We start from the raw sequence: 57671 nt of genomic DNA, 5'->3' as shown, positions 1-57671 counted from the left end.
TGATGGTCTCAACCGCGTCGAGGCGGCCGTCGGCGGCGACGGTGAAGTCGGCGCGGAACTCGCTGAACACCACCGGGTCCGCGGCGTCGGAAGCCTGCTCCGACCACGAATCGAAGAGTCGCGGCCACAGCAGGCCAAACGTGATGAGTCCCAACAGGATGAGCACCAGGAGTAGCCGCCGCATACCCACCTCCGGTTCCGTGTGCGCATTACCCTATGTGCAACGGGTCCATTTGCACACGAACCGGGTGCTGATCGTGGCGGGCGCTGAGCAGGCCGATGGCCCGGCGCAGGGCGGTCGCCAGTGCCAGGCCGCCGCCGCGGGGCACCCGCACCAGCATCCGGCTCACGGCGCTCCCCGGCGGCACACTCGGCGGCCGTCGCGCCCCGACTGGCAGGTCGACAGGCCCCAAAACCTCTGCGGCGTCGGGCATTTCCACGGCGTCGAGCAGCGCGCGCACCGATTCGGGCACACCGTCGACGGCGGCCATGTGCATCGCCGGGGGCAGCCCGACCTCGGTTCGGGCGTCGAGTTCTTCCTCGGCGTGGCCAACCGGATCCCACCGGATCAGCGCCTGCACAGTGGGAATCGCCGAGTCGGCGACCACCGCCACCACACCCCCGTCGGCGCGGCTGCGCACCAGAGCGGCAGCGGCCATCCAGCGTCGCAGGGTGTCCTCGGCCGCGCGCAGGTCCTGGCGGCCGAGCAGGGCCCAGCTGTCCAGCAGCAGCGCCGCACCGTACCCGTCGGCGGCCTTCGGCTCGGCGCCGGGCGTCGCGACCACGAGAGCAGGCGCGGCGGCGACGCTGGACACCATCGTGTCACCGCCGGAGGTGATGACCGTCGTACCGGCGAACGCCCGGCCGAGTTCCTCGGCGGTGCGGCGGGCGCCGACGACCACCGCCCGGACGGCGTCGGATCCGCAGCGCGCGCAGCGCAGCGCGGTGTCGACGCGGCCACACCACCGGCACACCGCCCCGGCGGTGTCGCGGTCCGGCAGCGACAGCGGTCCGGTGCAGTGCCTGCACCGCGCCACGACGCGGCAGCGGTTGCAGGCCAGCGCGGGCACGTATCCGCGTCGCGGTACCTGCACCAGCACCGGTGTGCCCTGTTGCAGTGCGGTGCGCGCAGCCTGCAGCGCCATCGACGGCAGCCGTGCGGTGCGGGCGGCGGGATCGCGTTCCTGCGCGTAGCCGCTGTCCTCGACGGCGACGACGCGCGCCGCGGTGGTCCGCACCGCGGTGCGTGGTGCCACCAGGTCGTGCGCCCAGCCGCTGCGCACCAGCGCCTGGGCTTCGGCCGTCCGGGCATAGCCGCCGATCAGCGCCGCGCAGCGCAGTTGGTGCGCGCGCAGCATCGCGACCTCGCGGGCGTGCGGGTAGGGCGCGCGAGGCTCGGCGAGGGTGTCGTCGCCGTCGTCCCACACCACCGCCAGACCGAGGTCGGCGACGGGTGCGAAGACCGCGCTGCGCGTGCCGATCACCACGCGAGCGCTGCCGCGCAGCACCGAAAGCCACCGCCGGTAGCGCTGCGCGGGACCGAGACCCGCCGACAGCGCCACCACCCGGTCCTCGTCGACGTAGGCGACGGCGGCGGCGTGCATCGTGTCGATGTCGCTCTGGTCCGGCACGATCACCAACACCCCGCGCCCGGAGTCGACGGTGGCAGCCGCGATCTCGGCGAGCCGCTCGGCCCAGCGCTCACCGGGCAGCGCCTGCCAGACGGCACGGGCGGCGCGGCCGTCGCCCAGCGCGGCCAGGAACCGCTCCCCGCCGCCGTAGGCCGACCAGGCCGCGGCGTCAACGGGTTTGACGGACAGCGGCGCCGGCTCGGTCTGGGGTTGCTTCTCGACGCGGGCGTGGCGCGGCGGAATGGCCAGGCGCAACACATCGGCGCGGGTACCCGCGTAACGCGCGGCGACCGCGTCGGCGAGCCGGCGCACCTCGGGGGTGAGCACCGGCTCGGCCGACAGCACCCGGTCCAGCCAGCCGAGTTTGCCGACATGGTCGGTGTCCGAACGCCTTTCGAAGATGAAGGCGTCGACCAGCCGACCGGAGAACCGCACCCGTACCCGCACACCGGGCTGGGCGTCGTCAGACTGCTCGGCCGATACCAGGTAGTCGAACTCCCGGTCGAGGTGCGGCACCGACAGCATGGGCAGCACGCGCGCGATCGGCTCGTGCTCGGCCTGCTGTCTGGTGGCCGAACGTTCCTTACCGCTCGACATTTCTCCGCGAATTCGAGTGGCCTCGGCCGAAGAAGAAGCCGGCCGTGATGAGCACCAGCGAGGCCGAGTAGCCCCACCAGATCGGCACCGCCAAGGCTTCGGCGTTCTCCGGGGCCAGCACGAACTTGCTAATCCCGATCATCGCGTCGGACACCGCGAAACACACCGCGCCCAGCGCGGTCCACGGCGTCGGCAGCCGGGCCAGCAGCGCCGCGCACACCATCGCCCCGAGCACCGCGATGTAGAGCACCACCGGCACCGCCATCCCCTCGGCGATCAGCCCGGGCCAGAACCAGATCAGCAGCGCCGCACAGGCGGCGATGGTGACCGTCGCAAACGCCACCCCCGGCGCCGTCCGCTCGACCAGCGGCACGAGCGCACCGAGAAAGCACAGGTGCGCCACCAGGAACGCCGACAGTCCCAGCACGAACGACGGCTCCCACCAAGGCAGCGCCAACAGAAAATCGCCCGCGGCCGAGAACAGCAGGGCACCGATCAGCCAGCGTCGTTCCCGCGCGATCGGATGGCTAGCGGCCGCGGCGGCCAACAGCACCGCGGCCAGCGCCTTGGCCGCCGGTTGCAGGGTGAACTGACCGGTCAGCTCCGCACCGGCGGGCAACCGGATCGCGGTGACGATCAGAAACACCCCGTAGCAGGCGGCGACCACCGCGGCGCTCACCCAGAGCAGCTTGGTGCGCCGGGAAACGTACGGTGTTCCCATGTCCGTTGCTGAAGAGAAGCCGGCCGCCCCCGAGCCGATAGATGCCATGCTGCAGAAGGTACTGGAGGCCGTTCCGTTTCAGTTGACAACCGACGGCGGACCCGAGGCCGCGCGTCGCCGGTTCGCCGACCTGCCGCGCCGCGAAGTCCATCCCGAGCTGCGCACCGAGGACCGCACCATCGACGGGCCCGCCGGCCCGATCCCGATCCGGGTGTACTGGCCGTCCGAGGCCGACGGGGCCGCCGCGCCGGTGGTGGTGTTCCTGCACGGCGGCGGCTGGTCGGTCGGTGACCTCGACACCTACGACGGCACGGCCCGCACGCACGCCGTCGGCGCAGACGCGGTGGTGGTGTCGGTGGACTACCGGCTGGCACCCGAACACCGCTACCCCGCCGCCGTCGAGGATGCCTGGGCGGCAACGCAATGGGTGGGACAGCACGCCGCGGAACTGGGCGCCGATCCTGCTCGGCTCGCCGTCGCCGGTGACTCCGCCGGCGGCAACCTGGCCGCGGCGATGACCCAGCTGGCACGCGATACGGGCGGGCCGGCGATCGCGTTTCAGCTGCTGTGGTATCCGTCCACGACGTTCGACACCACGCTGCCGTCATTCACGGAGAACGCCGAAGCGCCGGTGCTCAACCTGTCCGCGTGCGGCGGCTACACGCGTTGGTACATCGGCGATTTGGATATGTCGGATCCGCCGGCCACGTTGGTGCCCGCCCGCGCCGAGGACCTGTCCGGCCTGCCGCCGGCCTACATCGCCGTCGCCGGCCACGATCCGCTGCGCGACGACGGCGCCCGCTACGCCGAGTTGCTGGCCGCCGCCGGGGTGCCCGTCGAGCTGCACAACGCCGAGACGCTGGTCCACGGCTATCTCGGCTATGCGGGCGTGGTGCCCGCGGCCACCGAGGCAATGGACCGGGGTTTGGCAGCACTGCGAGAAGTGCTACACCGCCGATGACACGCGCTACCGTGGGCTCATGACCGATCCCACGGCACCGCGGCCGGGTATCGACCCGACCATGCAGGCGCTGCTCGACGCGTTTCCGTTCAAGTTCACCGCCGAGGACGGCGTCGAGGTTGCCCGCGAACAGATGCGCCAGATGAAGGCGCCACCAGAGATGTTGCCGGAGATGCGAATCGAAGAACGCACGGTCGGCTACGGCGACATCACCGACATCCCGGTGCGCATCTACTGGCCGCCCGTCGAGCAGCACGACAACCTGCCGGTCGTGGTGTTCTACCACGGCGGCGGCTGGTCAATCGGTGATTTGGACACCCACGATCCGGTGGCGCGCAGCCACGCGGTGGGCGCCGAAGCGATCGTCGTATCGGTGGACTACCGGCTCGCGCCCGAGCATCCGTGGCCGGCCGGCATCGACGATGCCTGGGCCGCGCTGCGCTGGGTCGGCGAGCACGCCGCAGAGCTCGGCGGCCACCCGGCCCGGGTCGCGGTGGCCGGCGACTCGGCGGGCGGCAACATCTCGGCGGTGATGACCCAGCTGGCCCGCGATCAGGGCGGTCCACCGCTGGTCTTTCAGCTGCTGTGGTATCCGTCGACCACCGGCGACACCACGCTGCCGTCGATGATCGAGAACGCCGACGGCCCCATCCTCGACCGCGACGTGGTGGCGGCGTTTCTGCACTGGTATCTGGCCGATATGGACACCAGTGATCCCGCCAAGCTGCCGCCGACGCTGGCTCCGGCCAACACCGCGGACCTGTCGGGGCTACCGCCGGCGTTCATCGGCACCGCCGAGTACGACCCCCTTCGCGACGACGGTGCGCGCTATGCAGAATTGCTCAGTGCGGCAGGGGTACCCGTCGAGCTCCGCAACGAACCGACGTTGGTGCACGGCTACGTCAACTTCGCGTTGCTGGTTCCGGCCGCCGCTGAGGCCACCGACCGCGGGCTGGCGGCGCTGAAGGCCGCGCTGCACCCGCGCCGGGAGCCGTCATGACCGTGCCGGATTACGACACCGTCATCGTCGGCGCGGGGTTTTCCGGCATTGGCGCGGCGATCAAGCTGGACCAGGCCGGGATGGGCAACTACCTGGTGGTCGAGGCCGGCGACGGCCCCGGCGGCACGTGGTACTGGAACACCTATCCCGGTATCGCCGTGGACATTCCGTCGTTCTCCTACCAGTTCTCGTTCGAGAAGAGCGCGGACTGGACACGCAGCTACGCCCCCGGTCACGAACTGCAGGCCTACGCCGAGCACTGCGTGGACAAGTACGGGCTGGCGCCCAAGATCCGGTTCAACACCAAGGTGCTGACCGCCGACTTCGACGACGACGCCGACCTGTGGCATATCCGCACCGACCCCGGCGGCGTCGTCACCGCGCGCTACCTGATCAACGCCTGCGGCGTGCTGATCACCCCGAACCTGCCCGACATCGACGGTGTCGACTCGTTCACCGGTGTCACCATGCACACCGCGCGCTGGGATCACGACCTGGACCTCACCGGTAAACGCGTCGCGGTCATCGGCACCGGCGCCTCAGCGGTTCAGGTGATTCCGGAGATCGCGCCGATCGTGGAGCAGCTCACCGTATTTCAGCGCACCCCGATCTGGTGTTTCCCGAAGTTCGACGTGCCGCTGTCACCGGCGTTGCGGGCGTTGATGCGGCTGCCGGGCGGTCACACTTTGCAGCGGCTGATCAGCCAGGCCTACGTCGAGCTCACGTTCACGCTGCCCGCGCAGTACTTCACGGTCAACCCGATGGCCAAGCGGATGGCGAACATCGGCAAGTACTACCTACGCAAAGAGGTCAACGACCCGCAGGTCCGCGACAGGCTCACCCCGCGCTACGCCGTCGGTTGCAAGCGGCCGGGATTCCACAACACCTACCTGTCGACGTACAACCGCGACAACGTCGAGCTGGTGACCGAACCGATCGACAAGATCACCGGTACCGGGGTGGCGACCGCCGACGGGCAGACCCGCGATATCGACGTGCTCATCCTGGCGACCGGCTTCAAGGTGATGGATCCCGACAGCGTGCCGACCTATGCGGTCACCGGCCCTGGTGGCCGCTCGCTGTCGAGCTACTGGAACGAGCAGCGGCTGCAGGCCTACGAGGGCGTCAGCGCGCCCGGCTTCCCGAACTTCTTCACCGTGTTCGGGCCGTACGGGTACGTCGGAAGCTCTTACTTCGCGCTCATCGAGGCCCAGACGCACCACATCGTGCGGTGCCTGACCCACGCCCGGCGCAACCACGCCACCCGCGTCGAGGTGAAACAGGAAGCCAACGACCGCTACTTCGCCGAGATGATGCGCAAACGGCACCGCCAGATCTTCTGGCAGGACAGCTGCAAGCTCGCCAACAGCTACTACTTCGACGTCAACGGCGACGTGCCGCTACGGCCGGCCACCACGCTGGAGGCGCACTGGCGCAGCCGCCGGTTCCCGATCGACGACTACGCGTTCAGTTCGTGAGCAACTAGACGGCGGCCTTGAGCTCATCGACCTTGTCGAGGCGCTCCCACGGCAGGTCGACGTCCGTGCGGCCGAAGTGCCCGTAGGCGGCGGTCTGCGCGTAGATCGGGCGCAGCAGGTCCAGGTCGCGCACGATCGCGCCGGGCCGCAGGTCGAACACCGAGGTGATGGCCTTCTCGATGCGGCTGGGATCGACGGTCTCGCTGCCGAAGGTCTCGACGAACAACCCGACCGGGGCGGCCTTGCCGATCGCGTAGGCGACCTGCACCTCGACACGTTCGGCCAAGCCCGCGGCGACCACGTTCTTTGCCACCCAGCGCATCGCGTAAGCCGCGGAACGGTCCACCTTGGACGGATCCTTACCGGAGAACGCGCCGCCGCCGTGGCGGGCCCACCCGCCGTAGGTGTCGACGATGATCTTGCGGCCGGTCAGCCCGGCGTCGCCCATCGGCCCGCCGAGTTCGAACTTGCCGGTCGGGTTCACCAGCAGGCGGAAGTCGGAGGTGTCCATCGTGCTGTGGTTGAGGTCGGCCAGCACGGTGTTGACGACCTTCTCGCGGATGTCGGGCGTCAGCGTCGCATCAAGGTCGATACCGGCGGCGTGCTGCGTGGAGAGCACCACGGTGTCGAGGCGCACCGGGGTGACGCCGTCGTAGGCGACGGTGACCTGGGTCTTGCCGTCGGGGCGCAGGTAGTCGAGCACACCGCTCTTGCGGACCTCGGTCAGCCGGCGCGACAGCCGGTGCGCCAGCGCGATCGGCAGCGGCATCAGCTCGGGGGTGTCCTTGATGGCGTAGCCGAACATCAGCCCCTGGTCACCGGCGCCCTGGGAGTCCAGCGGGTCGCCGGCACCCTCGACGCGGGTCTCGTGGGCGGTGTCGACGCCCTGGGCGATATCGGGTGACTGCGCGCCGATGCCGATGTTGACGCCGCAGGTCTCGCCGTCGAAGCCCTTATCCGATGAGTCGTAGCCGATCTCAAGGATCCGTTCGCGCACGGTTTTGGTGATGTCGGCGAACGCTTCCTTGGCCGCGGTCGTCACCTCGCCGACGACGTGCACCTGGCCGGTCGTCACCAGTGTCTCCACCGCGACCCGGGATTTGGGATCGTCCGCCAGCAGCGCGTCGAGCACCGAGTCGCTGATGGCGTCGCAGATCTTGTCCGGATGGCCCTCGGTTACCGATTCACTGGTAAACAGCCGAGCTTGCGTCACGGTGTGATCCTTCCGAAAGTTAGTTGGACGAATTGTATGCCTTGGGGTTTGGCCCGCCTGATGCACCCAAGCGCGTGCGCGGGTTCGGCGCAACCCTTAGCCGCAGCTTGTCGCGCGGCTCGAGCTACCCGGCGCCGCTCCCGAGGAACGAGGCGATCGCATCAACGATACGGCTGGCCATCAGCGTCTTGGAGCCGTGTTCCAGAGCCGACTCCGTGCCGTCGGCCGCGAGCAGCCAGCCGGCGTTGTCTTCCACCTCGAACGCCCGGTTCTCCCCGACGGCGTTGACGACGAGCAGATCGCAGCCCTTGCGCGCGAGTTTGGCCCTGGCGTGGAAGAGCACGTCGCCGTTGGCGTCCCCGGTCTCGGCGGCGAACCCGACGATGGCGCGCATATTCGGCAGCTGCCCGTCGGCGCGGGCGCGCACCGCGCCTGCCAGCACATCGTCGGTGCGGGTCAGCTCGATGACGGGTTCGCCTTCGCTTTCCGGGCCCTTCTTGATCTTGTTGGTGGCCTGGCTGACCGGACGGAAGTCGGCGACGGCGGCCGCCATCACCAGCACGTGTGCGTCGGGCGCATGTTTGGACACCGCGTCTTTGAGCTGGGCGGCCGATCCGATGTGCACGACGTCGACGCCGGCCGGGTCGATCAGCCCCGCGGTGTTCCCGGCGATCAGCGTGACCTCCGCACCGCGCTGGGCCATCACCCGGGCCATCGCGTAGCCCTGCTTGCCGGAGCTGCGGTTGCCGATGAACCGCACCGGATCGATCGGCTCGCGGGTGCCGCCCGCAGTGACCAACGCCTTGACGCCGGCCAGGTCGTAGGGCAGGGCGTCACCGCGGGCCAGCAGCAGGTGGGCGAACGTGGTGATCTCCTCGGCCTCGGGCAGCCGCCCGGCACCGGTGTCGGCGCCGGTGAGCCGGCCCGACGCGGGTTCGAGCACCACCGCGCCCCGGCGCCGCAACGTGGCGACGTTGTCGACGGTCGCGGGGTGGTACCACATCTCGGTGTGCATGGCGGGCGCCAGCAGCACCGGACATCGCGCCGTGAGCAGCGTCGCGGTCAGCAGATCGTCGGCGCGTCCGATGACCGCACGGGCCAGCAGGTCGGCGGTGGCGGGTGCGACGACGACGAGGTCGGCTTGCTGGCCGATGCGGACGTGGGGCACCTCGTGCACGTCGTCCCAGACGCCGGTGTGCACGGGGTTGCCGGACAGCGCTTCGAACGTCGCGGCGCCGACGAACCGAAGCGCGGACTCGGTCGGGACGACGCGGACGTAATGTCCGGCCTCGGTGAGTTGGCGGACCACGGTCGCCGCCTTGTAAGCGGCGATGCCCCCGGCGACGCCGACGATGATCCGCTTGGGCTCCATGCGGGCCGCTCCTGGGTTGCTACTCGCCTTCGGTGTGCTCGAGCAGGTCGGCGTGGATCTCGCGCAGCGCGATCGACAGCGGCTTCTCCTGCAGGCCCGGCTCGACCAGCGGGCCGACGTACTCGAGGATGCCGTCACCGAGCTGGTTGTAGTAGTCGTTGATCTGGCGCGCGCGCTTGGCGGCGTAGATGACCAGGGCGTACTTGCTCGATGCGCGCTCCAGCAACTCGTCGATCGGCGGGTTGGTGATGCCGAGCGGCGTGTCGTAGGCGCCGGCGGCGGACGTGTCGAAGTCGTCCACAGCGGCCAGCTGCGTATCGGCGTGCGGGGTACTCACGTAAAAATTCTCCTGGCGGTTGCCTGTGACTAAAAGGTGGCTATCGGGGACGTCTGCGCCGGGTACGGCGCTGGGTCAATCGTGGGCCACCAGCAAGGATACCAATTCGGCGCAGGCCGATTCCAATTGGCTGTTGACCACGACGGCGTCGAACTCGCCCTGTGCGGCCAGTTCGGCCTTGGCGGTGGCCAGCCGGCGCGCCATCACCTCGGGGGTTTCGGTGCCCCGCCTGGTCAGCCGGCTCTGAAGCGTGGCCCAGTCCGGCGGCGCAACGAACACGGTGAGGGCCTCGGGCATCGCCTGCTTGACGGACCTCGCACCGGCGAGATCCACCTCGATGAGGACGGGATGACCGGCCGCCGTGGCGTCGCGCACGGGCTGCGCCGGGGTGCCGGAGCGGTGCAGGCCACCGTGAATTTCGGCCCACTCCAGCAGGGCCCCGCTGTGGATCAGCTGGGCGAACTGTTCATCAGTGATAAACGCGTAGTCGACACCGTCGACCTCGCCGGGGCGAGGCGCCCTGGTGGTGACCGACACGCTGAAGTACAGGTCGGGAATGCGTTCGCGCAGACAGCGCACGAGCGTCGATTTCCCGACGGCAGAGGGGCCGGACAGCACAACTACCCGACCGGCCCCTCGGCCGGCGCTCAACTTCTGCGTCCGGGAACTACTGGTCGAACTTTTCCAGCAGCGCCTTGCGCTGACGATCGCCCAGGCCGCGCAGCCGGCGGGTGGGGGCGATCTCGAGCTCGGTCATGATCTCCTGCGCCTTGACCTTGCCCACCTTGGGCAGGGCCTCCAGCAGTGCGGAAACCTTCATCTTGCCGAGGACCTCGTCGGTCTCGGCGTCCTTGAGCACCTGCTTGAGGTTGGTGCCACCGCGCTTGAGCCGATCCTTGAGTTCGGCCCGGATTCGACGTGCGGCGGCAGCCTTCTCCAACGCGGCCGCGCGCTGTTCGTCGGTCAACTGGGGAAGGGCCACGGGGTTCCTCCGTCTCATCACCATCAATTGTTTTAAATCGGCTGCTCGGACAAGTCCACAACAGCCAGCGACGACGACCGTACCCACGCATCCTGACGAATGCGAACCCCACCCCCCGGTTACGAGGCCAAAAGCCCAGCGTGTAAGGCAGTGGCACGCCAGACGCCGGGCCGCGGCGCTGAACGCGGGAACCGGGTAATCGGGCCGCGATCGAGCGGAATTTCCTAGCACTCAAGGGATTTCGCGCGAGCCCGGGACCACGGCCGATGCGACGCCGGTTTTCCGTGTGGTCCGAGGCCCGGCGCGGCGGGGTTTTCGAAAAATTTTCGCTGGTCAGCGCATGTCGGGCGTGTCGAGCAGCGCTGATGCGTCGCTTCTGCGACACCTGGTGCCAATGTTTGCTGTGTTACAGCTGTGACTCTGACCGCTTCGGATGTGTGCTCGATTTTGCGTCAGGGTCGTGCGCGGCGCCTGCCATAGCCCTCAGCGCAAATTGCGAACCGCGTGCTCAGCCGAGGTAGGCCACCGCGTCGCGCATCGCCTGGGCCGCCGCCCGCAGCGTGGCCACATCCGGCCCGGCCCGCAGCACCTCCCGGGATACGGCGGGCAGCAACTGGCCCGGCTTTGCCCCGCCGAGCCCCGCCAGGGTCTCTGGACGTCCACCCTGGGCGCCGACGCCAGGAACGAGCACCGGCCCGCCCAGCGCGCTCACATCGGGCGGCTGCGCCACGGTGGCGCCGACGACGACACCGACGGCGCCCGGTTCGGGTGCGCCGCCGCGGTTGATGGCGGCGGCGGCGTCGACGATCGACTGCGCGACGGTCCGGCCGTCGCCAAGCGCACGCTGGACGGTGTGGCCTTCCGGGTTGGAGGTGGCGGCCAGCACGAACACCCCACGCCCGTGGGCCAGCGCAGTGTCCAACAGCGGCTGCAGCGAGCCGAAGCCCAGATACGGCGAGGCGGTCACCGCGTCGGCCGCAATCGGTGAATCGCCCGCCCACGCCTGCGCATAGGCGGCCATCGTGGATCCGATGTCACCGCGCTTGGCATCGGCGAGCACCAGCACTTCGGCCTCGCGCAGCGCCGCGATGGTGTGCTCGAGCACCGCATAGCCTGCCGCGCCGTAGGTTTCGAAGAACGCCACCTGCGGCTTGACGATCGCGAACCCCTTGAACGCCGTCACGCAGATGTCACAGAACCTCCGCAGCCCGTCGGCGTCGGCCGAAAGCTCCCACGCCCGTAGCAGTTCGGGGTGCGGATCGATGCCCAGGCACAGCGGTCCGCGCGCCGAGACGGCCTCGGCCAGCCGCCGACCGAACCCGCTCACGTGCCCAGCGCGCTGTGCAGTTCCTGCAGGGCCATCACGCCGATCTCACCGCGGATCGCCGCCTCGATGCCCTGCACCGCCGCCGACGCGCCCTGCACCGTCGTCACACACGGAATGTTGTTCGACACCGCCGCCGAGCGGATCTCGTAGCCGTCGACGCGCGGCCCGGAGTTGCCGTACGGGGTGTTGATCACCATGTCGACCTCACCGGCCCGGATCGCGTCGACCGCAGACATCTTCGGTCCGTCGGGAGTTGGCTCCTGAAAGTGCTTGCGCACTTCATCGCACGGAATCCCGTTGCGGCGCAGCATTTCCGCGGTGCCCTCGGTGGCGAGTACCCGAAAGCCCAGGTCGGCGAGCCGCTTGACCGGAAACACCAGCGACCGTTTGTCCCGGTTGGCCACCGAGACGAACACCGTGCCCTCGATCGGCAGTGAGCCATAGGCGGCGGTCTGGCTCTTGGCGAACGCGCTGCCGAAGTCGCGGTCGATGCCCATCACCTCACCAGTGGACTTCATCTCCGGGCCCAGCAGGTTGTCGATCTGCGCACCGTCGGCGCCGCGGAACCGGTTGAACGGCAGCACGGCTTCCTTGACCGCCACCGGGATGTTGCGGGCGTTCGCAGAAAACGAAGCACCGTCACCGGTCTTGGTCAACACACCTTCGGCGCGCAGTTCGGCGATTGTGGCACCCAGCATGATCCGCGCACACGCCTTGGCCAGCGGCACCGCGGTGGCCTTCGACACGAATGGCACCGTACGGCTGGCGCGTGGGTTGGCCTCCAGCACGTAGAGCACGTCATCTTTGAGCGCGTACTGCACGTTGAGCAGGCCGACGACGCCGATTCCGTGCGCGATGGCCTCGGTGGCGCTGCGCACCGCTTCGATGTCGCTGCGGCCCAACGTCACCGGCGGCAGCGCGCACGATGAGTCGCCGGAGTGGATACCGGCCTCCTCGATGTGCTCCATGATGCCGCCGATGTACACCTCGGTGCCGTCGCACAGCGCGTCGACGTCGATCTCGATGGCGTCCTCGAGGAACCGGTCGACGAGCACCGGGTGCTCGGGTGAGAGTTGAGTGGCGCGGGTGATGTAGCCGTGCAGCGTCTCGTCGTCATAGACGATCTCCATACCGCGGCCGCCCAGCACGTAGGACGGGCGGACCAGCACGGGGTATCCGATGTCGGCGGCGATCCGGCGGGCCTGTTCGAAGCTGGTGGCGGTACCGAACTTCGGTGCGGGCAGCCCGGCGTTGGTCAGCACTTCGCCGAACGCGCCGCGGTCCTCGGCCAGGTCGATCGCGCTGGGGCTGGTGCCGACGATCGGCACCCCAGCCTGTTCGAGGCGGTCGGCCAGGCCCAGCGGGGTCTGCCCGCCGAGCTGCACGATGACGCCGACGACACCGGGGCCGCCGCGCCCGGATTGCTGTTCAGCGTAATAGATCTCGAGGACGTCTTCGAACGTAAGCGGTTCGAAGTAGAGCCGGTCGGCGGTGTCGTAGTCGGTGGACACGGTTTCGGGGTTGCAGTTGACCATCACGGTCTCGAAGCCGGCCTGGCTCAGTGTGGTGGCGGCGTGCACGCAGCTGTAGTCGAACTCGATGCCCTGACCGATGCGGTTGGGACCCGAGCCCAGGATGAGCACCTTGGGCCGCTCGGTCTGCGGGGCCACCTCGGTCTCGGCGGCGGGATCGAGTTCGTAGCTGCTGTAGTGGTACGGGGTTTTGGCTTCGAACTCGGCCGCGCAGGTGTCGACCGTCTTGTAGACGGGGTGGATGCCGAGTCGTTCCCGCAGCGCCCGCACCCCGACCTCACCGGCCAGTTCGGGTCGCAGCGCGGCGATCTGGCGGTCCGACAGGCCGTGGTACTTCCCGCGCCGCAGCAGATCGGTGTCCAGCACGGGGGCCTCGACGATCTCCGCGCGCAGCGTCACCAGCCCGGCGATCTGTTCGACGAACCAGGGGTCGACACCGGAAGCCTCGGCCACCTGCTCGACGGTGGCGCCGAGGCGCAGCGCATACTCGATGTCGTAGAGTCGGCCGTCGGTGGGTGTCTTGAGGTTCTGCAGCAGTTCGTCGACGGTGAGGTCGGGGTCCGGCGCGGTCCAGAAGCCCGCCCTGGTGGTCTCAAGCGAGCGCATCACCTTGCCCAGCGACTCGATGAAGTTGCGGCCCAACGACATTGCCTCGCCGACGGATTTCATCGTGGTGGTCAGCGTGTCGTCGGCGCCGGGGAACTTCTCGAACGCGAACCGCGGGGCCTTGACGACCACATAGTCCAGCGTCGGCTCGAAGCAGGCCGGGGTCTCCTTGGTGATGTCGTTGACGATCTCGTCGAGCGTGTAGCCGATGGCCAGCTTGGCGGCGATCTTGGCGATCGGAAACCCGGTGGCCTTCGAGGCCAGCGCGCTCGAGCGCGACACCCGGGGGTTCATCTCGATGACGATGAGCCGGCCGTCGGCCGGGTTGACGGCGAACTGGATGTTGCAGCCGCCGGTGTCGACGCCGACCTCACGCAGGATCGCGATGCCCAGATCGCGCATCGTCTGGTACTCGCGGTCGGTGAGCGTCATCGCGGGCGCGACGGTGACCGAGTCGCCGGTGTGCACGCCCATCGGGTCGACGTTCTCGATCGAGCAGACCACGACCACGTTGTCGTTGCCGTCGCGCATCAGCTCGAGCTCGTATTCCTTCCACCCGAAGATCGATTCCTCGATCAGCACGTTGGCGCTGGGCGAGGAGGCCAGGCCGTGACCGGCCATCCGGTCCACGTCCTCGGCGGAGTAGGCCATCCCCGAGCCGAGCCCGCCCATCGTGAACGAGGGCCGAACCACGACCGGCAGCCCCAGGTCGGCCACCGTCTCCCTGACCTCGTCCATCGTGAAACACACACGCGAGCGGGCGGATTCACCACCGACCTTGGCGACGATGTCCTTGAACCGCTGCCGGTCCTCACCGCGCTGGATCGCCTCGAAGTCGGCGCCGATCAGCTCGACGCCGTAGCGCTCCAGCACCCCGTTCTCGTAGAGCGCGACGGCGGTGTTGAGCGCGGTCTGCCCGCCGAGCGTGGCCAGCAACGCGTCGATCTTGTTGCCGCGTTCGGCCTGCTGGGCGATGACGCGTTCGACGAACGACGGCGTGATCGGTTCGACGTAGGTCTGATCGGCGAACTCCGGGTCGGTCATGATGGTCGCCGGGTTCGAGTTGACCAGGCTGACCTGCAGGCCCTCGGCCTTGAGCACCCGGCAGGCCTGGGTACCGGAGTAGTCGAACTCGCAGGCCTGCCCGATCACGATCGGCCCGGACCCGATGACCAGCACGTGGTTGAGGTCGGTGCGCTTAGGCATGGGCTACCTCCTGCGCGAGCGCGCATCTAGGTACGCAGAGCGCACCGAAATCTGTACCGCAGTGAGCGCTCACTTCTCCCCCGCCATCAGGTCGACGAACTGGTCGAACAGGTAGTTCGCGTCGTGCGGACCGGCCGCGGCCTCCGGGTGGTACTGCACCGAAAATGCTTTCCCGCCAAGAAGTTTGACCCCCTCGACCACACCGTCGTTGGCGCAGGTGTGGCTGACGATCGCCTTGCCGAACGGGGTATTGAAAACCTCGCCCCGCTCTCCTTCTAATGCGAACCCGTGGTTCTGCGCGGTCACCGCGACCCGTTCGGTGGCGTGGTCGATGACCGGGATGTTGATGCCGCGGTGCCCGAAGACCATTTTGTAGGTCGATCGGCCCAGCGCGCGGCCGAGGATCTGGTTGCCGAAGCAGATGCCGAACAGCGGGGTCCCGGCGCCGAGCACGTCGCGGGTGACGGCGACGATGTGGTCGGCGGTGGCGGGGTCGCCGGGTCCGTTGGACAGGAATACGCCGTCGGGTTTCAGGTCGGCGATCTGCTCGAACGTGGCCGACGACGGCAGCACGTGGGTTCGGATGTCGCGGCGGGCGAAGCTGCGCGGGGTGTTGGTCTTGATACCCAGGTCGACGGCGACGACGGTAAAGCGTGCCGGCCCTTCGGGTTCCACCACATAGGCGGTGTCGGTGCTGACCTCGTCGGCCAGATCGGCGCCCAGCATCGACGGCTGCGCCTGCACGCGGGTCACCAACTCGTCCAAGGACGCCGCAGCCTCATCTCCACTGAACACGCCGGCCTTCATCGAGCCGCGGCTGCGCAGGTGTCGCACCACGGCGCGGGTGTCGATGTTCGCGACGCCGACGACGTTCTGGCGCACCAGTTCGTCTTCCAGCGTTCCGCTGGCGCGCCAGTTCGACGCGCGCGGAGACGGGTCACGCACCGCGTAGCCGGCCACCCAGATCTTGTCGTCTCGGCTCTCGGCGTCCTGGTGGTTCCAGCCGGTGTTGCCGATCTGCGGTGCGGTGGCGACCACGATCTGGCGGTGGTAGCTCGGATCGGTAAGCGTCTCCTGGTAGCCGGACATCCCGGTGTTGAACACGGCCTCCCCCAGCGTCTGCCCGACGGCGCCGTACGCGGTGCCGGTGAAGACGCGGCCGTCCTCGAGCACCAGTACCGCTTTGGAATTCATGCAGCCTCCTCAAGCCATCGCGCATATTCCCCCCGGTCATCGGCACGAAACCCAGTGTCGAGCTCGGCGCCCGACGGCAACCGCCACCGGATGGCCAAGATTCCTTCGTGCGTCATGGCCTTCCCGGCGATCGCGCGTTCGGTGCGGATCGCGGTGACCGACTCGTCGGGGATCCAAATCGGTCGTGCGCCGCTGCGCTGCACCATGATTCCCTCGGGGTAGCGGGTCAGCACCGCCTTGGTACGGAAGCCGAGATCTCCGACCACCACGCGATCGTTCCAGCGTGGTGCCAGTGTACTGCCGACGTAGAGGCCCTTTGTCGGCGCGACGATCGCTTCGCCGACGGTGTCCGGCAGCGGTGGAAGCGTCCCGATGAGCTCGGCCTGCCGCTCGGCGCGACGGCGCCAGCCCCGCATCATCGCCTGGATCAGCACCGCGATCACCACGACGAGGATGGCGGCCAGCACCAGCGACCCCACCAACGTCCCCGTGTTCACGCCGGACACTTCCCGTCGCGTGCAGTGACCTTGCCGCGCAGCATGGTCAGCGTGACCGACGCCGGCAGTTCCATCGTTTCGTAGGGCGTGTTGGCCGACCGGCTGGCCAGCACCGTACCGTCGACCGTCCAGGTGGCATCGGGGTCGACGACGGTGAGGTTGGCCGGTTCGCCCACCTCCAGCGGCCTGCCCTGGTCGGGCAACCCGACGATGCGCGCCGGGTTCTCACTCATCACGCGCGCCACATCGCGCCAGCTCAGCAGCCCGGGCCGCACCATCGTCTGCACCACGACCGACAACGCGGTTTCCAGTCCGAGCATTCCGGGCCGGGCCTGGGCGAACTCACAGCACTTCTCGTGCTCGGCGTGTGGGGCGTGATCGGTGGCCACGCAGTCGATCACCCCGTCGGCCAGGGCCTGGCGCAGCGCTTCGGTGTCGGCGGCCTCCCGCAGCGGTGGGTTGACCCGGTTTCGGCCGTCGTAGCTGGCCAGCCGCCCGTCGTCGAGCAGCAGGTGATGCGGAGTCACCTCGGCGGTAATCGAGATGCCTTGCGCCTTAGCCCATTTGAGGATCTCCACGGTGCCGGCGGTGGAGGCGTGGCAGATGTGCACCCGGGATCCGGCGTCGCGGGCCAGCAGCGCATCGCGTGCCACAATCGACTCCTCGGCGGCGCGCGGCCATCCGGCCAGCCCGAGCCGGGCTGCGTTTGGCCCTTCGTGTGCGACAGCGCCGACGGTGAGCCGCGGTTCCTCGGCGTGCTGGGCGATCAGGACGCCAAGCCCGTTGGCGTACTCCAGGGCGCGACGCATGATCAGCGGATCGTGCACGCAGATGCCGTCGTCGGAGAACATCCGCACCTGCCCGGCGCCCGCGGCCATCAGACCCATCTCGGTCAGCTGGGCGCCGGCCAACCCCATGGTGACCGCCCCGACCGGGTGCACGTCGACCAGACCGACCTGCTGGCCGCGGTGCCACACGTGGTCGGTGACCACCGCGCTGTCGGCGACCGGGTTGGTGTTGGCCATCGCGAACACCGCCGTGTAGCCACCCAAAGCCGCTGCCGCCGAGCCGGTTTCGATGTCTTCGGCGTACTCGCGGCCGGGTTCCCGCAGATGGGTGTGCAAATCGACGAAGCCGGGCAGCAGAACGTGATCGGTGGCGTCGAACACATCCCAGGCCTTTTCGAGTCCTCCGGACTCAGCCAGCCCGGCGCCAATCTCGGCGATCTGGCCGTCGGCCACCAGCACATCGACCCGGTCGCCCTCGCCGTAGCGCCGAACTCCTCGAATCAGGGTGTTCATGCGTTGAGAACCTCCCTGTCAGCTCCCACCAGCAGGTGGAACAGCACGGCCATCCGCACGTGCACACCGTTGGAAACCTGTTGCAACACCGCCGATTGGGTCGATTCGGCCACCGAGAATGCGATCTCCATACCGCGGACCATCGGGCCGGGATGCAACACCACCGCGTTGCCGGGAAGCATCGCCTGCCGCTTCTCCGAGAGCCCGTAGAGCACCGAGTACTCGCGGGCCGACGGGAAGAATCCGCCGTTCATCCGCTCGGCCTGCACCCGCAGCATCAGCACCGCGTCGGCGACGGGCAGTTCGGCGTCGAGGTCGTGTGACACGGTGACCGGCCAGGTGTCGGCCCCGACGGGCAGCAGCGTGGGCGGCGCGACCAAAACCACCTCGGCACCAAGGGTGTTGAGCAACAGTACGTTCGACCTGGCGACCCGGCTGTGCAAAACATCGCCGACGATCACCACCCGCTTGCCTTCGATGTCGCCGAGCCGCTGGCGGATGGTCAGCGCGTCGAGCAGCGCCTGGGTGGGGTGCTCGTGGGTGCCGTCGCCGGCGTTGATCACCGCGGGACCGTCGCCGCCGGAGGCCGTCCATTCAGCGAGCTGCTGCGGCGCACCGGAGGAGGGATGGCGGATGATCAGCGCGTCGGCGCCGGCGGCGCGCAGGGTCAGCGCGGTGTCGCGCAGCGATTCACCTTTGGACACCGACGATCCCGTGGCGCTGACGTTGATGACGTCGGCGCTCATCCACTTTCCGGCCACCTCGAAGGACACCCGGGTGCGGGTGGAGTTCTCGTAGAACATCGTGACGACGGTGCGCCCACGCAGCGTCGGCAGCTTCTTGACCTCGCGGCCCAGTAGCGCCTGGCTGAACCGGTCGGCGTCGTCGAGGATGGCCAGTGCTTCCTCCCGGGACAGGTCGGCGGCGGACAGCAGGTGCCGGCTCGTCACTTGGAGATCACCACCCCGTCGCGGTCGTCGTGTTCGGAAAGCAGCAGATGCACGCTCTCACTGCGCGAGGTCGGCACGTTCTTGCCCACGTAGTCGGCGCGCAGCGGCAGCTCACGGTGGCCGCGGTCGACCAGCACCGCCAGTTGCACGGCGCGGGGCCTGCCGATATCGCGCAGCGCGTCCAGCGCCGAGCGCACCGACCGCCCCGAGTACAGGACGTCGTCGACCAGGATCACCAGCGCGTCGTCGATACCGCCCTCGGGTATCGAGGTGTCCTCGAGCGGTCGCGGCGGTTTGATGTTGAGGTCGTCGCGGTACAGCGTGATGTCCAGCGCGCCGTGCGGGACGTCGACGCCGGAGAACTCCTTGATCCTCTCGGCGAGCCGGGTGGCCAAAATCACACCGCGGGTGGGGATGCCGAGCAGGACGACGCGTGGTGCATCGGAACCGTCGAGTGCGGTCTTTTCGATGATCTGGTGGGCGATACGGGAGATGGTCCGGCCGACGTCCGCTGCGGACATCAACTCCCGGTCGGTGCCTGAAGAGCCCAAGCGACTCTGACCTCCTTCTCCGCCTCTCGGGACGGCTCTTTAAAGGACGTCGAAACTTCGCCGAGCTTAGCACCTCCGAACGCGTCCCGACGTCCTGGATACGCTGGCGCGGTGAATCTCGACGGCAATCAAGCATCCATCCGGGAAGCCATCGACGCCGGCCTGCTCGCAGGCGCCGTCACGCTGGTGTGGCGGGCAGGCGAGGTGCTGCAGGTCAACGAACTCGGCTACCGCGATGTCGAAGCGAGGCTGCCGATGCAACGCGACACGATCTTTCGCATCGCGTCGATGACCAAGCCGGTCACCGTCGCCGCCGCGATGTCGCTGATCGACGAGGGCAAGCTCGCGCTAACCGACCCCGTCACGAAGTGGCTGCCCGAATTCGAGCAGATGCGGGTGCTCGACGCGCCCGGCGGACCGCTGGACGAAACCCATCCGGCGCGCCGTGCGATCACGGTCGAGGACCTGATGACCCACCGCAGCGGGCTGGCCTACTACTTCTCGGTGGTGGGGCCGCTGGCGCGCGCCTACTCGAAGATCTCCATACGGCAGAACCCCGACGGGTGGCTGGCCGAGATCGCGGCGCTGCCGCTGGAGCACCAGCCCGGCGAGCGGATGACCTACAGCAACGCCACCGACGTGCTGGGCATCATCCTCGAACGCCTGGAAGGCACCTCCTTGCAGGAGGTGCTCACCGAACGGATCCTGGGCCCGTTGAACATGACCGACACCGGCTTCTACGTGCCATCCCGCAACCGCAACCGTGCGGCCACCATGTACAAGCTCACCGATGAGCACAAGCTGAGCCACGACGCGATGGGCCCGACGCCGGCGTCCCCGCCCCCGTTCTGTATGGGCGGCGCGAACCTGTTCTCCACCGCCGACGACTACCTGCGGTTCGCCCGGATGCTCCTGGCCGGCGGCGAGATTGACGATGTGCGGGTGCTTTCCCAGGATGCGGTGCGTTCGATGCGCACCGACCGGCTCACCGATGAGCAAAAGCAGCACGACTTCCTCGGGATGCCGTTCTGGATCGGGCGCGGCTTCGGGCTCAACCTCTCGGTGGTCACCAATGCGGCGAAGTCACGTCAGCTGTTCGGTCCGGGCGGGCCGGGCACGTTCAGCTGGCCGGGCGCGTACGGCACGTGGTGGCAGGCTGATCCCAGCGAGGACCTGATTCTGCTCTACCTCGTGCAGAACTTCCCGAACCTCGGACCCGACGCCGCCGCGGCCATCGCCGGTAACACATCGCTGCTGAAACTGCAGTCGACACAACCGAAGTTCGTCCGCCGGACCTACGAGGCGCTCGACATCTGAGTTCACTCGGCGGTCAGACACGGCGCCGACCACCGCAATACGGTGCCTTGATCGGGCGCACTGTGCACGCTGAAGGTGCCGCCCATGTCCGTCGCGCGTTTCCGCAGGTTGTACAGACCACTGCGGGCGACGTCATCGCTGAAGCCGCGGCCGTTGTCGATTACTTCGATGGTCAACTCGTCGGCGACGACGACACTGATGCTCAGCGTCGTGGCGTTGGCATGCCGGACCGCATTGGAGACCGCTTCGCGCACAACGGCTTCCGCGTGATCGGCGAGATCGGCGTCGACGACCGATAACGGGCCGGCGTACTGCACGCTGGTACGCAGACTCGAACTCGAGAACTGTGCCACGGCCGCATCCAAGCGTTGCCTCAGCCGGGTGCTGTCGACCGGCGAACCGTGCAGATCGAAGATCGCCGTTCGGATCTCCTGTATGACCTGCTGGAGGTCATCGACGCAGTCCAAAAGCCGTTGTTTCACCTCGGGGACACGCGCCCTCGGGACGACACCCTGCAGTGACAGCCCGACCGCGAAGAGTCGCTGAATGACGTGGTCATGCAGGTCGCGGGCGATGCGGTCACGGTCGGTCAGGATGCTCAGTTCACGCGTCTGGCGCTGTGCGGTGCCCAACTGCCACGCCAGAGCCGCCTGATCGGCGAAGGCGGCTTTCATGTCGAGCTGATCGTCGGTGAACGGTGGTGTGCCCGCGGGCCGTATCGCGACGAGAACTCCGGCGACCGTGTCGGCGGCGCGCAATGGAAGCACCAGCGCGGGACCGGCGGGCGACGTGTCACCGAGTGAGTCGTCGAATCGATCGAATCGCCTGGGCTGGCGCTCATGAAACGCCTCGCCGACCAGCGTTCCCTTCACCGGAATCGGTTGGGACAGCAAAGCAGGGGCGTCCCCCGAGATTCCGGCGATGACCAATTCGTCGACCTCGTGTGGCGGCGCTTCGGGATCTGCCGGTACCGCGACGAATGTCAGCTCGGCCCCGCTGAGCTGACGCGTTTTGGCCGCGACCAGATCGAACACGCGGGCCGGATCGGTTCCTGCGAGCAGCTCGGTGCCGATGTCGCGGGTGGCCTCGATCCATGCTCGACGCGTCTTCGACGATTCGTACAGGCGCGCATTGTCGATGGCGATGCCCGCGGCGGCGGCGAGGGCCTGGACCAACACCTCATCGTCTTCGCTGAACGGCTGACCGCCCACCTTTTCCGTCAGGTACAGGTTGCCGAACACTTCGTCGCGGATCCTCACCGGCACCCCGAGGAACGTCCGCATCGGCGGGTGATTCGGCGGAAATCCTACCGATGCGGCGTGATGTGCGATGTTATCCAACCGGATCGGTTTGGGATCGTCGATCAGGACTCCCAGCACGCCGCGCCCTTCGGGCAGATGACCGATTCTCTCGCGCTCCTCTTCGTCGATGCCGATGTAGACGAATTCCACCAGTTCGTGGTCCTGCCCGCGCACACCCAACGCCCCATACCGGGCGTCGACGAGGTCGATGGCGGTGCGCACGATGGTCTTGAGGGTCTGGTCGAGCTCCAGACCCGACGTCACCACCAGCATGGCTTCGACGAGACCGTCGATCCGGTCCCGGGCTTGGACAATCTGCTCGACGCGCTCCTGCACCTCGGTAAGCAGTTCACGCAGGCGCAGCTGCGACAACGTGTCCCGCATCGGCGCGATGCTCGTCTGCACCCGCGGGTCGGCCTCGTCGGTCACCACACCATCGTCCACTTTTTCGCCGCACCTGTCGCGGGTTCAGGGCAGTAACGATGACGCCGGAGCCGTTCAGCTGGTCGCGACCGTGTGCGTCGATTCGTAATGCTCGATGAAGTCGTGCACCTCGTGTCGGCGCAGCTGCTGGGCCCGGTCGCGGATGCCGCGCATCATCTTTTGCTCCATGACGAAATGCGGGATGTCGAAGGCGGCGTGGCCGACGGCGCCGCCGCTGCCGCGCACCAGCAGCCGGGTCCAGCCGTTCTTGCGGCGCAGGTAGAACCCCCAGCTTCCGGACGCCCGCTGGCCGCGGCGGATCCGCTGGAAGTCATCACCGGAGGTAAGCACCAGATGCGAGTTGGGTTCGACCGATGCCACCACCTGACGGGCCGACTCGCCGTAGCGTCGGGCCAGCCAAATCGTGTCGCCGACACGAAGATCCTGCCACTCCGGATGAATGGTCGACGCGTTGTGGATCTGGGCGCCCACGGCCCGTTCCATCACCGAGTAGCTGTAGAAGCCGCCGCGGCTTTCCCCGATCTGCGCCAGCCACGGCCACACGTCCTCGATCGGGGCGTCGATCGTCACCGCCCGCGTGGTGCGGGGTGTGGTCGCGGCCACCAACTCGTCACCGGGCAGCACCTGGCTGATTTCGGCCGCGTCGGCGCCCCACGTGTACATCCACCGCCGAATCCGGCCGTGGTACAACGCCACCGCCACGACCGCCGTCATCAGCATCGCCAGACACGGCCGCTGCTTACCCATAACCCGAGAGTAGGAAGTTCGCATTGCCCGACGCAGAGCCGAAAGTCCTCAGCGCCGAGGACCAAAGCGCCTATCGGCGCCGGCCTGTGTGACCGAACCTTGAGCGGTGCCTACGCATTGGCTCATGATGGAGGCCTCGCACCGGGACGGGGCCGCACCGTTTTGCACCCGGCTGGCAGGCGCTGGGCGGCACCTGCCCCGCACCCATCTCACGACCGACGAGTTGATGGCGACCACACGGCATCACACGCACATCGACCTCGAGCGACTGACCGGCATCCACGAGCGGCGGGTGTCCGTCGGCGATGAAGACTCGCTGAGCCTGGCGACATCGGCGGCGCTGGACTGTCTGGACCGGGCCCAACGGGACGCCGGCGCCGTCGATGCCGTGATCAACTGCAGTATCACCAAGTTCCGTGGCGGCTTGACCCAGTGGCTGGAACCGACCATGAGCAGCGCGATCGCCCACGCGATCGGCGCCGACGACGCGGTGACCTTTGACATCAACAATGCCTGCGCGGGGATGCTGACCGGCGTCACGATCGCCAACAACTGGATCCGGCAGGGCGTCATCGAACGCGCGCTGGTGGTCAGCGGGGAGTACATCTCCCAACTGGGCCGAAACGCAGCCCGCCATATCCACAACGTCATGAGCAAGGAACTCGCGTCGTTGACGCTTGGCGATGCGGGTGCGGCGCTTCTGCTCGAACGTGCCGACTGCACCTCCGAGGGAATAGTCCTCGCCGGCTTCACGACCGTCGCCGATTACAGCCGGCTCTGCCTCGGCTACCCGAAGGGACACGATCCCGGCGCCCGGATGTTCACCGACGCCCGCGGGATCCACAAAGCCGCGATGGCGAATACCCCACCGCTGTTGCACGAAGTCCTCCAAACCGCGGGGATAGCGATGCACGACATCGATCACGTGATCACCCACCAGACGTCGGCGCGCGCAATACGCAAGGGAATGGCCGAAGTCACAACGGCATTCGGCGAGGGCCCCCGCCACGACGCGGTGATCACTGTCGACCGCTACGGCAACACCGCATCGACCACACACACCGTCGCCCTCATTGAAGAACTCGAGGCCGCACACATCGAGCCGGGCGAGACGATCGCTTTGATCGCCCTGGCTTCCGGACTGCAGATCGGTGTGGTGCTCTTGACCCTGGATTCGGAACTGGTGGGCCGCTATGGGCACGATCGTTGACGATATCGTCGTAATCCGCGGCGGTTGGCGTCGCCGGCGTAGCGCGCTACGTCTTGCGGACGCGGCGGCGAGAGCCTGCCTGCGCCGGGCCGGCCTCGACCCGCACGACGTCGACCTTCTGGTCAACGCAGGCATCTACCGGGACCGCAATCTCGGCGAGCCCGCACTCGCGGCGATGATCCAGGACGACATCGGAGCGAATCCGGAAGAACCGCACAGCGGCGGCCACGGAACCTTCTCCTTCGATGTCGCGAACGGAACCTGCGGTGTCATGACAGCCCTGCAGGTGGTCGACGGATTCTTGAAGGCACGCACCATCGGCAACGCGGTGATCGTGACAAGTGACGCCGACCCCGGCAGCGGATCCTGCGACCGCTTCCCGTATTCACCTGTCGGAGCGGCGATGTCGTGTTCCTGGGCCGATGGCCACGACGGGCTGGGCCAGGTGTATTGGATCCACCGGCCCGATGAGGGCGCAAACCTGCGCGCCACAGTCGGACTTGTCGACCGGCGCAATGTGCTTCGCATCCATGAATCGGCGGCACTCGATGAACGCTTCGCCGATGCTGCCGCCGAGGCGGCCCACCGGTGCCTTCGCGAAGAATCCCTCGAAACCTCGGACGTCAACATGGTCATCGCCGCCCCGGCGCGGGGGCGTTACCGGACAGCGCTGGCCCAGCGCCTGGGGATACCCGAGGACACCGTCGTCGTCGCAGACGATGAACAAGCACATACCGCGTCGTTGGCTGCGGCGTTCGCTAAGGGCACCGAGCAGCTTGCGGGCGGAGCCTGTGCTCTGCTCGTCGCCGCGGCCGCGGGGATAACCGCTGCGGCCGCGGTCTACCGGAAACCGGCTTAGTCGCAGACGGTTTCGAGGTTCGTCGGCTGTGCCACCATACCGAACAAACGTTCCACGTCCGCACGCGTCGGGACTTCCGTTCCTGGTGTCATGAGCATGGCGGTGCCCGCCGCGACGCCGAACCGCACTGCCTCGCTGAGCGGCCAGCACCTGGTCAGACCCACGGTGATCGCGCCGACCATGGCATCACCGGCGCCAACACTGCTGACCACCGACCGAACCGGAATCGGCGGAAAATGTTGGCTGTGCTGTGCCGTGACCAGAAACGCGCCCTGGGACCCGAGGGATACGACGACTGCCTGGGTGATGCCCCGATCTATGAGCTCGTGTGCAGCCGCTACCCGTTCGGCTTCGCTGTGGAGTTCACGGCCGGCGCACTCGCGCAATTCGCGCAGGCTCGGTTTCAGCAGAAACACGCCAGAGGTGACGGAGGTCAGTGCCGCTCCGGACGCGTCCAAGATCAGCAACGCGCCGAGTTCGCGACAGATGTCGGCAACGTGCTGATAGAACTCGGGCGCAACGTCGGGCGGAAGACTGCCGCTGGCCACCACGTACTCGGCCTCGGCCGCACTCTGCCGTAGTGCGTCGAGGCACCGGGCGCGTTCCCGGAGTGTCACGCGCGGGCCCGGTAGCACAAATCGGTATTGCTCACCGCTGGTGCGTTCGTTGACCGTGAAGTTTTCCCGGGTCGATTCGCTGAGGTCGACTTTACGATAGGGCACACCGGCTGCTTCGACGAGCCGTGCCACCCGACCGCCGGTGGGGCCGCCGACTGGAAATACCGCAGACACCGACGCTCCGAGTACATGTGCGACACGGGCCACGTTGATCCCGCCACCGCCTGGGTCGTAACGAGCGTCGCCGCAACGGATCTTGGACGTCGGGTGTATCTCGTCAGTGGTTGTGGTGATGTCGAGTGCAGGGTTCATCGTCAACGTGACGATCCGTGCGGGGTTCATGCAGCGTCGCTCCGTTCTCGGTTACAGCCCAGTGGGATACGTCTCCGGCGTTTCCCCGGCCATCCAGCGGCTGGACACTTCGAGCGGTTCGAGTGCACGTGTGTTCTCGATGTGGATGATGGCGTCGAACTGTTCGGAGGGCCGCACGTGGTAGTAGTGGCTCTGCCGTTCGGTTTCGGGAAGGTAGATCACGCCGATGGCACGGCCCAACCGCACGACATCCAGTGGTTCGGCGGCCGACCGGCTGATCATCGCCGAAATCAGGAATTCGGGTGTGCCGGTCTCATGGAACAGTTCCTCCACGCTGCCGTTCAGGGCGCGCCTGACGACTTTTCGGTCGGCGCTTCCGCCCCAGCCGCTAGCGGCCGTGACGGTGCCCGTGTAGGTCGTGAAGCCGATCAGTCGGCAGTCGCTTCCGTACTGCTCTCGGGCCAATTGCCCCAATGTGAGCTGGCCATCGCCGGCTACCTCGGTTGCTCGTGCGTCGCCGACGTGCGAGTTGTGCGCCCAGGCCACGATCCGTGCCGGCTCTTCTTCGTTATGACGATCCAGGTGGCCCAGCAACGCGTGCAAGGTCTGAGCCATGTGCTGATCACGAAGGTTCCACGAGGTGACTCGCCCGCTGAACATCGCGCGGTAGTAAGCCTCGGCGTTGCGGACCGTTCGCGCGTTCTGCTGTGCGTAGAACGCCTCGTCTTCGGCGATTAGTCCGTCGCGGCGTGCGTAGTCGATGGCGTTGCGCTGCATCTCGACCAACTGGTCTACCGCTTGCGTTTCGCACGACAAGCCGGCACCGAAGGCGGCGGCGAAACCGTAGGCTTGGCCGTCGTCGGCCGAGGTGTGGTCGAAGCATGCGTACCGATCGCGCGCCCGCGCGGCCGCGCGGGGGTCGACATTGTCCAGATAGCCGATTACCTCCTGCATGGACCGATGCAGGCTGTACAGGTCCAACCCGTAGAACCCGGTCTGTCGATCCCCGTTCGATCGGCGCCGTTGGTTGTGGGCATGCAACCAGTTCACGAACTCCTCGACCACCACGTTGCGCCACATCCACGCCGGAAACCGCTCGAAGCCACGAAGCGCTTCCTCGGCCGATGCGTCGGAACCCAGCCCCCGCACGTAGCGGTTGACGCGGTAGGCGTCGGGCCAATCCGCCTCGGCCGCGACGGCGCAGAAGCCCTTCTTTTCGATCAGCCATTTCGTGATCTCGGCCCGTGCCGCGTAGAACTCGTGTGTGCCATGCGAACTCTCACCGATGAGGACCACCCGCGCGTCGCCGATGATCTCCTCGAGCGCTTCCGTAGGAGGCAGGCCGGCGGGGGCGGGCACCGCAGCGCGGCGGATGATCTCTGCTGCTGACGTCGGCGTCTCGATCTCGGAGATCGCCGACCCCGTGGTCGGAGTGGCCAGGAGGTCGCGGACCTCCTGGTCGCTGACCTGACGGAAATCCCAGTACGACTCGCCTACTGCGCGGAACGGCGTGGGCATCGTCGCGCAGACAGCGTCGTCGACCATTCCGGCGAACTGTCGGCAAGTCGACTCCGGCGCTGCCGGAACCGCGACCACAATCTCCTTCGGGTTCTGCTCCCTCAGCGCCTGCACCGCGGCGAGCATGCTCGAGCCGGTCGCGAGGCCGTCGTCGACCAGGATCACCGTCTTGCCGGCCAACTCCAGCGGCGGCCGACCACCCCGGTAGGCGGCTTCGCGTCGGATCAGTTCTCGGCCTTCGGATTCGGCGACGTCACGCAGCTGCTGGGGCGTGACGCGCAACGCCCGCAGCACGTCGTCGTTGACGACGACCCGACCGCCGCTGGCCAGCGCACCCATGGCGAACTCTTCGTGGCCCGGCGCGCCCAGCTTGCGAACGATGAACGCATCGAGCGGGACACCGAGTGCCGCCGCCACCTCCCAAGCCACGGGCACGCCGCCGCGAGCCAACCCCAACACCACGACGTCCTTACGGCCCCGATAGGCGCCAAGCAGTTGGGCCAGTATCCGGCCCGCTTCGCGGCGGTTACGGAAAACCCGGCCGGGCGCGCTCCGCAACGGTTCGGTTGCTCGCGTCATCGTCTTCTCCTTCACTCGACGACCGCCGTCAGCAGCACGAATTTCGCCGGCTGACGGGTAACGGCTTCGATGTCCTCGACAGCCAGCCCCATCATCCGCTTTCCCAAGTCGGAGAGGGCACGGGCGACGGCTAGTTCGTCGCCGATCTCGGGGACATTCCGGTCGGCTGGATCGAGTCTGGCCCAACCGATGCCGACCTCTTCCCTCGTCCGAAAGTGCAACCGCGCCTTCGCTCGGGTAAGCCCTTCATGCTGATCGATCGACACCTCGACGGTCCAGTTCTTCCGTATGTGACTCGAATGGTCGCTACTCATCTCGTTATCTCCGTCGACGTGGCGGTCCCGAGGTAACGGATACCCCGGGACCACCGGATGGATTACTCCTTGGCCTCCACCGCGACCCGCTTCTCACGGTTTCAATCCGACCATTGCGCCCGAGCCTGTCGCTAGGGACCGAAGTCCCGGTCCGCTAGAGCCTTTCGTCGGTGGCGCCAATTGCCACTGCGACGGGGATTCAGCAGTTGGTTTCGGCCCCAAAGGCAAATCGGCGACCGGTGACGCCCAGTGGGCGAATGCGCACGTAATGCCGTTTCACCGTTCCCGTCCAGGGACGCAACTGTGCCCGCTCCGCCTCCTCGAGCTCCTCGTCGGAACGAAGTATGCGTGCCGAGCCCTTCACGATCACACTCCAGCCCTCGCCCGGGTGGTAGCCGTCGGCCTCGAACAAAACGCGGTCGTTGATCGCCGAACTGATCAGCTTCGTACCCTCGGCTGTGCGGAACAAAACCGTGCGATGTTGGACAACGAAGTTGACCGGAAAGATCTCCGGTTGTCCGTCGACGCTGGTTACGAGCCGACCGAGCGAGACGCTGGAGAGAAGATTCCAGCATTCGGTCTCCGAGAGGATTGAGACAGGTTCGAGCTGGGTTGCCATGACCGCAAGATTACGCCGCGCCGAGGCCGGAGAAAGTGGCCGAAAGTCCCGAAGCACCGGCTATATCGGGGACTTCCGACCCTGTCCGAACGGCGACCAGCCCGCCAAGGTTGACCTATGGCTGGCAACACCTTGCGAACGGCCGTGCGGCTCGGGGCGGTCGCGACGCTGCTCTACGCGGCGCGCCGGTACTACCGCAACTGGGGCACCACCAAGGAGGAGTACCGACGGTGGCTGCCGGGGGACGAATTGGTGCACCGGCCTTGCGTCTGGTCGACGACCGGGGTGTGGATTGACGCGCCGGAATCGGCGGTTTGGCCGGCGCTGCTTCAGATCGGCCGTCGGCGCACTGAGCGAAGCCGTCCCGAGCGGCAGCGGCTCGAGCCAGGCGACGTGGTGCGCCTGGCGCCAAAGGGTTGGATGGGCCTGCGCGACGGGTTCACCATGACCGTTGGTCAGGTGCTCGACGACGAAGCCATAGTGTTGTGCGGCAGCCCCCCGGGGTGCCCGTTCGAATCGGTGTGGTCGTTTCATGTCGAGCCCCGTTGGGAGGACCGCTGCCGCTTGCTGATCCGGACCCGTGCCCAACTACACCATCCCGGCGACCTGCTGCTCACCGAGCTGGGCGGGCCCCTGATCGCACTGTTCGCGCGCCGAACCTTGCTGACGATCAAGAATCTTGCACTGGATTCGATGCAGGCTGTTGATATGGAGCGGGCGGTCTGAGAAGGTCGCGATCCTCACCTGTGAGCGCTAAGGACGCCTGGGAAACCGGATGGTGCGGCCCGGGGCCAAATGTTCGATCCGGCCTCGGCACTCGATCATCACCGGCGGCACATCTCGCGGGTCGACACTGACCTCTGCGCCCTTCCCGCTGACGCGTACGTGTAGGTGATGGCCGCGGTAGTGGAGCGGAAAGCCAAGTGCACCAAGTGACTCCGGCCAGTTCGGCGCGAGGATCAGACGGTCGTCGCGGGTCTCAAGCCCGGTGAAGCACCGCTGGATGAGGTCCACGCTGCCGGCCATCGCAGCCAGATGGATTCCCTCAGAGGTGGTCCCGCCCTGAATGTCGGCGACATCGGACTTGAGGACCTGCTCGAAGAACTCCATCGCGTGGTCGCGATTCGCGCGGGCTAGTACCCAGGTGTGGACGAGGGCACTGAGGGTCGATCCGTGCGACGTCCGGCTCAGGTAGTAGTCGACCATCTTCGGGATCTGCTCGGGGGTCAAGCGGTAGCCGAGGCGCGTCAGCAACCGGCGCAGTTCGTCGGAGGACAACAGATAGAGCAACATCAACGCGTCAGCCTGCTTCGATGCCTTGTAGTGGTTGACGTCATCGTTCTCGGCCTCCAGGATGCGGTCCAGCCGTCGGATGTCGCCGTACCGGTTGCGGTACACATTCCAGTCCAGTTCGGCCAGTTCTTCATATCCCTCGAACTGGCTGAGGATTCCGTCGTGAAACGGAACGAACATCCGTCGGCTGACGTGCTCCCAGCGCTTGAGTTCCTCGGTGGTCAGCGTCAGCTTTTCGCGCAGGTCCAACCTGTTCGGCAGCGGCATCAGCTCCAGCGCCTCGATCGCCCGCAAGATGACCCACACGGCCATCACGTTTGTGTATGCGTTGTTGTCGATTCCGTCATACGGACGGTCCGGATAACCGGAGTGAAACTCGTCGGGCCCGATGATGCCGGAGATGCCGAAGCGATCGCGCTTCTCGTCGTATGTCGTTCTGCTGACCCAGAATCGAGCTATCTCCACCAACAACTCGCTGCCGTAGTCGATCAGGTAGGCCAGGTCGCCGCTGACCTGGTAGTACTGCCACACGTTGTATGCGATCGCGATACCGATGTGGTGTGCGCGGTGGCTGGCATCGGGATTCCACCGCCCCGACCTGGGATTGAGATGCATGGCCTGGCTTTCCTCACGACCATCGCTGCCGGATTGCCACGGGAACATCGCACCGCAGTAACCGGCCAGCCTCGCGGCGCGGCGCGCTTCCGGCAGCCGTCGATAGCGGTATTGAAGCAACGCTCGGGTGATCGTCGGACACCGCAGGTTCAGCACCGGGAAGATGAACAGCTCATCCCAGAACACGTGGCCGCGGTACGCCTCACCGTGCAGTCCACGGGCCGGTACGCCGACATCGAGATCCTGGCTGTGGTAGGACACGGTCTGCAGCAAGTGCAGCAGATGCAGCCGCAGGATGCGTAGCTCGTCGAAGTGATCTTCGAATTCGATCGAGAGGCGCTCCCAAAGGTGGGCCCACGCGAGCACATGAGCATTTCGTATCGTCGCGAACCGCTCCTGGCGTTCCAGCCGCCGTTCGGCCCCAGTGGCCGGCTCCGAGATGTCGGTGTCACGTGCGGTCACCAGGCTGACGATCTTCTCCACCGTCAGCTCCTGGCCCTGCTTGAGGTCGGTGAAAACGTCGTGCCCGATCTCGAGCTCCTCGTCGACGAGCCGGTAGGTGGCCGGGGCAGGGTTCTCGCCGTGCCAAACCGTGGTCCGGGCGGCCAACGCCACCGAAGTGTGCGACTGGGTCGTTTCGACGGTCATCAGCACTGAATCCTCGGACAGGCCACGCTTGGTCGGCGAGCTCACGTGGGTGCTGGCCAAGCCGCGATACCGCTCAACCCCTTCGTTGCGGACGTTGCCGTCGATCGTGGACCGAAGCTGCACTATCCCCGACCAGTCCTCGGCCACGATTTTGCTCTGCAACGCCGCGACGTTCGCGGCGTGCATCGCCACAAACCGGTGCTGGGTCAGCCGGGTGGTCCGCCCGGCGTCGTCGCAGAAGCGCACCTCACGGGTCAGCACCGCTTCGCGAAGGTTCAGGGTTTGGCGGTACGTCAGCACATCGACCGCGTCGATATCGAACCATTCACCGTCGTCGATACGAAACGTCAAAGGCAGCCAATTGGGTAGGTTCACCAGGCTTTCGTTGTCGATTCCGGTTCCCCCGACGAGATCCTCGAGACGGTTGTACACGCCGGCGGCGTAGGTGGCCGGGTAGTGCACCTGGCCGGCTTTCGACTCCGGGGCAGCGCCCCTGGTGGCGAAATAGCCGTTGCCGACGGTGCACAACGCCTCACGGAGCTTTTCCGCATGCGGTTCGTAGCCGTCGAACGTGTACGTCCAGGCTTCGTCGGAGCTCCGCTGCGCGTAGGCCAGCCAGTTCGCGCCATGCTGCAGGAACTCGCGAACCTCTGCGACACCGTTGAGCGTGAACTGCGCGGCGGACGGACGGTCGCTGTCCTCTTCGTGTCGTACCACGATCCCGATGCCGTCGAAGCGCATCGCGTCGAATGCGTCCTCGTCAGTGGGGTCATCGCCCAGGTAGATCGGCACCACCCGACCGGATTGGTTGATGCGCTCAGCAACCCAGGCGATCGCGGTGCCTTTGTCCCAGTCGACGTTGGGCCGCAACTCCGCCACCTTCCGACCACAGGCCACCCGAAGGCCATGCTGCCGGCCGCATCGATGTGTCGCCGCGATGACATCGGTCACCTGCTCCGGCGCCACGTCGCGGTGGTGCACGGCGACCGAGAAGCGCTTGTGCTCGACGCGCACGCCCGGGATGCCGTCGAATTCGGCGCGAAGTTCGGCGACGACCTTTGTCAAAACAGGCACGGCCGCGACCGCCGCGTCGTTCTGGTACCGATCGCCATCGGGACCTAGCAGTTCGAATCCGCGGCTACCGGCGTACCAGAGTCCGGGGACGCCGACGCGCTCTCGGATGTCGTCCAGATCGCGATCAGTCAGGATGGCCACCGGACAGTGCGCAGCCAATTGCACCAGGGTCTTGACCGCTCCGTCGACGAGGGAGGCGGTGTCGTGGTCCGAGACGATCTCGGACAATGTTCCATCGACGTCGAGGTAGACGATCGGACGCCGGCCGCTCAGGACACCGATCAGCTGGCCGTAGGAGTTCAACGCGTTGGGCAACGTCGACATGCGCGCGTCCCCGTCGCGCAGCTCGACCTCGGCCAGGTCGGCGACCACGGCGTCGGCCTCCAATCTCATCAGCCCGTCGACGTGACCGTCTCTGTCGACCGCGACGACGAGCGCGAACCCGCCCGCGCGGGCCGCCCGCACACCGGCCTCGGTGTGATCGATCACGACGGTGCGCTCTGCCTCGGCGCCGCCCCGCCGCGTTGCTTCCAGGAGCATGGCGGGGTCGGGCTTGCCAGCAAGTCCGAGTTCGTCGGCGAGCACGCCATCGACGCGAACGGTGAAAAGGTCGCTCAGTCCGGCCGACTCGAGAACGTGTTCGCAGTTGCGGCTGGACGAACAGATCACGGTCTTCACACCGGCGGCGGACAGTCGTCGAACGAGCCGGACCGTCGAATCGAACGCGCGCACACCGACGTCGAGCTGCTCGGGCAGGGTCTGCTCTTTGCGGTGCACGAGTCCCCACACCGTGCCGTCGTCCGCGGCGGAGCGGCTGCCTTCGGGCAGTGAGATGCCGCGCGACGCCAGGAAATCGGTGACGCCATCGAGGCGTGGCTTACCGTCGAGGAGGCGGCGGTACTCGTCGTCGGTGAACGGCGAGTGGTCCTCGTAATCGCTTGCCGGTCGCCGGGCCAGAAAGTCGTCCAGCACGGTCTTCCATGCCGCGGTGTGCGTGGAGGCGGCGTCGGTGACCACGCTGTCGAGATCAAAGATGACCGCATCGTGGCGACGCGGGTCGATGGTCACCGGCGTGTTCATCCAGGTGCCGTCCCTTCGGTGTGCCTGTGAAGAGGTTGCGGAACGGTCCGCGTGACCGGCAAGGGCCCTTGGGCCACCGCCCAGGTGACCAACGTCCTTCGGCCAATGGCCCTCAGACGCTTTACCGAGGTAGCACCTGCGAACACGATAGAGGTCATGCCGAACAGAACCTACGTCCGTAATATCTCCGCACTCAGGATTGCCGACGCCGAGGATGCGGGCGGCAAAGGGGCCAATATGGGCGAACTGGTCGCGGCCAACCTGCCCGTTCCGCCGGGGTTCGTGATCATGCGGGCCAGCTATCTCGATGCGATGCGGGCGGGCGGCGTCGATGCCGAGCTCAGCGCCCTGCACCTGGAGGCGTTGGACACCCATACCGACACCGTCCGTTTGTCGGAGCTGTGCGAGCGTCTGCAAGCGCTGGTCCAGAAGGCCGGTGTGGCCGAGGACGTTCGCGACTCGATTCTCGCCGCGTACCGCGAGCTGGGCGCCGACACCCTGGTGGCGGTGCGGTCCTCGGCGACCGGGGAGGACAGTCGCGACGCCTCGTTCGCCGGCATGAACCGGACCATCACCAACGTTTGGGGTGAAAGCGGGCTAATCGACGCCGTGCAGAAGTGCTGGATGTCCTTGTTCTCCCCACGGGTCATCACGTACCGGGCCAGCCGCGGTATCACCGCCGACCCGGCGATGGCGGTGGTGGTCCAGAAGATGATCAACTCCGACAAGGCCGGCGTCGCCTTCACCGCCGACCCCAGTACCGGCGCACGGGATCGGGTCGTCATCGAAGGAGCCTTCGGGCTCGGCGAGGTCGTGGTGTCCGGGTCGGTGGAGCCCGACACCTATGTGGTCGCCAAGGAGACGCTGCGCGTCCTCGATGTGCGGCTGGGTCACAAGGCTTTCAAGATCGTCCGCGGGCAGCACGGTCGAGACACCGAAGTGCAGCTGACCGAAGCAGAAGCGGCGGCCCGGGTGCTCGACGACGCCGAGCTGCAGCGCATCACCGAGCTGGCGGTCGCGATCGAGCGGCACAACGGCTGCCCGCAGGACACCGAGTGGGCGATCGAAGGCGATCAGGCGTACCTGGTGCAGGCGCGGCCGATCACGACGCTGGACCAACCGGCGGCGACGTCCGAGCAGCCTGCCGTGCTCGCTCGTGGCCTGCCCGCAGCGCCCGGAATGGCGTCGGGCGCCGTCCGCGTGCTCGAGACCCCCGACGAGGGTCACCGGCTGGAGGACGGGGAGATCCTCGTCGCCCAGATGACAAATCCGGACTGGCTACCCACCATCCGCCGGGCCGCCGCGCTGGTCACCGACACCGGGGGGATGACCTGTCACGCCGCGATTGTCGCGCGCGAGCTGAGAGTCCCGTGTGTGGTCGGAACCCGGACCGCCACACGTGATTTGCACGAAGGCACCATCGTCACCGTCGATGGAGACCAAGGCCGCGTCCTGTCAGGACGCATCCAACCCGCCGCGCCCACCGTCGCGGACCGGCCGGCCGCGTCCGCACCGGGGACCGAGGTGACCGCCACGAAGATCTACGTGAACCTTGCCATGCCCGACTCCGCCGAATCGGTTGCGGCACAACACGTCGACGGCGTCGGCCTGTTACGGGCGGAATTCATGCTGACCGAGGCGCTGTCGGGTCGGCACCCGCGCGACCTCATCGCGCACGGGGAGCAGGCCAGCATGGTCGATGCGATGGTCGCGTCGGTCGGCCGCATCGGAGCGGCGTTCGCCCCCCGCCCGGTCATCTACCGCACAACCGATTTCCGCAGCAACGAGTTCCGCGGCCTCAGCGGTGGCGAGTCATACGAGCCCGTCGAGCACAACCCGATGATCGGGTACCGAGGCTGCTACCGCTACATCAAGGAACCCGATCTGTTCGCGCTGGAACTGGAGGCCCTGGCCCGGGTTCGGGAGCAGTCCCCCAACGTGCACGTGATGATCCCGTTCGTGCGCACCCGATGGGAGCTCGATGAGTGTCTGTCGCTCATCGACGCCAGCCCGCTGGGCCGTCAGCGCGGTTTGCATCGCTGGGTGATGGCCGAGGTGCCGTCGGTGCTGCATTGGCTTCCGGAATACATCGGCATGGGTGTCGACGGGGTGTCGATCGGCAGCAACGATCTGACCCAGCTGGTGCTCGGTGTGGACCGTGACTCCGACATCTGCGCCGAGTTGTTCGACGAATCCGACCCGGCCGTTCTCGATGCGATCGGCCAGATCATCAGCACCGCACGCAGGTTCGGCATCACGTCGTCGCTGTGCGGTCAGGCGCCGTCGACGAATCCGGCCTTCGCCGAACATCTCGTGCGGATGGGTATCACCTCGGTGTCGGTCAACCCCGACGCGGCGGATGCGGCACGGAAGGTGATCGCCGCGGCCGAGCGGCGGATCATCTTGGAGGCGGCACGCGACCAACACGCACCCAATTGAGGAGCCCAATCAACGCGCGAGAGCGAGCACCTCGGCGAATCCCGCGGTGAGGCAGTCGAAGAGCACGTGGTGATCGGGCGCGGCGGCACCGTCGATGTTGACTCCGAGCGCGCAGGTGTCGACGTGCGAGAGCAGCGTGACGTTCAGCGCCGCACCAAGTGTCGGGGAGAATGCGTACTGCGCCCGCACCGGCGCGCCTGCGAAAGCCACGGGCACGGGAAAGCCGGGAACGTTGCTGGCGATGAGGTCGACGTTGCGAAGCACCGAACCGACGTATGAACGCGGCATCAAGTTGAGTGCGCCGGCGATCAACTCGGTATGGGCAAGCGATTCCTCGTTGCGCGCGTTGTCGGTACGGTCACGCACGACGCGGATGCGTTCGACGGGATCGGCGATGCCCACCGGGATGTCGAACCGGATCAGTGTCGCCCGGTTTCCGCCCATGGGGTCCGCTTCGGTGCGGAGGTTGATCGGCATCGACAGGATCAGCTCGTCCACGGGTGCGTTGTGTTTCACGTGATAGGCGCGAAGTCCGCCGGCGACCGCGGCGACGAACGCGTCGTTCAACGAACCGCCGGCGAGGTGACCGGCCTGGCGCAGCGCCGATTTCGGCACTTCGTGGACGTAAACCTGACGGACGAGGCTGCGGTCGACCATGATCGGCGACCCGGGTTTGGCGATGGGTCGGGCGGTGCGCAGGATAGACGCTGCCGTCGACCAGCCACCCGCAACGGCGTCGACGGGTCGGCGAATGGCGCGCACCACGGCCGGCGTCGCCTTGATCGGGGTCGAGATCGCCGTGCCGATGAGACCGCTCTGGTACTCGACGACGGCACGGAGTGCGCCTAATCGACTCTGCCCGGTCGGCTCCGGCATCTTCGGTTCACGTGCAGGACGGTCGGTGGGGTCATACAGGATCCTGGCCAGCTCGACCGCGCCGACGCCGTCGGTGAGCGCATGGTTGAACTTGACCAGCACCGCGGCGCCGCCATCGGACAGGCCGTCGACCAACGTGGCCTCCCACAGCGGACGGGCCCGGTCGAAGTCGGCCATCGCCGCCACCCGGGCCAGTTCCAGAAGCGCGTCGATGTTCCCAGGCTCAGGGGCGGTGACGCGGCGCAGGTGGAAGCCGAGATCGAAGTCGGAGACGTAATCCCATCGCGGCGGGACGAAAGGCGTCGACGGTAGCACCCGCTGCCGAAACCTGGACACCGTCCGGCTCAGCCGATCGAACCGTTCGACCAGCTGGTGCCAGTCCGGGCACCGGTCGAGCAGGATCAGCGTGACGATCGTCGACCGCAGCCGGGGATCGCGCTCGTTCCGCCACATGAAGGCGTCGCTGTTGCTGAGGACCTCGGTCACTGTCAAGCAGCCCTAGGCAGGTTGGGCGAGGCCCCTTCCGAGCGGGCGGTCGGCCGGTGGCGCTCCGGGGCCCACCCCACGTAGGTCAGGTACAGCCCGACGGCCGCCACCACCACCTCGATCGCCATCCACCGGCTGCCGGCATCCACCATGGAGTCGGCGGCAGAGAGGTAGGTCTGGGGAATCGCCAGCAGAAGTGCGCCCTTGAGGGCCGTCAGCCAACCGAGCGCCGACACGATGGCCGCCGGGACACCCCGCCAGTACGGGTGCAGGGCGACCACAATGAGACCGGCCAACAGAACAAATGCGCCAGTTACCCACGGCCACACCGTGTTTGTACTGAACTCAGACAGAAGTGCCGGCATCTCCGATGCCCTCACCAAGGTCAGCACGGCGAGAATCGCCAGGTAAGGTCCGAGCACGCGGGAAAACATGCGTGTTCTGGCCTCGGACTGCCGTCGAGTGCTCATCGCGTTACCTCCCGTTGGAACCCTCTGGCGCCATAGTGGATATCCGACCACCTGACCCGAGACCTGTCATAGGGTCCAAAGTCCTGGCGCCAAGGGGCATTCGTCGCGCATCCCACGCTCACATGACACAGGCCCGGCAGCAGAACCCCACGGTGGCGACGACGAAGATCAACTGTCGGCGGAGGACACCCTGCTCGAGCGCGGCACCGAGGATCTCCTCGACGAGGGCTACTCGCCGCCCGAGCGGCCGTGGCGGGGCACTTCTGGATCGCTGCGAGACACCGATCGGATCCTCGCAGCGGAAGAACCGGATCCGGCTGATGGCCGACGATGTCGGTATCAGCGGCGGCGCGGCCTCGGGCGAGCTGGATCACGACACGATCTTGACCTTGAGGAAACGCTCGATGCCGAACCGCCGCCAGGTTTCTCGCCGACGCGCCGAGAGCGGGGATATGGCTGATGCCGCATCGGTGACCGTGGGTTCGACGACGTCGTAGGTCTCCCCGCTCTCGGTGATCACCGCACGCCCGGCGGCCAACACGTTGCGGAGCCAATCGACATTCGTTCCGTATGGCAGCGGAACTATGAACCCTTCCGGGACCCGGGCGGCCACCACAGGTGTGGCGTAGCGCTTTCCGGACCGTCGCCCCGTGTGCCATATCACCGCGGCGTACCAGTGTTTGCGCCCGGCCACACGCAGCATCATCGGGTTGAGGACATGCTTGTTGAAGGTACGCACCCCGTTTCGCAACGATTCCATTTTGCGCTGATCCGGTTGTCCGCGTTAGGAATTCGTGGCGCGCTTGTCCCGCCGTCCCCGCGCCGGGATGGCTGTGGGTTCTCCCGGCAGCAGGTACAGAATCGTCTTCTTGTTGGACCGCCGCGCCGAGGCACTGATGGTGCTGAGCCGAGCCAGCGTCTGCTCGATGCCGCGCGCCAGTTCGCCGACCTCAGGACGCGCTTCATCGTCGGAGGTGACGCCGACGACCAGTTTGCCGGCGTAGCTCACCATCGCCAGCCCTGTTCGCGTACCCGGTCCGATCGCCGGAATCGGCAACAATCGCACGATGTCCTGTCCGATGAACCGAAGCCGCTCAGCGGGACCTGAGTCGATCGGCGTCAACGCCACAGCTCCTCGCTGCGGCAGCCACGCTAGCGCGTGGCGGTCCTGTCCCGCCGGCGACGAGAATGGATGAATGACTCCCGCACCACTGGGCCCGTCGGTACGAGTCAACCGGGTTTGTGCCTTGCGCAGTTGCCGAACGGGGTCGGACTCATCGACCGGCAGTGCGACAGCGGCACGGGCGTGCGTCGATGTCGGCACCAGGGCGCGAAGCGAACCGCAGTGGGTTGGCCGACCATGGCGCATCAGCAGGTTGCGGTAGCTTCCGCTCATCGCGGCAAGGGCGATGTCCTTGGCCGTGACGTCGAAGGCGTCACACACCTTTGCGACATCCGCGAGGCTTAATTCCACTGAGGCATAACGTCGCAGGCTCGTGACGTGTCCGGTCAGCGGGCACTCCGCAGGACGTTCACCACCCCTGGTCCCCCCGACGGTGTCGGCGATGACGCGTGCCGCCGCAGCCGTCAAAGCCGCGGATGTCCGCCACGCTCCCCCCGCCCATCTCAGCGGGTTCAGCGTGCGCATGACGTGGTTGTCGTCGCGCTGGATCTGCGGATCCGCCTCCTCGTCGTCGGTCAACCGGGTGAGCATCCGCATCACCTCAGCTTCGTCGGCGATGCTCGAGTGGGTCTTGAGCAGAATCGCCCAGCGGTTCTCCGAAAGGCCCTCGAGGACCCAGCACTCCCACAACGGATCGCCGTGATGGAGGCGCCAGCTCATCACGTCGGAGACCAGCGCGAACAACGCCTGATCGTCTCCGGGACGTGGGACCCCGATGTGGTGCACATGCTCGGCGAAGTCCTCGTCGACGACGACCGCTCGCGGCCTGGCGAGGTCGAACGGGTATCGGCGCACGACCTGTCTGAACCGACGATCGGTGGCGAGACGCTGGGCCAGCGCCTCGTGCAACGCGTCGCGATCGGGAAGGGGCCCCGCCATCACGGCCAGCGCAGCGACCGCGAAATTCGCATTCGGGTCGGCCTCCTCCACCTGCAGCAACTTCGCATCAAAACCGGTGAGCGTCGCCATAACCGTAACCTCCAGTTACACGTATCTTAGACCTATTGTTCGCCGCAACGGAAGACGTCGGCAGGGCCGAAAGTCACTGATCCAGACACGGGCGGTCCGGCCCGGACAGCGAGTGACTTTCTTCTCTATACGGGCTCGACCCACCGGAGTGACGATGGACCGGTCGAAGGGACGCGAGGGTGAAGACCAGCATCGAACCGAAACGCGGGGAACTGGACACGATCGCATGGGCCTTCCTGCGTTCCGAGTTCACCGGAGCGGCCTACCGCAGTTGGCCCATCGACCGGCGCCTGAACGCCTTCCTCGTGCATCGCGGACTGACCGCCATCGCCCACGACGGAGGAGCGTGCGACGCGCTGCTGGAACAGGTTCTGTCGAACCTCGGGCCGGCGCGGCGCCAGGGCCTGATCCGTTCGCCGGTCACATCGAGACACACGGGACCCACCCGTAGAGACCTTCGAGGGAAGCACATATGAAAGCAATGGTCTACGACGGTCCGGGACGCGTCTCCTGGCGGTCGGTGCCGGATCCCGGCATCCAACGCCCCACCGATGCGATCGTGCGCGTCGAGGCGGTGACGATCTGCGGAACCGATCTACACATCCTCAAAGGCGATGTGCCCGAGGTCGAACCGGGGCGGGTGCTGGGTCACGAAGCCGTCGGCACGGTGACGGAGGTGGGATCGGCAGTGCAGACGCTGTCGCCGGGAGACCGGGTGTTGATCTCGTGCATCAGCGCATGCGGGGCGTGCCGGTACTGCAGGGAAGGTCATTATGGCCAGTGCCTGGGCGGTGGCGGATGGATTCTGGGACATCTCATCGACGGGACACAAGCCGAGTACGTCAGGGTGCCCTTCGCCGATAACTCCACGCACAAGGTGCCTGCCGGCGTCGGCGATGAGCAGATGATCTTGCTGGCTGACATCCTGCCGACATCCTATGAAGTCGGTGTCCTCGCGGGGACCGTCCGCCCGGGTGATGTGGTGGCGATCGTCGGCGCAGGGCCGATCGGCCTGGCCGCCGTTCTCACCGCGAAGCTGTACAGCCCGAAGCACATCGTGGCGGTAGACGTCACCGACGCCCGCCTGGACGCCGCCCGCAAACTCGGGGCAGACGTCGTTGTCAACTCCACGAATCACGGCGCCCGTGAGGTCATCGACGGCCTGACCGCCGGCTTGGGCGCCGATGTGGCAATGGAGGCGGTCGGTCTTCCCGAGACGTTCGAAGAGTCGGTCAGGTTGGTTCGTCCCGGCGGACACGTGGCGAACCTCGGTGTGCACGGCGCCCCTGCGACACTGCACCTCGAACAGATCTGGATCAAGAACCTGACCATCACGACGGGCTTGGTCGACACCTACTCCACCCGTACGTTGATCGAGCTGGTCGCAAGCCGTCAGCTCGTTACCGCGGAGATGATCACCCACCGGTTTGCGATGGCCGAATTCGAAACGGCCTATGAAGTTTTCGGCGATGCGACCCGTTCGGGTGCGCTGAAGGTTCTATTGACGGCGGGTTGATTGCTGCCGCGCGACGATCACTGGGACCCGGGCGGCCTGGACCACCGTGTTGCTCGCCGAACCGAGCAACATCCCCACGAATCCGCCGCGGCCGCGGCTTCCGACCACGACAAGCTGAGCCTCGTCTGATCGGTCGAGCAGCTGGCGAGCCGGTTGGTCCAGCTCCACCACGCGGTGGACGACGACGTCGGGGTAGCGCTCTGCCCAGCCGGCCAGGCTTTCGGCGAGCGTCTTCTCGGCCGTCGCTTGCAGCGATGACCACTGCATGCGGTACGTGTCGGGAACATCGGCGTCGCTCCAGACATGCAGCGCAACCAGATCCGCCCCTCGGCGCGAGGCTTCGTCGAAAGCGACTGCCGTCGCCAACGCCGATGCTTGCGAACCGTCGATGCCCACCAGCACCGGTTTCCGCCCCGGTGTTGCGTCGTCGTGGATCACCGCGACCGGACAGTGGGCGTGGTGCACGACCGCAGTGGTCACCGACCCGAGCATGCGGCGAGACCGCGCACTTTGCCCTTGCCGTCCGACCACCACCAGCTTGGCCGTCGTGGAGGTCTCGACCAGAGCCGCCACCGACTGCCCGAAGTACAACTCACTGCAGATATCTGGGCGATCCGCGCCGGCCAAGCTTTCTTCAGCGACCTGGACCGCGTGGGCGATGGTGTTGCGAGCGTCGTCCTCCTGGCTCTCGAGCACTTCCGCCGGCACCCGACCGAACGGCCACAGCGCCGTCGACGCCGCTACCCGAAACGGGGCGAGGGCGTGCACGACCGTGAGCGGGACGCGGTGCATCGCGGCCTCCCGCGCCGCCCACCGCACCGCCACATGTGCGGACGCGGACCCGTCGGTGCCCACGACGACTCCGTGAGGTGACACGTGAGGTCCTCCCGCCGATCGATGACCATCTGGGATGGTAGGAGTCAACTGTCGGGCAGCGCGACGGGCTTAGGTCCCACCCCGCTACGGCCGATCGTCACCTGATCGTGTGAACGAAGCCACTACGGCAGTACGTGGCTGGATCGTAATGTCGGCACACATGGCGGCACCTGACCGCGACGATGCGGACGAGCGGCGAGCGAGTCCTCGCGTTCCGTCGTTCGGCACGGGCGCGTTGGACTCTGTGTTGGGACCGTTCGCGAGAACCGGTAGCTACTACGCGCACGCGTGGCGCGACTATCTGAATCGCAAGCCGCGCGAGCTTCCGATCGCTCGGCCGACGCCGGCGCTTGCCGCGCATGCGCTGCGCGATGAGATCGTGCTCATGGGATTGCGCATGCGTCGGCCGATCAGCGATATGGCCGAATTCGAGCGCATCAACACCGAAGTCGTTGCGGCGCTGGCCTGCTACGAGCAGCACGGCTGGTTGGAGCAACCGGCACGCTACTTCGCCAAACCCCGGGCACTCGCTGAAGTCGCCGTCCACCCGGTGGAGGCGTTCGGCCGGTCGTATGAGCGCATGGTGTTCGACAGCGGCTACACACCACGCGCGGACGAACCCGGTAGACAACGCTGGCTCGGCTATACCGCCAATCACCGTGGGTACGCATTGCTGCTGCGTCACAGGGAAGATCGGCCCTGGCTGGTGTGCGTGCACGGAACGGAGATGGGCCGCGCGGGGCTCGACCTGGCGTTGTTCCGGGCGTGGCACCTGCACCGTGATCTCGGCCTCAACGTGGTCCTGCCGGTCCTGCCGATGCACGGCCCGCGGGGTCGAGGCCTGCCCAAAGGTGCGGTGTTTCCGGGCGCGGACGTGATGGACAACGTGCATGCGACCGCCCAGGGTGTGTGGGACATCCGGCGGTTGCTGGCCTGGATCCGCTCACAGCAACCCGATGCACCGATCGGGTTGTACGGTCTGTCCCTCGGCGGTTACGTCTCGTCCCTGGTCGCGAGCCTCGATACCGGGCTCACCTGCGCGATCCTCGGGGTGCCGGTGGTCGATCTGATCGACCTGCTTGGCAGCCACGCCGGCTTGAGCGACGACGATCCACGCCGTCAGACGGTGACCATGGCCGCGCCCATCGGGCGGATGACCTCGCCACTGTCCTTGGCGCCCAAGGTGCCGATGCGCGGCCGGTTGATCTACGCGGGCATCGCCGACCGTCTCGTGCATCCGCGCGAGCAGATCGTCAAGCTGTGGGAGCACTGGGGCAGGCCAGAGATCCTGTGGTATCCCGGCGGCCACACCGGGTTCTTCCAGTCGCGGCCCGTCCAGCAGTTCATCGACTGTGCGCTGGTGCAATCGGGGCTGCTCACCGGGGCGGTGCCGGAATGCGAACCGGACCAGTAGCGATTCGGTCAGCAGTCGCAGGACCGGGCGATGCAGCCCCCGCTGTACACCGTGTCGGCCTGGGCGAGCGCGTCGGGTGCGGCATACGACAACACCTGTCCTTCGCGGCTGCCGTACCGGTAGACCGTGATCCCCTTGACCTTTGCCTTCCAGGCGGCCAGGTAGATGTCGCGAACGTCGTCGACCGTCGCGGTTGCCGGCAGGTTGACCGTCTTGGAAACGGCCGCATCGACGTGGCGCTGCACCGCGGACTGCATCCGCAGGTGCCAGTCGGGCGCGATCTCGGCCGCGGTGGGAAACGCGCCCCGCACCGAAGCCGACAACTGTGGGCACCCACGCACTCCCCCGCGCTGCGCGATCTCGCTGATCAACTCGTCACTGTAGAAACCCTGACCGCGGGCCAGCCGGTCAAAACACGGGTTGACCTCCAGCAGCTGCCTGCCGAGAACCGAACGCGTGAAAGCGATCGCGAACATCGGCTCGATTCCGGCGGTGGTACCGGCGATCAGCGAGATGGTTCCCGTCGGTGCCACGGAGGTGACCTGCGCGTTGCGACGCGGGTCCGAGCGCGCGAACCGGCTGTCGGCGAACGCCGGAAACGAGCCCCGCTCTTCGGCCAACCGCTTCGAGGCGATGTGCGCCTCTCGCTGTATCCGCCTCATGAGCTGTTCGGCCAGCCCCACCCCCTCCTCGCTGTCATACGGAATGGACAGGGTGGCAAGTAATTCCGCCAACCCCATCACGCCCAAGCCGATCTTGCGGGTGGCCCGGGCGGCTTCTTCCAACTCGGGATACGGGTACCGGCTCACGTCGATGACGTCGTCGAGGAATCGCACGGCGAGCGCGACGACCTCGTTGAGCCGGTCCCAATCGATGCGCCCGTCGACAACCATTCGGGCTAAGTTGATCGAGCCGAGATTGCAGGACTCATACGGCAGCAGCGGAACCTCGCCGCACGGGTTGGTCGCCTCGATCCGGCCACGCCGCGGTATCGGGTTGGCCCTGTTGATGGCGTCGAGGAATACCAGACCCGGGTCTCCGCATTCGTGCGCTGCCGCACAGATCCTGTCGAACAGCGTTGCGGCGGGCACCTGGGCAACGGTCCTGCCGGTCCGCGGGTTGACCAGCCGATGATTATCGCCTCGTTCCACCGCACGCATGAACCGATCGCTGACGCCGACCGACAGATTGAAATGTGTCAGCGCGTTCTGTGAGCGGGCTTTGGTCGTGATGAAGTCGACGATGTCGGGATGCGACGCGTCGAGCACGGCCATGCAGGCGCCGCGTCGACGACCGCCCATGGAAACCACCTCGGCGGCAGTGTCGTACAGCTCCAGAAATGGCATCGGACCGCTCGCGGTGCCTGCCGTGATGGTCACCGGGTCGCCCGAGGGACGCAACCGGCTGAACGAGAAGCCGGTGCCACCGCCGGACCGCTGAACCTCCGCGGCCTGGCCGAGGGTCGCGAAGATCGAACGCAGTGAATCGTCGACGGGCAGGACAACGCAGGCAGACAGCAGGCCGATATCGGTCCCGGCGTTCATCAACGTGGGCGAGTTCGGCAGGAATTCAAGGTTGCGTAGCAGCTTCGCATACCGCTCGGCCCAGCGCGTCGACGAACCTGGCCGGTACCCATCCTCTGCCGCGGCGACGCAGTGCGCGGCCCGGTCCATCATCTCGCCGGTCGACTCGGTCGGGCGCCCCCTGTCGTCGCGCAGCAGATACCGCTCGCGCAGTACCGTCACCGCCGCCAGGCTCAGCTTCAGCTCGTCGGCCACCCCGAGCATCTCCTTGGCGGTGCGCAGCTCGGCGCGGCGCCGTCGGTAGACGATGTATGCGCGGGCGACGTCGTCGAGACCGGCTTCGCCCAGCCGCGCCTCGACGTAGTCCTGTATCTCTTCGACCGGCGCCACGCCAGGCCCCAGCGCGTCGGCAACCGCCCTGGCCACCGTTATCGCCATGTCCGGGTCGTCGTTCGCCACCTCACGGGCCGCCCCAGCCACCGCGGCTTCGATCCGCGTGACGTCGAACGGCACCACGGTTCCGTCCCGGCGTCGGACTTCTGTCGGCCAGGTTCTCGTTTTCGCCTTGGTGGACACGGCTATCCGCTCCTTCACTGCGGCCTCAATGCTGCCCGAAGCGGACGGGGCCGCCAGAGTCATTCTCCCTGAGCCCTCCGGGACTTTCGGCCCTGTGGCGCGGGTCGGTCGCGGTCAAGACTGGCTGCATGCCACGCCAACGGCATGACGAACGGCGACCAGCACAGGACGCGTCCTTCTACCACCTTGCCGATGTCACGATCGGCACACAGTGTTGTCAGGGCACGGCGTGCTTTGTGGCCCGACAACGGAACCCGGCGCGCTGGGCCGAGGCCGATGCGTCCGATCCTCGCGTCTATTGCCTGGGGCGCTGCTTCGCGGGTCCTGCTGCCGCAGGCGATCTGCCTGGTCCCGCGGTCGAAATCGCTTGTGACACCGCAGTGATACTCGCCAGAATCAGCCGGGGTTCTTCTCCGCAGCTGCGTGACTACCGCGCCGACGCGGGGTACGTGGGCCTTGCCCGCGCTTTGTCCTCGGGACCCGAGGCAACGCTGGCCGAAATCGGCAGTTCCGGGCTCCGCGGCCGTGGTGGGGCAGGCTTTCCGACCGCCCGCAAATGGCGCGCTGCCCGAGCGCAACCCGAAGGCGCACGCGTTCTCGTCGTCAACGCGGACGAAGGCGATCCTGGTGCGTACATCGACCGGTATCTCTTGGAAGGCGACCCGCACGCCGTGCTCGAAGGGATGGCGATCGCGGCGGTCGCCATCGGTGCGCAGCGGGCATGTATCTACGTGCGCCGCGAGTATCCGCGGGCGCTGGCCACGGTTCGCGCCGCCGTGGCCGAGGCCGAAGCCGCCGGAATTCTCGGCGACGCACTTCTCGGGCACGGACCCCCGTTGACGGTCAGCGTGGTGGAGGGCAAGGGCAGCTACGTCTGCGGCGAGGAGACTGCGCTGCTCAATGCCCTCGAGGGACGGCGTCCGATGGTGCGCGCGCGCCCACCTTATCCCGCGCAGTCCGGTCTGCATGGTGTGCCGACCGTGGTGAACAACGTCGAGACGCTCGCCGCTGTGCCATGGATTCTTCGTCACGGCGGCACCGCATATGCCCGACTCGGGTCAGGCACCAGCACAGGCACGAAGGTGGTGTCGTTGAACTCGCTGTTCCGCCGGCCGGGGCTCTATGAAGTCGAGTTCGGTATCCCGCTGCGAGAGATAGTCGAAGGGCTCGGCGGCGGGCTCGTCGACGATGACCTGAGGGGTGTGATCGTCGGCGGCCCGCTGGCCGGAATCGTCCCGCCCACGCTGCTCGACGTTGCGTTCACCTTCGACGACTTGCGCGGCATCGGAGCCGAGGTCGGCCACGGGGGAATCATCGGGTTCGACGACACCACACCGGTCGGTGAACTCGTGCATCACGTCTTTCGGTTCGGCGCCTACGAATCCTGCGGCGCCTGCACACCGTGCCGCGTCGGCGCCGCCCGGATCGAGCAGCTGTTCTCGGGGGTCTTGGACGAGGCTGGTGACGCCGAGTGGCGGTCCACGGTGCGGGCACTGGCGGCGACGAGCCTGTGCGGTCATGGCAGCGGGTTGGCGGCGTTCGCCCGCAGCGTGATGACCCATTACGGGGAGGACCTCGACTCGTGCCGCGCTTGATCATTGACGGCGCCACCGTCTCCTGTGCGCCCGGCGTTTCGGTGCTCGAGGCGGCGGCAAGCGCCGGGATCGACATCCCGGCGTTGTGCCACGACCCGCGCCTCGCCCCGGCCGGAGCCTGCCGGTTGTGTGTGGTGACGATCGACGACGCCGATCGCCCCACGCCCGCCTGCACCACGCCGGTGACCGAGGGCATGGTGGTCCAAACGACGACAGGTGAGCTGCGCGAGTTGCGAAAAACCCTGCTGTCCATGCTTACTCGGTGCTACCCCGGCAATTCTGTTGCCGTCGATCCAGAACTTCCGTTGCATCGCATGCTCGCAGACCACGGGGTGTCGGCGACGGGAACACCGGACCCGCGCCGGGTGGACTCGTCGCACCCCAACATCCGCGTCGACCTCAACCACTGCATCTCGTGCTGGCGTTGCGTGCGGATCTGCGACGAGGTGCAGGGCCAATTCACCTGGCGCATAACCGGTCGCGGCACCGACTCCCACGTCATCCCGGACTCGGGCGGCACGCTGGCCGACAGCACCTGCGTATCGTGCGGCGCGTGCGTCGACACGTGCCCGACCAATGCCCTGACCGACGTGCACGCTGTTCAAGCCGAGTCGGCCACCGAATGGACTCGAACCACATGCCCGTACTGCGGCGTCGGATGCGAAATGATGGTCGGCAGCCGCAACGGGCGGATCGTGGAAGCCGTTCCCGCCCATGATGCCCCGGTCAACCGCGGCCACCTGTGCGTGAAGGGCAGGTACGGCTTCGGCTTTTCCGCCTCAGCCGACCGGATCACCACCCCGATGCTGCGCAGCTCGTCGGGGGAATGGGTGCCGGTTGGCTGGGACGAAGCCATCGAGGTCGCGGTACGCGGCTTTCGTCGCGTCATCGAGCGTGCCGGGCCGACGGCGGTCGGCGTCCTGGGCTCGGCGCGCGCCACCAACGAGGAGAACTACCTCACCCAGAAGTTCGCGCGCGTCGTGCTCGGCACCAATAATGTGGATTGCTGCGCCCGGGTCTGCCATGCACCGTCGGCTGCGGGCCTCAAGGCAGTATTCGGTACCGGCGCGGCCACCAACTCATTCGACGACATCGAAATCGCAAATACCATCGTGGTGTGCGGGTCCAACACCACGGAGGCCCACCCGATCGTCGGCGCCCGCATCAAGCAGGCCGCGCTGCGCGGCACCAACCTCGTCGTCATCGACCCGCGCCGGATCGAACTCGCCGACTACGCCGACGTGCACCTGCGGCCCCGCCCGGGAACGAATGTGGCGGTGCTCAATTCGATCGCGGCCGCGATCATCGACGAAGGCCTTGTCGACGAGGCGTTCGTGGCCCGGCGGGTGGACGACTTCCCCGCGTTCCGCGATTTCGCTACCGCCTATGTACCCGAACGGGTTTCGTCGACCACCGGGTTGGATCCCGCCGATGTGCGACGCGCCGCCCGGCTCTATGCCGGACCAGGCCCATCCATGCTCTTCCACGGTCTCGGGGTCACCGAGCATGTCCAGGGCACCGACGCCGTGATGTGTCTCGCCAACCTGGCCCTGCTCAGCGGAAACATCGGCAAGCCCGGCTCCGGGTGCAATCCGCTTCGCGGACAGAACAATGTGCAGGGCTCGGCCCACATGGGATGTGAGCCACACCATCTGACCGGCATGATCGCCCTGGCCGATGGCCGTGAGCGCGCCGCCGCGGTATGGGGCGCACCCGTGCCCGAGGTGCGCGGACTCGATGCGATGGAGATGCTCGACGCCGCCGAGGACGGCCGGCTCGACGCGTTATGGGTTGTCGGCTGGGACATCCTGCTCACGCAGCCGCAGACCGCATCGGTCGAACGGGCACTCGCCGCGCTCGAGGTGCTCGTGGTTCAGGATCTCTTTCTCACCGAGACGGCGCGGCGCTTCGCAACGGTCTTCCTCCCGGCCGCATCGTCGTTCGAGAAAGACGGCACGTTCATGAACTCCGAGCGCCGGATTCAGCGGATCCGCCGCGCGGTTCCCCCGCCGGGCGTCGTCAAGACCGACGCCGACATCCTGTGCGAGGCCGCCGCCGCCTTCGGATGGGGCGGCCACTTCTCCTACCGGGGTGCACACGACATTTGGGATGAGATCCGGCGCCTCTGGCCCGCCGGTGCGGGGATCACCTATCACCGGCTCGACAGGCCCGGCGGCCTGCAGTGGCCCTGCCTCGACGAGGACCACCCGGGGACGTCGCTGCTGCACCGCGACACGTTCCCGGGGATCGGGGCGCGTGCCATGTTGCGACGCATCGATCACCGGCCGAGTGCCGAACAACCGAGCGACGGCTACCCGCTGGTGCTGATCACCGGCCGTGAGCTGTACGCGTTCAACGCAGGCACGATGACCGGGCGGGCGGCCACCGCCGCGTTGACCCTAGGTGCCGCGCTCGAAATTTCACCGGAGGATGCGCAGCGACTGGGCGTCAGCGATGGCGCGGGAGTCTCTGTACAGAGCAGGTACGGCACGCTCGTGCTGCCGTGCCGCATCAGCGACCGCATGCAAACGGGAACGGTGTTCGCCAGCTTCCACGACCCAGCCGTACCCGTGAATACAATCACCGGGCCAGGGCGCGATCGCACGACCCACACCCCGGAGTACAAAATTACGGCGGTGAAGGTCGACCCCTCGGGCCCACCCAGGCCAATTGTCCGGCGTGACAGGTCTTAAGACCCTAATCAAGGCGACCCTTCGGCCATAAAGTCGTCTCAGGCGGTACCAACCGGTCTCGCCCCCGACGAGCAAGGAGGACCACCATGACTACGGCTCGCGACGTCATGCACGCCGGCGCCACTTGTATCGGCGAACACGAAACCCTCGCCGCAGCGGCTCAGCACATGCGTGATCTTGGTGTCGGCGCGCTGCCGATCTGCGGAGACGACGACCGCCTGCACGGCATGATCACCGATCGTGACATCGTCATCAAATGTGTTGCCGCTGGTCATGATCCGAATGTCATGACTGCCGGGGAACTAGCGCAGGGCAGCGCCTATCACGTCGATGTGGGAGCCGACATTCAAGAGATGCTGCTGATGATGGAAGAGCATCAGGTGCGTCGTCTCCCGGTGATCGAGAGTCATCGACTGGTCGGTATCGTCAGCGAGGCCGACGTTGCGCGGCAGCTTCCCGAGCATGAGATCGCGCAGTTCGTCAAAGCGATCTGCGCCCCCAAGGCGCTGACCAGCCACTAAGCGCTAGGCCAGCTCCTCGGTTTCCTGACTCAACGCGGCCAACCGCGCGATGCCCTGTTCGATGCCCCGCGCCAGTTCATCGACGTCCGGTGTGGCATCGTAGTCTGCGGTGATGCCGACGACCAGTTCTTCGGCATAGCTCAAGATCGCGATGACGGTTCGCAACTGAACAGCAATTGGCGGAATCGGATATACCCCCAGCACTTTTCGCCCCATGACGTGCATCTGGTGACGAGGCCCGGGCACGTTGGTCGCGACTGTTACGACACCGCGCTGCGGCAATCGGGTCAACGCTCGAACAGCCCAGGCCGTCAAGGGAAAAGGAACGACGTTCGTCGCGGCGACAAACACCGACGATGCCTGCCGCTGACCACTGCTCTTTACGGTGGTCAGCCGATCGTGCACCGCTCGCAGTTGCTCGACAGGGTCCGACTTGTCGACGGGAAGGTACGGAAGCATCACCGAAATCCGATTGTCGGCCTCGCTCATCGCCTCGTTCGAACGCACCGACACCGGCACCAGTGTCGGCAGTGAATTGCGTCTGGGCTCCACGCCACGACGAATAAGACCTAGCCGGAAACTATCCGTAATAGCGGCCAGCACGACATCATTGAGTGTCACATCAAATGTCGCTCGGATCTTCGACACATCAGCCAGTGACACGCGCACCGCGCTGTACCGTCGCATCGTGGTCAGCGGGCCGACGAAGGGCGACGGCGCTGCCGGACGCAAGAGGCTCGAGGTGATCTCAACCGCCCCTTCCAATACAAGACCCGCTGCTCTGGTGACCGTGCTCGCGGCGTGCCAGGCCCCGCTGGCCCAATCAAGCGGATTGAGGCTCAGCCGGGGCACGAGGTTGGGTTGCTGGTGCGGCTCGTTGGCCGCCCGAATCTTGGATGCGAACGTGTCGCTCTCACCCTCGTCGCTGAGGCTTGAGAGCATCTGCATCGTCGCGATCCCGTCGGCGATGCAGTGGTGGATCTTGATCAAGGTCGCCCACCGGTCGCCGGCCAGGCCCTCGATAATCCAACATTCCCACAGAGGTCTCTCCCGGTCTAACCGCCGTTCCATGACGTCGGCGACAAACCGGAACAACGCCGTGTCATCGCCCGGATGTGGCAGCGCGGCGCGGTGGACGTGGCGGGTCAGATCGAGGTCGGGGTCTTCCACCCATTCCGGGGCCTCGAGATCAAGGCGGTGAGTGTGCAGACGTTGTCGGAACCGGGGAACCGCGAGTACGCGTTGACCGATGCCGGCAACAAGCGAATCGTAGTCGGGCATTGGCCCTTCGATGACCGACAGACCGCCGACCGCAAGGCTGACGTGCGGATCAGAATCTTCGGCTTCGAGAAAGCCCGCGTCAAGAGTGCTCAGGTGCTCCATGTGTCGACTCTTGCGCCCGCGAAGGAGGCGATGGAAGGGCCAGAGGTCCCGTACCGAAGAGGACGAGGACCTCCGCACCATTCGGTACGTACCCGACGATGACCGGCCGCGATACGGTGAGACAGTCCAGGGCGGCATCTGAAAGAGATGGACGGCTTGACGACCAGGCTCGCCTGCGCGAACTGGTCGCCCCAGGGCCCTTAGTTCCGCGCTTAGGGACCATAGACCCTGGCGTTGCCGGGGTGGGGTGTATCAACCTGGAAGCATGGGTCGCACCCGGGTGGAACAAGACGTGATCAAGGACGTCGTGCAGTTGGCGTGCCGCGCCCCGTCGCTGTTCAATAGTCAGCCGTGGCGATGGGTTGCCGAGGCCGACACGCTTCAACTGTTTCTCGACAAGGACCGCGTCCTCTACTCGACCGACCACTCGGGTCGCGAGGCGCTCCTGGGCTGTGGCGCCGCACTGGACCACTTACGGGTGGCCTCGGCCGCGGCGGGCTGGCAGGCCAATGTCGACAGACTTCCCAACCCGAACAATCCCCTACATCTGGCTTCGATCGACTTCCGGCCGATGGAGCTGATCACCGAGGGGCACCGTCGCCGCGCAGACGCGATACTGCGCCGACGGACCGACCGGCTGCCCCTCACGGCCCCGCCGGACTGGGATTTGGTTCAGGCGCAGCTACACAGATCTGTGACGTCCAGGGCTGTACGACTGGATGTCATCGCCGACGAACTACGTCCGGAGCTCGCGCACGCCTCGCGACTCACCGAATCATTACGTCTCTACGACACCTCGTATCATTCCGAACTCTCCTGGTGGACAGGGCCATTCGAGTCCATCGACGGTGTACCACACAGCACACTGGTGTCCGATTCCGAAGCCGAACGCGTGGATATCGGACGTGACTTCCCGCGCGTACCCCACGAAGCCAGGCGGTTGGAGTTCGGGTATGACCAGTCCAAGATCCTCGTATTATCTACGCACGCCAACGACCGCACCAGCGTCCTCGAGTGCGGCGAGATGCTTTCGGCCGTCCTGCTCGAGGCCACGATGCAAAGCTTGGCGACATGCCCACTCACCCACATCACCGAACTGTGGGCGAGCCGCGACATCGTCTCGAGCCTGATCGGCCAGACCACCACCCCGCAGATTCTGGTCCGCGTCGGCGTGGCCCCGGCGCACGAGGACCCGCCTCCGCCGACACCGCGGCGGCCGATCGACGAGGTGCTCGAGATCCGCGACCAGCCACGATAACCGGACAGCCGCACCGAATGCCTGTTGTTCTCCACTTATCAGCAAATCGCGGAACGTATTGTGAGAGCAACGTTCCTTGTTCAGCGCTAGTTCGGAGGGCGTCACATGGTGAAGGTCTTTCTCGTGGACGACCATGAGGTTGTGCGCCGGGGCCTGATCGATCTGCTCGACTCCGATCCCGACCTCGAGGTCGTCGGCGAGGCCGGATCGGTTGCACAAGCGATGGCCCGCATACCCGCGTTACAACCCGATGTTGCGGTGCTTGATGTGCGGTTGCCCGACGGTAACGGCATCGAACTATGCCGGGATCTCTTGTCGCGCCTGCCCAATTTGCGCTGCCTCATGCTGACATCGTTCACCTCCGACGAAGCGATGCTGGATGCGATCGTGGCCGGCGCCAGCGGGTACGTCGTCAAGGACATCAAGGGCATGGAACTGGCCCAAGCCGTCAAAGATGTCGGCGCTGGCCGTTCCCTGCTCGACAACCGGGCGGCGGCGGCGTTGATGGCCAAATTGCGCGGGGCCGCCCAACTGGCCGATCCACTCGCGGATCTCAGCGAGCAGGAACGCGTGCTGCTGAACCTGCTCGGCGAGGGATTGACCAACAAACAGATCGCTGCGCGGATGTTTCTAGCCGAGAAGACGGTCAAGAACTATGTGTCGCGGCTGCTAGCCAAGCTCGGCATGCAACGTCGCACCCAAGCGGCGGTCTTCGTTTCAAAACTGGATCGATCGTCAGATACCCACAAGTAGCTTGAGCCTGGTCAGGACGGGCGTGCGACGATCACCGGCGTACGGGCGGACTCTGCGACCGCCGTACTGACCGAGCCGAGGAGCATTCTGGCGAAGCCACCGCGACCGTGGCTCCCGACCGCCGTCAGTTGCGCCTTCTCAGCCTGCTCGAGCAGTTGACGTGCAGGCCGGTCGAGTACGACGACGCGCTCCACCTTGACATCCGGATAGCGCTCCTGCCAGCCCGCCAGCCGCTCGGCGAGCGCCTCCTCGGCTTGGGTTTGGACGTCGGACCATTCGACCCCGGGCAGTTCGGCCACCCCGAAATCGCTCCAGGCGTGCACCGCGACAAGGTGCACGCCGCGGCGCGACGCCGCATCGAATGCGATGGCCGTGGCCCTCTCGGAGGCCGGCGAACCATCGATACCGACGACTACGGGCGCATTTGTGCGCTCCGGTGTCGGCGGGTCCTCGTCGTGGATCACCGCGACCGGACAGCCCCCGTGGCGAATGAGGCCTGCGCTCACCGAACCCAGCAGACGTCGCCCGATCGCCCCGAGTCCGCGGCAACCCACCACGACCATCGTGGCTTCCTTGGATACGTCGATCAGAGTGGACAGCACGCCGGCGACGATCATCTCGGTCTGTACGTCGACCGTCGACTCCCCGGCGGCTTCTTGGGCCATCTCATCGGCGTCACGCAGAATGACCTGCCCGTTCTCTTCCAGTAGCCTCATCAGGTCGGGTGGCGTGGGCACCTCGGGCCACATCTGCACCGCAGGCGACTGGATCACATGGACGATGGTCAGCGGGAGGTTGCGCATCGCGGCTTCACGCGCTGCCCACTCGACGGCTGCCTTCGCGGGCGGTGATCCATCGACACCGACGACAATGCCGTCATACCTCGACCTCGTGGGCATTTCACACTCTCCTGCCGGATGCTGCGAGTTCGATCAGTTCAAATGAGACGTTATTGGGCAGCCCCCGTTTATTCCGGGGCCATTGGTCACCTCCGTGATGGCCGAAAGACCTGAGCGCAATACTGTCCGATATGCCCGAAGTATCCGAAGTATCCGCACTGCGGCGCGGTCGACCCGATCGGTAGATCGTGTCTGCAAGGGACGGCCCACCGGTGCACCGAAACTGGGACGCCACACTTCTGGACGGGACGCGCATCGTGCTCCGCCGCTTGACGTTCCGTGATGCTGACGCGGTCATCAACCTCTACACAACGCTGAGCGACGATGAGTGCTACTTCCGCTTCTTCACAGTCCACCCAGCGCATTTGACGGATTGCGCCCTGTCCATCGTCGAACAGTCCGAAAACCGATACGCGCTGGGCGCCTTCGATGAGGCTGCACTCCTGGGCGTGGCCAACTACATCCGGTGCGAGGACGCCGACGATGCCGAGATTGCGATCGTCGTCGCGCACAACCAACATCGGCGCGGAGTCGGTACCGCACTGCTTCGACAACTCGGGCAAATCGCCGAAGACTCCGGTGTGCGCCATCTGATCGCCGACGTCCTGGCCGAAAACCACCTGATGCTGAAGATGATGTCGGAATCCGGGTTGTCGTGCACCAGACACCTCGACGGTCCGGTGATGCATGTCGTCATCGACCTGAGGAAAGTGGGCGGATAGGCGGAGTGCGATGACGCCGCGGTTACCCGTGCACTATTCGAAGACCGAGCCGTCGAGGCCGGTCACCACTTCGGACAGCGGGCGCCGAGGAGTCGCCGGTAGCGGGTCGGCGTTGACCGGCGCCCATCCCACCCGCAGCAACATCTGCGGATAGGCGCTGTCGCCGAAAACGTCGCTTCGCACGGCTTCTCGCGTTTCGGGAAACTCCAGCGGTTCGGTGATCGGGCAACTCGAGAGCCCCAGCGCGGTCGCGGTCAGCAGGACCAAACTGGTGGCCTCACCGGCGCGCAGTCGCGACAGGCTGCTGTCGTCCATCGTGCCGAGAGCCAGCACCACCGCGCTGTCGTCGGTCGGGTCGGCGTCTTCGGGTTGGGCCAGAGCGGGCCCGGCGAACACGCGCCCGGGGATCGGCGACAACGGATCCGACGGCGGCGTGCTTCGCGCAGGGACGCCGGACACGGCGGCGTAACGCCCAGTCCAGGTGGCCAACTCGGTGAGGTAATCCTGGTCGAGCGCGTGCCGCCAGGCCGCCTCCGCGACGACGCCCTGCAGCTTCGGCAATGCTTCGACCTGTCGCAACACCACGCCCGCGCGGGCTGCCCGCGCACCCATCAACGTGATATCGGCCGCCGGCACCGGCCACCAGCTGTAGAGCCGACGGTCGGTGCGCCTGCGCGGTATCGCGGCCGCGAGCGCCACATCGAGTTCGGTGGCGGTGTGCCGCTGCACTTCGATGCTGGCCAGATGGTCCGGCTGCAGCGGATCCGGCAGCCGGTTGACCTTCGCCTGCCAGCCCAGCGCGGCCAGCGCGATCACCGTGTGATGCAGCGCCGCGCCGCAGCTCAGCAGCAAATCACGGCTGTCCGGGTCGGTGTTCGGCAGGTGCCGGCTGGTGTCGGCATACAGATGCAAGCTCGTGGCACCGACCCGCCACCGCCAGGGCTGGGTATTGTGGATCGACGGCGCCCTGACGCCCAGCGACAAGACCGTGTGGATCGTTCGATGATCCGGCAAGCGGGTACTCATGCCTCCAGCATCGCCCGGCCCGCAAAGGTAGGCAAGGGAACAAAGTCACTGCGGACTGGGGACTTTTTCGACGCGCAGCTGCGCCAGGCACAGATCGGGTTCGACGAACGGTTCGAGCTTCTCGACCGTGACGGGTGCGTTCCACGCCTCCAACGCGCCGCGCATCAGCCCGAGGTGCACCGGGCAGACGACGTCAGTGCTGTGCTCGGCCAATTCGAGGAACGGGCAGTGCCGCAGGTCCACCCGGCGCTTCCCGCCGACCGTGCGTAACCGCGGGGCAAAGCCGAGCTCATCGAGGAACTTGACGAGCCGGCGGGCCGACTGGTCCGCGCTGACCACGGTGCGGCCGTCGCGCTGGCTGATTCTGCGGGCCCACGCACGCCCGGCGGCGGCCGCCTTGTCCGCCGCGTTGCGCTGGCCGGCCAGGCTGAGCAACAGAACTTCGGCGAGCACCTGATAGCGCCGCGGACCGCCGGGGTCCATGCCGTGT

General features: G+C 66.9%; 49 protein-coding genes (2 of these 49 cut by a window edge). 17 read left to right on the top strand and 32 right to left on the bottom strand.

Translation table 11 applies throughout. The features are described from left to right. The 3 genes in view from ABQE44_RS17705 to ABQE44_RS17695 are tightly spaced (at most 25 nt apart) and all read right to left on the bottom strand, a layout consistent with a single transcriptional unit that may run on beyond the window. Positions 1–184, bottom strand: the beginning of a protein-coding gene (locus ABQE44_RS17705) for a DUF2207 domain-containing protein (RefSeq protein WP_448431109.1). 1625 nt of this gene lie to the left of the window's left edge; only the first 184 of its 1809 coding nucleotides appear in the window; its start codon is at positions 182–184; its stop codon lies off the left edge, out of view. Positions 185–209: 25 nt separating this feature from the next. Then, positions 210–2228 (bottom strand): primosomal protein N', encoded by a 2019-nt coding sequence (locus tag ABQE44_RS17700; RefSeq protein ID WP_448431107.1) that lies wholly within the window; start codon positions 2226–2228, stop codon positions 210–212. Next, positions 2215–2949: a lysoplasmalogenase gene (locus ABQE44_RS17695; RefSeq protein WP_448431105.1), complete on the bottom strand. Its 735-nt coding sequence runs from the start codon at positions 2947–2949 to the stop codon at positions 2215–2217. The genes ABQE44_RS17700 and ABQE44_RS17695 overlap by 14 nt, the downstream gene beginning before the upstream one ends. On the opposite strand from ABQE44_RS17695, the gene ABQE44_RS17690 reads away from it, so the two are divergent. From ABQE44_RS17690 to ABQE44_RS17680, 3 genes are read left to right on the top strand one after another with little or no spacing between them, the layout of a single operon-like run. Further along, positions 2948–3910, top strand: a complete 963-nt coding sequence (locus ABQE44_RS17690; RefSeq protein WP_448431103.1) for an alpha/beta hydrolase — start codon at positions 2948–2950, stop codon at positions 3908–3910. The two genes, ABQE44_RS17695 and ABQE44_RS17690, sit on opposite strands and share 2 nt — an antisense overlap. Before the next feature lie 19 nt (positions 3911–3929). Continuing rightward, positions 3930–4910 carry an alpha/beta hydrolase gene (locus ABQE44_RS17685; protein WP_448431101.1) on the top strand — a complete coding sequence of 327 codons (981 nt, stop codon included), beginning with the start codon at positions 3930–3932 and terminating at the stop codon, positions 4908–4910. Then, complete coding sequence (locus tag ABQE44_RS17680; protein WP_448431099.1) at positions 4907–6388, top strand: flavin-containing monooxygenase; 1482 nt, start codon at positions 4907–4909, stop codon at positions 6386–6388. Before ABQE44_RS17685 ends, ABQE44_RS17680 begins: the two co-directional genes overlap by 4 nt. A gap of 4 nt (positions 6389–6392) precedes the next feature. Here the strand turns inward: ABQE44_RS17680 and metK are convergent, their stop codons facing one another. From metK to pyrR, 12 genes are all read right to left on the bottom strand, one after another. Next, on the bottom strand, positions 6393–7601 hold the full coding sequence (gene metK, locus ABQE44_RS17675) for a methionine adenosyltransferase (protein WP_448431097.1): 1209 nt from the start codon (positions 7599–7601) through the stop codon (positions 6393–6395). 124 nt (positions 7602–7725) lie between these two features. Further along, entirely contained in the window at positions 7726–8973 is a 1248-nt protein-coding gene (coaBC, locus tag ABQE44_RS17670; protein ID WP_448431095.1) for a bifunctional phosphopantothenoylcysteine decarboxylase/phosphopantothenate--cysteine ligase CoaBC, read from the bottom strand. 19 nt (positions 8974–8992) lie between these two features. Beyond that, positions 8993–9310: a DNA-directed RNA polymerase subunit omega gene (rpoZ, locus tag ABQE44_RS17665; RefSeq protein ID WP_448431093.1), complete on the bottom strand. Its 318-nt coding sequence runs from the start codon at positions 9308–9310 to the stop codon at positions 8993–8995. A 75-nt stretch (positions 9311–9385) separates the two neighbouring features. Continuing rightward, the gene (gmk, locus tag ABQE44_RS17660) at positions 9386–9961 is read right to left on the bottom strand and encodes a guanylate kinase (protein WP_448431091.1); all 576 of its coding nucleotides are present in this window, start codon (positions 9959–9961) and stop codon (positions 9386–9388) included. Positions 9962–9977: 16 nt separating this feature from the next. After that, positions 9978–10292 carry an integration host factor, actinobacterial type gene (gene mihF / locus ABQE44_RS17655; protein ID WP_006244838.1) on the bottom strand — a complete coding sequence of 105 codons (315 nt, stop codon included), beginning with the start codon at positions 10290–10292 and terminating at the stop codon, positions 9978–9980. A 508-nt stretch (positions 10293–10800) separates the two neighbouring features. Further along, positions 10801–11619: an orotidine-5'-phosphate decarboxylase gene (gene pyrF / locus ABQE44_RS17650; protein ID WP_448391305.1), complete on the bottom strand. Its 819-nt coding sequence runs from the start codon at positions 11617–11619 to the stop codon at positions 10801–10803. After that, positions 11616–14963 (bottom strand): carbamoyl-phosphate synthase large subunit, encoded by a 3348-nt coding sequence (gene carB, locus ABQE44_RS17645; RefSeq protein ID WP_448431089.1) that lies wholly within the window; start codon positions 14961–14963, stop codon positions 11616–11618. The genes pyrF and carB overlap by 4 nt, the downstream gene beginning before the upstream one ends. A 69-nt stretch (positions 14964–15032) precedes the next feature. Next, positions 15033–16157, bottom strand: coding sequence for a glutamine-hydrolyzing carbamoyl-phosphate synthase small subunit (gene carA, locus ABQE44_RS17640; protein ID WP_448431087.1), 1125 nt, complete (start codon positions 16155–16157; stop codon positions 15033–15035). Then, on the bottom strand, positions 16154–16654 hold the full coding sequence (locus ABQE44_RS17635; RefSeq protein WP_448391301.1) for a PH-like domain-containing protein: 501 nt from the start codon (positions 16652–16654) through the stop codon (positions 16154–16156). Before ABQE44_RS17635 ends, carA begins: the two co-directional genes overlap by 4 nt. Then, positions 16651–17955, bottom strand: a complete 1305-nt coding sequence (locus ABQE44_RS17630; RefSeq protein ID WP_448391300.1) for a dihydroorotase — start codon at positions 17953–17955, stop codon at positions 16651–16653. Before ABQE44_RS17630 ends, ABQE44_RS17635 begins: the two co-directional genes overlap by 4 nt. Further along, a complete protein-coding gene (locus ABQE44_RS17625; protein WP_448391298.1) occupies positions 17952–18905 on the bottom strand; it encodes an aspartate carbamoyltransferase catalytic subunit in 954 nt (317 codons plus the stop codon). Before ABQE44_RS17625 ends, ABQE44_RS17630 begins: the two co-directional genes overlap by 4 nt. Continuing rightward, entirely contained in the window at positions 18902–19456 is a 555-nt protein-coding gene (gene pyrR / locus ABQE44_RS17620) for a bifunctional pyr operon transcriptional regulator/uracil phosphoribosyltransferase PyrR (RefSeq protein ID WP_448391297.1), read from the bottom strand. Before pyrR ends, ABQE44_RS17625 begins: the two co-directional genes overlap by 4 nt. Positions 19457–19567: 111 nt before the next feature. Between pyrR and ABQE44_RS17615 the strand changes: the two genes are divergently transcribed. Next, positions 19568–20773, top strand: coding sequence for a serine hydrolase domain-containing protein (locus tag ABQE44_RS17615; protein WP_448391296.1), 1206 nt, complete (start codon positions 19568–19570; stop codon positions 20771–20773). A 2-nt stretch (positions 20774–20775) separates the two neighbouring features. Here the strand turns inward: ABQE44_RS17615 and ABQE44_RS17610 are convergent, their stop codons facing one another. Both ABQE44_RS17610 and ABQE44_RS17605 read right to left on the bottom strand, forming a co-directional pair. Then, positions 20776–22458 carry a sensor histidine kinase gene (locus ABQE44_RS17610; protein WP_448431123.1) on the bottom strand — a complete coding sequence of 561 codons (1683 nt, stop codon included), beginning with the start codon at positions 22456–22458 and terminating at the stop codon, positions 20776–20778. Between the two features lie 114 nt (positions 22459–22572). Continuing rightward, positions 22573–23265, bottom strand: coding sequence for a hypothetical protein (locus ABQE44_RS17605; RefSeq protein ID WP_448431085.1), 693 nt, complete (start codon positions 23263–23265; stop codon positions 22573–22575). Positions 23266–23389: 124 nt separating this feature from the next. Here ABQE44_RS17605 and ABQE44_RS17600 point away from each other — a divergent pair, with 124 nt between their 5' ends. Together ABQE44_RS17600 and ABQE44_RS17595 are read left to right on the top strand one after the other, a co-directional pair. Next, the gene (locus tag ABQE44_RS17600) at positions 23390–24475 is read left to right on the top strand and encodes a 3-oxoacyl-ACP synthase III family protein (protein WP_448391391.1); all 1086 of its coding nucleotides are present in this window, start codon (positions 23390–23392) and stop codon (positions 24473–24475) included. Further along, positions 24459–25334, top strand: a complete 876-nt coding sequence (locus tag ABQE44_RS17595) for a 3-oxoacyl-[acyl-carrier-protein] synthase III C-terminal domain-containing protein (RefSeq protein WP_448391294.1) — start codon at positions 24459–24461, stop codon at positions 25332–25334. Before ABQE44_RS17600 ends, ABQE44_RS17595 begins: the two co-directional genes overlap by 17 nt. On the opposite strand, the gene ABQE44_RS17590 is transcribed toward ABQE44_RS17595, so the two are convergent. The 4 genes from ABQE44_RS17590 to ABQE44_RS17575 form a co-directional block, all read right to left on the bottom strand. Next, positions 25331–26293: a 1-phosphofructokinase family hexose kinase gene (locus tag ABQE44_RS17590; RefSeq protein WP_448391293.1), complete on the bottom strand. Its 963-nt coding sequence runs from the start codon at positions 26291–26293 to the stop codon at positions 25331–25333. The genes ABQE44_RS17595 and ABQE44_RS17590 overlap by 4 nt on opposite strands. Positions 26294–26314: 21 nt before the next feature. After that, on the bottom strand, positions 26315–28360 hold the full coding sequence (locus tag ABQE44_RS17585; RefSeq protein WP_448431083.1) for an erythromycin esterase family protein: 2046 nt from the start codon (positions 28358–28360) through the stop codon (positions 26315–26317). Positions 28361–28371: 11 nt separating this feature from the next. Continuing rightward, a complete protein-coding gene (locus ABQE44_RS17580) occupies positions 28372–28674 on the bottom strand; it encodes a DUF1876 domain-containing protein (RefSeq protein ID WP_448431081.1) in 303 nt (100 codons plus the stop codon). 199 nt (positions 28675–28873) lie between these two features. Further along, positions 28874–29293 (bottom strand): pyridoxamine 5'-phosphate oxidase family protein, encoded by a 420-nt coding sequence (locus ABQE44_RS17575; protein WP_448391289.1) that lies wholly within the window; start codon positions 29291–29293, stop codon positions 28874–28876. A 117-nt stretch (positions 29294–29410) separates the two neighbouring features. Here ABQE44_RS17575 and ABQE44_RS17570 point away from each other — a divergent pair, with 117 nt between their 5' ends. Then, entirely contained in the window at positions 29411–30019 is a 609-nt protein-coding gene (locus tag ABQE44_RS17570; RefSeq protein ID WP_448431079.1) for an SRPBCC family protein, read from the top strand. A gap of 27 nt (positions 30020–30046) precedes the next feature. Here ABQE44_RS17570 and otsB read toward each other — a convergent pair whose 3' ends face one another. Then, entirely contained in the window at positions 30047–34003 is a 3957-nt protein-coding gene (gene otsB, locus ABQE44_RS17565) for a trehalose-phosphatase (RefSeq protein WP_448431077.1), read from the bottom strand. A 156-nt stretch (positions 34004–34159) separates the two neighbouring features. Between otsB and ppsA the strand changes: the two genes are divergently transcribed. After that, the gene (gene ppsA, locus ABQE44_RS17560; protein ID WP_448431075.1) at positions 34160–36442 is read left to right on the top strand and encodes a phosphoenolpyruvate synthase; all 2283 of its coding nucleotides are present in this window, start codon (positions 34160–34162) and stop codon (positions 36440–36442) included. 9 nt (positions 36443–36451) lie between these two features. On the opposite strand, the gene ABQE44_RS17555 is transcribed toward ppsA, so the two are convergent. The 4 genes from ABQE44_RS17555 to ABQE44_RS17540 form a co-directional block, all read right to left on the bottom strand. Beyond that, the gene (locus tag ABQE44_RS17555; protein ID WP_448431073.1) at positions 36452–37804 is read right to left on the bottom strand and encodes a wax ester/triacylglycerol synthase domain-containing protein; all 1353 of its coding nucleotides are present in this window, start codon (positions 37802–37804) and stop codon (positions 36452–36454) included. 2 nt (positions 37805–37806) lie between these two features. Beyond that, positions 37807–38274 carry a hypothetical protein gene (locus ABQE44_RS17550; protein WP_448431071.1) on the bottom strand — a complete coding sequence of 156 codons (468 nt, stop codon included), beginning with the start codon at positions 38272–38274 and terminating at the stop codon, positions 37807–37809. A gap of 370 nt (positions 38275–38644) precedes the next feature. Continuing rightward, a complete protein-coding gene (locus ABQE44_RS17545; protein ID WP_448431069.1) occupies positions 38645–39034 on the bottom strand; it encodes a PNPOx family protein in 390 nt (129 codons plus the stop codon). A gap of 24 nt (positions 39035–39058) precedes the next feature. Next, complete coding sequence (locus ABQE44_RS17540) at positions 39059–40426, bottom strand: wax ester/triacylglycerol synthase domain-containing protein (RefSeq protein ID WP_448431067.1); 1368 nt, start codon at positions 40424–40426, stop codon at positions 39059–39061. A gap of 179 nt (positions 40427–40605) precedes the next feature. On the opposite strand from ABQE44_RS17540, the gene ABQE44_RS17535 reads away from it, so the two are divergent. Continuing rightward, positions 40606–40902: a hypothetical protein gene (locus ABQE44_RS17535; protein WP_448431065.1), complete on the top strand. Its 297-nt coding sequence runs from the start codon at positions 40606–40608 to the stop codon at positions 40900–40902. Next, positions 40899–41942 (top strand): zinc-dependent alcohol dehydrogenase family protein, encoded by a 1044-nt coding sequence (locus tag ABQE44_RS17530; RefSeq protein WP_448431063.1) that lies wholly within the window; start codon positions 40899–40901, stop codon positions 41940–41942. The genes ABQE44_RS17535 and ABQE44_RS17530 overlap by 4 nt, the downstream gene beginning before the upstream one ends. On the opposite strand, the gene ABQE44_RS17525 is transcribed toward ABQE44_RS17530, so the two are convergent. After that, positions 41925–42797, bottom strand: coding sequence for a universal stress protein (locus ABQE44_RS17525; RefSeq protein ID WP_448431061.1), 873 nt, complete (start codon positions 42795–42797; stop codon positions 41925–41927). The two genes, ABQE44_RS17530 and ABQE44_RS17525, sit on opposite strands and share 18 nt — an antisense overlap. Before the next feature lie 181 nt (positions 42798–42978). Here ABQE44_RS17525 and ABQE44_RS17520 point away from each other — a divergent pair, with 181 nt between their 5' ends. After that, on the top strand, positions 42979–44232 hold the full coding sequence (locus tag ABQE44_RS17520) for an alpha/beta hydrolase family protein (RefSeq protein ID WP_448391276.1): 1254 nt from the start codon (positions 42979–42981) through the stop codon (positions 44230–44232). A gap of 8 nt (positions 44233–44240) precedes the next feature. Here ABQE44_RS17520 and ABQE44_RS17515 read toward each other — a convergent pair whose 3' ends face one another. Then, positions 44241–46331: an adenosylcobalamin-dependent ribonucleoside-diphosphate reductase gene (locus ABQE44_RS17515; protein ID WP_448431059.1), complete on the bottom strand. Its 2091-nt coding sequence runs from the start codon at positions 46329–46331 to the stop codon at positions 44241–44243. 128 nt (positions 46332–46459) lie between these two features. Between ABQE44_RS17515 and ABQE44_RS17510 the strand changes: the two genes are divergently transcribed. The 3 genes from ABQE44_RS17510 to ABQE44_RS17500 all read left to right on the top strand — a co-directional run bounded on the left by ABQE44_RS17510 (position 46460) and on the right by ABQE44_RS17500 (position 51140). Next, on the top strand, positions 46460–47926 hold the full coding sequence (locus tag ABQE44_RS17510) for an NADH-ubiquinone oxidoreductase-F iron-sulfur binding region domain-containing protein (protein ID WP_448431057.1): 1467 nt from the start codon (positions 46460–46462) through the stop codon (positions 47924–47926). Then, positions 47914–50619, top strand: a complete 2706-nt coding sequence (gene fdhF, locus ABQE44_RS17505) for a formate dehydrogenase subunit alpha (protein WP_448431055.1) — start codon at positions 47914–47916, stop codon at positions 50617–50619. The genes ABQE44_RS17510 and fdhF overlap by 13 nt, the downstream gene beginning before the upstream one ends. A gap of 86 nt (positions 50620–50705) precedes the next feature. Continuing rightward, entirely contained in the window at positions 50706–51140 is a 435-nt protein-coding gene (locus tag ABQE44_RS17500; RefSeq protein WP_448431053.1) for a CBS domain-containing protein, read from the top strand. Positions 51141–51143: 3 nt separating this feature from the next. On the opposite strand, the gene ABQE44_RS17495 is transcribed toward ABQE44_RS17500, so the two are convergent. Then, positions 51144–52523, bottom strand: a complete 1380-nt coding sequence (locus tag ABQE44_RS17495; protein WP_448431051.1) for a WS/DGAT/MGAT family O-acyltransferase — start codon at positions 52521–52523, stop codon at positions 51144–51146. Positions 52524–52788: 265 nt separating this feature from the next. Between ABQE44_RS17495 and ABQE44_RS17490 the strand changes: the two genes are divergently transcribed. Both ABQE44_RS17490 and dosR read left to right on the top strand, forming a co-directional pair. Beyond that, positions 52789–53781: an Acg family FMN-binding oxidoreductase gene (locus ABQE44_RS17490; RefSeq protein ID WP_448431049.1), complete on the top strand. Its 993-nt coding sequence runs from the start codon at positions 52789–52791 to the stop codon at positions 53779–53781. Between the two features lie 105 nt (positions 53782–53886). Further along, the gene (gene dosR, locus ABQE44_RS17485) at positions 53887–54534 is read left to right on the top strand and encodes a hypoxia response regulator transcription factor DosR/DevR (RefSeq protein ID WP_448431047.1); all 648 of its coding nucleotides are present in this window, start codon (positions 53887–53889) and stop codon (positions 54532–54534) included. An 11-nt stretch (positions 54535–54545) separates the two neighbouring features. On the opposite strand, the gene ABQE44_RS17480 is transcribed toward dosR, so the two are convergent. Beyond that, positions 54546–55433, bottom strand: coding sequence for a universal stress protein (locus tag ABQE44_RS17480; protein WP_448431045.1), 888 nt, complete (start codon positions 55431–55433; stop codon positions 54546–54548). A gap of 188 nt (positions 55434–55621) precedes the next feature. Here ABQE44_RS17480 and ABQE44_RS17475 point away from each other — a divergent pair, with 188 nt between their 5' ends. Further along, a complete protein-coding gene (locus ABQE44_RS17475; protein WP_448431043.1) occupies positions 55622–56155 on the top strand; it encodes a GNAT family N-acetyltransferase in 534 nt (177 codons plus the stop codon). Between the two features lie 33 nt (positions 56156–56188). On the opposite strand, the gene ABQE44_RS17470 is transcribed toward ABQE44_RS17475, so the two are convergent. After that, a complete protein-coding gene (locus ABQE44_RS17470; protein WP_448431041.1) occupies positions 56189–57181 on the bottom strand; it encodes an Acg family FMN-binding oxidoreductase in 993 nt (330 codons plus the stop codon). Positions 57182–57226: 45 nt separating this feature from the next. Further along, positions 57227–57671: the 3' portion of a helix-turn-helix transcriptional regulator gene (locus ABQE44_RS17465; protein ID WP_448431039.1), read on the bottom strand. 206 nt of this gene lie beyond the right edge of the window; 445 of the gene's 651 nt are visible here — the last part of the coding sequence; its start codon lies off the right edge, out of view — the gene reads right to left on this strand; the stop codon is at positions 57227–57229.

Source organism: Mycolicibacterium sp. XJ2546, assembly GCF_053483195.1.
Note: the sequence above shows the minus strand (reverse complement) of the source record. Positions and strands in the feature narration are given on the sequence as shown.

What these genes read in the sequence shown, in the direction of transcription:
- ppsA (WP_448431075.1), top strand. Translation starts at nt 34,160, where the DNA reads ATGCCGAACAGAACCTACGTCCGTAATATCTCCGCACTCAGGATTGCC.
- ABQE44_RS17500 (WP_448431053.1), top strand. Translation starts at nt 50,706, where the DNA reads ATGACTACGGCTCGCGACGTCATGCACGCCGGCGCCACTTGTATCGGC.
- carB (WP_448431089.1), bottom strand. Translation starts at nt 14,963, where the DNA reads ATGCCTAAGCGCACCGACCTCAACCACGTGCTGGTCATCGGGTCCGGG.
- ABQE44_RS17580 (WP_448431081.1), bottom strand. Translation starts at nt 28,674, where the DNA reads ATGAGTAGCGACCATTCGAGTCACATACGGAAGAACTGGACCGTCGAG.
- ABQE44_RS17595 (WP_448391294.1), top strand. Translation starts at nt 24,459, where the DNA reads ATGGGCACGATCGTTGACGATATCGTCGTAATCCGCGGCGGTTGGCGT.
- ABQE44_RS17610 (WP_448431123.1), bottom strand. Translation starts at nt 22,458, where the DNA reads ATGCGGGACACGTTGTCGCAGCTGCGCCTGCGTGAACTGCTTACCGAG.
- carA (WP_448431087.1), bottom strand. Translation starts at nt 16,157, where the DNA reads ATGAATTCCAAAGCGGTACTGGTGCTCGAGGACGGCCGCGTCTTCACC.
- ABQE44_RS17605 (WP_448431085.1), bottom strand. Translation starts at nt 23,265, where the DNA reads ATGGGTAAGCAGCGGCCGTGTCTGGCGATGCTGATGACGGCGGTCGTG.
- ABQE44_RS17690 (WP_448431103.1), top strand. Translation starts at nt 2,948, where the DNA reads ATGTCCGTTGCTGAAGAGAAGCCGGCCGCCCCCGAGCCGATAGATGCC.
- ABQE44_RS17545 (WP_448431069.1), bottom strand. Translation starts at nt 39,034, where the DNA reads ATGGAATCGTTGCGAAACGGGGTGCGTACCTTCAACAAGCATGTCCTC.
- coaBC (WP_448431095.1), bottom strand. Translation starts at nt 8,973, where the DNA reads ATGGAGCCCAAGCGGATCATCGTCGGCGTCGCCGGGGGCATCGCCGCT.
- ABQE44_RS17575 (WP_448391289.1), bottom strand. Translation starts at nt 29,293, where the DNA reads ATGGCAACCCAGCTCGAACCTGTCTCAATCCTCTCGGAGACCGAATGC.
- ABQE44_RS17495 (WP_448431051.1), bottom strand. Translation starts at nt 52,523, where the DNA reads ATGGAGCACCTGAGCACTCTTGACGCGGGCTTTCTCGAAGCCGAAGAT.
- ABQE44_RS17685 (WP_448431101.1), top strand. Translation starts at nt 3,930, where the DNA reads ATGACCGATCCCACGGCACCGCGGCCGGGTATCGACCCGACCATGCAG.
- otsB (WP_448431077.1), bottom strand. Translation starts at nt 34,003, where the DNA reads ATGAACACGCCGGTGACCATCGACCCGCGTCGCCACGATGCGGTCATC.
- ABQE44_RS17480 (WP_448431045.1), bottom strand. Translation starts at nt 55,433, where the DNA reads ATGCCCACGAGGTCGAGGTATGACGGCATTGTCGTCGGTGTCGATGGA.
- ABQE44_RS17490 (WP_448431049.1), top strand. Translation starts at nt 52,789, where the DNA reads ATGGGTCGCACCCGGGTGGAACAAGACGTGATCAAGGACGTCGTGCAG.
- ABQE44_RS17630 (WP_448391300.1), bottom strand. Translation starts at nt 17,955, where the DNA reads ATGAACACCCTGATTCGAGGAGTTCGGCGCTACGGCGAGGGCGACCGG.
- ABQE44_RS17510 (WP_448431057.1), top strand. Translation starts at nt 46,460, where the DNA reads ATGCCACGCCAACGGCATGACGAACGGCGACCAGCACAGGACGCGTCC.
- ABQE44_RS17520 (WP_448391276.1), top strand. Translation starts at nt 42,979, where the DNA reads ATGGCGGCACCTGACCGCGACGATGCGGACGAGCGGCGAGCGAGTCCT.
- ABQE44_RS17530 (WP_448431063.1), top strand. Translation starts at nt 40,899, where the DNA reads ATGAAAGCAATGGTCTACGACGGTCCGGGACGCGTCTCCTGGCGGTCG.
- ABQE44_RS17550 (WP_448431071.1), bottom strand. Translation starts at nt 38,274, where the DNA reads ATGAGCACTCGACGGCAGTCCGAGGCCAGAACACGCATGTTTTCCCGC.
- ABQE44_RS17600 (WP_448391391.1), top strand. Translation starts at nt 23,390, where the DNA reads ATGATGGAGGCCTCGCACCGGGACGGGGCCGCACCGTTTTGCACCCGG.
- ABQE44_RS17700 (WP_448431107.1), bottom strand. Translation starts at nt 2,228, where the DNA reads ATGTCGAGCGGTAAGGAACGTTCGGCCACCAGACAGCAGGCCGAGCAC.
- dosR (WP_448431047.1), top strand. Translation starts at nt 53,887, where the DNA reads ATGGTGAAGGTCTTTCTCGTGGACGACCATGAGGTTGTGCGCCGGGGC.
- ABQE44_RS17570 (WP_448431079.1), top strand. Translation starts at nt 29,411, where the DNA reads ATGGCTGGCAACACCTTGCGAACGGCCGTGCGGCTCGGGGCGGTCGCG.
- ABQE44_RS17540 (WP_448431067.1), bottom strand. Translation starts at nt 40,426, where the DNA reads ATGGCGACGCTCACCGGTTTTGATGCGAAGTTGCTGCAGGTGGAGGAG.
- ABQE44_RS17680 (WP_448431099.1), top strand. Translation starts at nt 4,907, where the DNA reads ATGACCGTGCCGGATTACGACACCGTCATCGTCGGCGCGGGGTTTTCC.
- ABQE44_RS17590 (WP_448391293.1), bottom strand. Translation starts at nt 26,293, where the DNA reads ATGAACCCCGCACGGATCGTCACGTTGACGATGAACCCTGCACTCGAC.
- ABQE44_RS17470 (WP_448431041.1), bottom strand. Translation starts at nt 57,181, where the DNA reads ATGAGTACCCGCTTGCCGGATCATCGAACGATCCACACGGTCTTGTCG.
- ABQE44_RS17585 (WP_448431083.1), bottom strand. Translation starts at nt 28,360, where the DNA reads ATGACGCGAGCAACCGAACCGTTGCGGAGCGCGCCCGGCCGGGTTTTC.
- ABQE44_RS17695 (WP_448431105.1), bottom strand. Translation starts at nt 2,949, where the DNA reads ATGGGAACACCGTACGTTTCCCGGCGCACCAAGCTGCTCTGGGTGAGC.